The organism is Erythrobacter aureus (assembly GCF_003355455.1).
GTDB lineage: Bacteria > Pseudomonadota > Alphaproteobacteria > Sphingomonadales > Sphingomonadaceae > Qipengyuania > Qipengyuania aurea.
Genome location: NZ_CP031357.1, coordinates 2,083,623 through 2,141,293 on the forward strand (window position 1 = coordinate 2,083,623; position 57,671 = coordinate 2,141,293).

The following is a 57,671-nucleotide window of genomic DNA, read 5'->3' on the forward strand; positions in this document are numbered from 1 at the left end:
CGACGTTTCGGACGAACCCGTCTTCTAGGGCGGTCTTCCACCACAAGCCAAGTCGCGCGGCCAATTTACCCTCAGGCGAGAGCCTCGGCAAAAGCATCGATGCGGCGCAGAACAGTAGGCTCCCCGGGAGCCGCCAAACGCGCCTCGTCGGCCAAACTCATCAGCTCCACGGCATGAAAGCTTGCGGCGATAGCGTGCAGCTTGTCCGCAGCGACTTCCCAATTGGCATCGCAGCGGGCACGGTGCAGCAAATCCAACTGCCGAACCACGCTGCCTGCGAAAGCCGCGCGCAGCTCGCCCTGGAGCGAAGGATCGTCGCCCGCCGCCGTTGCCAGAGCGGCGTCGAATTCGGCAGAATGGTAGGCCATCGATACCCCATGCCCTCGACGCGGTTAATTGTGGTTTAAGCCCGGTCGCTTTGGTGATAGATTTCGTAATCATGACAAAGCGTCCGCTAATCCAGGCCGTCGACGAGACGACCGAAGAAAGTTCCCCGGAAGCCGTTAGGTCCGAGGGCGTTACCGAGGAAACCTCGCTCGAGAATGACGAGGTTGGCGACGAGGATTGGTGGGCGGACGAGGACCCGGGCAGAGAGCGCGCGTGGGTTGTCCCCACTCTCGCCATAGCGGCGACGCTCGGTTGGACGGCATTTTACGGCTGGGCTCACCAGTCGGAAATACTGGCCGGCCCCACCCCGTCCCGATGGACGGAAATCGTCACCCAATGGGCTGTACCGGTGCTGCTCATCGTGTCGCTTTGGATTCTGGCCATGCGCAATTCGACGCGCGAAGCGAAACGCTTTTCCGACGTTGCTCAGGACCTGTCGGCCAAATCGGCGGAACTGGAAACCCGGCTCGTCACGGTCAATCGCGAACTCAGCCTGGCGCGCGAATTCCTGGCCACGCAGACGAACGAACTCGATTACCTGGGCCGCATGGCGACAGATCGCCTGTCCGAGCATGCCGATCGCCTGCAATCGCTGATCAGCGACAATGGAGAGCAGGTCGAAGCCATTGCGCGCGTAAGTGTCACCGCCTTGGAGAATATGGATCGGCTGCGTGACAATTTGCCCGTCATCTCGACTTCGGCCAAGGACGTCTCGAACCAGATCGGTGGGGCAGGCCGCGAGGCGCAGCGCCAACTGGACGAGCTGATCGCCGGGTTCGAGCGGCTCAACGAATTCGGGATGGCAAGCGAACGACAGGTGGGATCGTTGCGGAAACGCGTCGACGCCGCCCTTGAAGAATTATCGGACCGCTCCGAACAGCTCGGCACGATCGCAGAACAGCGTTTCGCCGAATTGCGCGCGAACAGCGAAGCATTCCGCGGGGAGCTGGACAGCCGCGAGGTCGAGGCCCTTGCCTCGATCCGTTCGCGGTTCGAGCGGCTCCGCAGCGAGTTGGCCGAAACCGATGCCGACGCCGCCCGCGAACGGGATGCGGCCATGGAAAGCCTGCGCGAGCGCCTCGTCATTCTGAGAGACGAAACCACCCAAACGGCGAGCTCGATCCGCGATGGAGAAGCGCATGCTTTGACAGCTTGGAATGCGCAAGTCGAAGCTATGCAGGAGCGACTGCGCGACGCCATCGCCGAGATTACGCGGATCGACGATTCGGCGATTGCCGCGGCCAATGCCAAGCTGAAGGATCTGTTCGCCGAGGCCGAGACGGTCGACGCGCGCATTGCCGAGCGCAACCGCCTGTTCGCCGAGGAAACTTCCCGGCGTCAGGCCGAGCTATCGCAGGCAGAGGACCAGGCGCGCAGCAACATGAGCCAGCGCCTGGCCGAGCTCGATGAAGTGATCGCCGAACGCCGAGCCGCCCAGGCGGAACAATTGTCGCTGATGGCCGCCGAAGGCGATGAGCTTGCCGACCGCATTGCCGCACTCGGAGAGACGTTCTCCACCGTAAGCGAGCAAGGGCGCGAAGCCCGCGAGGAACTCTCATCCGGGATTGCCACGCTCGACGCCAAGCTGGCGGAAAGCCGGGAAGCGCTTTCGGGAACCGATGAGGCAGTCTCCGCCCTGACCGACGCCAGCGTGCGCCTGCTCGAGCTGATACAGGCGAGCGCCAAGCACAGTCGGGACGAACTTCCCGTGGCAATGGCGGCGAGCGAGGATCGTCTGGCGAATATCGAAGAGCGCGCCGAGGAGGTGAAGAATCTGCTCGACCAGGCGAAAACGGCAGGCGAGGCGCTGACCGCGAGCATGGATACCGCGGAGCTGCGCAGCCGCGAAGCGATGGGCGCGGTCGACGAATTCCAGGCCGGTTTCGGCGAGACTGCCGTGGCTCAGATCGACAGTATCGAACGGTTGCGCTCCGCAGTCGCTGCTTTGGGCGACGAAAGCGCCACGCTATCCGAGCGGGTACACGGCGAATTGCGCGCTGCGATCGCACAGTTGGAAGAAAGCGCCCGCACGGCCCTTTCAGCGATTGAAAGCGAACAGGCGACACGCATTGCCCGCATCGCGGATAAGGTCGGGGAACAGAGCGCGGAAGCAATCGACAGGGCGTTGCGCGAACATACCGAAGAGGCGATTAGCGCCTTGGGCGAGGCTACTGCGCGTTCAGCCGAAGCGGGCCGCGAATCCATGCGCCAGCTCCGCGATCAGCTCGCCAAGGTCAACGAACTGACCGGCAATCTCGAAAGCCGCATCGCGCACGCACGCGAACGCGCGAGCGAGGACGTCGATAACGACTTCTCGCGCCGTGTCGCGTTGATCACGGAAAGCCTGAACTCCAACGCAATCGACATCGCGAAGGTGCTTTCGACCGAAGTTACCGACACCGCCTGGGCCAGCTATTTGCGGGGGGATCGCGGCATATTCACTCGCCGCGCAGTGCGCCTGGTCGACAATACAGAAGCGCGCGAAATCGCGGAACTCTACGATACCGATCAGGATTTTCGCGAGCATGTGAGCCGCTACATCCATGATTTCGAATCCATGCTGCGCACCATGCTGTCGACACGCGATGGCAATGCAGTGAGCGTAACCCTGCTCAGCAGCGATATGGGCAAGCTCTATGTCGTACTGGCGCAGGCGCTCGAACGCCTGCGGCAATAATCACCCCGCATCCGGCCCCCACAGGATCAGATCCTCGACGGTTATCCAGCCATTGATGTAGTTGGCCACATAGACCGCCGTGACGAGAGCGGCGAGCAAGGCCGCGCGCAACAACAGCCGTCCGCCCCGGAATTCCACCGGTGCGCTGTCGGCCTGGCCGGGGATCTTCTCGATACCCGCCTCGTCATGCGTGCGCACGCCGAAAGGAAGCAGCACGAAGGCGCTGAAGACGAAGAACAGGAAATAGATCGCGAGAATGCTGGTCCATTCCATGGGTCAGGCTCCTACAGATTGGGCAGAATGACGCGAACCTGAGGGCGTTTGCCCGACCAGCGCTGGGCCGCGCGGCGGGCGGCGAGGCGCGCGGCCTCGTGGATGCTCGCCTCGTCGCGCCGGTCGCGCCCGCGCAGCTTCGCTATCGCGGCACGAATATCGTCCGCCGCTTCCGCGAGAAAATCCCCGTAATCCTCGTCCAGCGGCAGGCCGATACTGTCGAGACGCGGATTGAGATCGCCGTCCAGCGCAACGATGACCACGCCTTCGCGCATGATCCGGCGGCGCATGGCGATGGCCTCGCCATCGGCGGGAACGATGATGTCGCCATCGAGGACGAGCCTGCCTGCCCGCACTTCGGCCACCTTGCCCGGTGCGCCCGGCGCGAGGCGGACGATATCGCCGTTCTGCTGCACGACCTGATCGGGAATGCCATTGGCCTTACCCAGCCTGCCCTGCTCCTGCATATGTCGCATTTCCCCGTGAACGGGAACGAGGATGTCCGGTCGCAGCCACCCATAGAGCGCTTCCAGTTCGGGGCGTCCCGGATGGCCGGATACATGGATCATGCTCTGGCGATCGGTGACCATGGTGATTCCGCGCGCGGCCAGCTTGTTCTGCACCGCCCCGATCGAAATCTCGTTGCCGGGGATCTGGCGGCTCGAGAACAGAACGACATCGCCGCTTACGAGTTCGAGCGGGTGGTTCTCGTCGGCAATCCGGGCAAGCGCCGCGCGCGGCTCGCCCTGCCCGCCCGTGGCCAGGATCAGCAATTCGCCGCGCGGCAGGCCCATCGCGGTGTCGAAGTCGAGCGGCTCGGGGAAGTCCAGCAGATAGCCATTATCCTGCGAAACTTCGATGATCCGATCGAGCGACCGCCCGGCGACACATATCCGCCGTCCGGTTTCGCGCGCGACATCGCCCAATGTCTGCAAACGCGCGACATTGCTGGCGAAGGTTGTGACCAGCACGCGCTTGCCAGCGCGGCGCTGCACCTCTTCGAGCAGCCCCTTGTGCACCGCCCCTTCCGATCCGCTGGGTGCGGGATTGAAGACATTGGTGCTGTCACAGACCAGCGCAAGCACGCCCTCATCACCGATTTCGGTCAGCTCTTCTTCGGTGGTCGGCACGCCGATGATCGGGTCTTCATCGAGTTTCCAGTCGCCCGTATGGAAGATGCGCCCATGCGGCGTATCGATCAGCAGCGCATTGCCTTCCGCGATCGAGTGGGCGAGCGGGATATAGGTAATCTCGAACGGACCGATGGCAAAGCTGCCATGATCGTCGGAAATGACATGCACCTCGACCTGGTCGACCAGCCCGGCTTCCTGCAGTTTCCGCCGGACAAGCTCGGCAGTGAACGGTGTCGCATAGATCGGCACATCGAGATCGGCCGCGAAATAGGGCACCGCACCGATATGGTCTTCATGCGCGTGGGTCAGCACGATCGCATCGAGCTTGTCGGCGCGGTCTTCGATGAATTCGAGATCGGCGAAGACGAGATCGACGCCAGGATATTGATCGCCCGAAAACGTCATGCCGAGATCGACCATCAGCCACCGACCCTGGCATCCGTAGAGGTTGACGTTCATGCCGATCTCGCCCGAGCCTCCGAGCGCGAGGAAGAGCAGTTCGTCTTCGGGAGTGAAGTCCTTCTTCAAGCTGCGCGCTCCGCAAGAATGGCAAGCCCTTCAAGCGTCAGATCGGTATCGACCACGTCGAAAAGCGCGGTGTTTTCATCGAACAGGATCGCCAATCCGCCGGTCGCCACCACCTTTGCCGGTCGGCCAATTTCGTGCTTCATTCGGGAAATCAATCCTTCGATAAGTCCCACATAACCCCAGAATACGCCAATCAGCATCTGGTCTTCGGTATTGCGGCCGATCACGCTGTCATTGTCGGGTCGCTCGATCGCTATGCGCGGCAGCTTGGCGGTATTGCCGACCAGCGCATCGAGCGAGAGGTTGATACCCGGTGCGATGATCCCGCCCTTATATGCTCCGGTGAAGTCGACCGCGTCGAAAGTGGTCGCTGTTCCGAAATCGACCACAACCAGGTCGCCATCGTATTTCGCATGGGCCGCAAGTGTATTGAGCGCCCGGTCGGCGCCCAGCGAACTGGGCTGTTCGATATCGAGTTCGAAACCCCACTGGGCGCTACCTTGTCCCGCGATCAGCGGCGTTATGCCGAGGTACTTTTCCGACAGGACGGTAAGGTTGTGGATCGCCCGCGGCACAACCGAACCGATTATCATTTGGGTGATATCGCCCTTGTCGAAGCCCTGGAATTCGGCGAGCTGCAACAGCCATACCGCGTATTCGTCGCCGGTCCTGCGCGGGTCGGTGGCGATGCGCCAGCGCGCCTTGATTTCGCGCCCGTCGATCAGCGCGAAGACGACATTGGTATTCCCCACATCGGCTGCCAGCAACATGGCTCAACTCTCCTCATTCGCGAGCATTACATCGCCCGCATGGATGGCACGGGTGGAGCCATCGGCCAAGCGCAACGAGAGCGCGCCATCGGCCGTCAGACCGGCGAAGCTTCCTTCTATCCGGTCTTCGCCCGGTGGCTGGACGACCAGCGATGTTCCGGCAGGATGTGCGACCGCAACCCAGCGGCGCACGAGCGGGTCGAGTCCATAGGTCCGCCAGCGCTCCAGCTCGCGATCGAATTCCCGGGCCAGCGAATGGGCGAAAAGGTCGCGGTCGGGCACCGGCCCCAGCGCCGACAGCGCGATTGTCTTGCGATCGGGCAATTCGGGTGCCGCCGCCAGGTTCACTCCCATGCCGACAATGATCGCATCGCCTTCCCGTTCGAGCAGGATGCCGGCAAGCTTCGCCTTGCCGAGCATGAGATCGTTCGGCCATTTAAGGCGCAACTGGCTGGGGTCGGCGAGTACCTTCGAGACCGCCTCGTAGGCCGCGACGCCCGCCACCAGCGCAAGGGTTGCGGGATTTGGATCGCGCGGGGCGATATGAATTGCGGTGGAGCCCATGAAGTTGCCCCGGCCATCGAACCAGGTACGGCCCTGCCGCCCTCGCCCCGATAGCTGCCGGTCGGCAACCAGCCACTGTCCCTCGGCCACCGTTTCGCCCGCGCGTAATTGCGCGGCGAGATCGGAATTGGTGGAACCGGTCTCGGTAACGAAGCGGATCACATCGCGGCGACGAAGGACGCCGCCGCCTGCGCCGTCCACTCACCCAGCGGGATGGTCAGCAGGTAGCCGAGCGGCGAAATGATCGCGACACAGATGGCCAACACCGCCCAGTGTCCCATCGGGCTGCTCGCTTCGACTTCGCGCACCGGCTCGTCGAAGAACATCACCTTGATGAACTTGAGGTAGTAGAAGGCGCCAATCACGCTGGCTGCGATACCGATGGCGGCCAGCGCGACGAGATCGGCTTGCACCGCGGCCTGGAACACCACGAACTTGCCCCAAAAGCCGAATAGCGGCGGAATGCCGGCAAGGCTGAACATCAGGGCCAGCAGTGACCAGGCAAGTGCGGGACGCCTGGTCGACAGGCCGGAAATGTCTGCGAAGGTTTCCAGATTGTTGCCCGTCGGATCGCGCAGCATGAGCAGGGCCGTGAAGCTGCCGACCACCATCGCCACATAGATGGTGAGATAAGTCAACGCACCGGCCACGCCCGCCGGAGTGGCCGCTGCCAGACCGATCAGGATAAAGCCGACATTGTTGATCGACGAATAGGCAAGCAGGCGTTTCAGGTTCTGCTGGCCGATCGCGCCCAGCGCACCGACCACGATCGAGGCCAGCGCGGCGAAGATCACGATTTGCCGCCAGCTATCGACTTCACCCGCGAAGGGATCCATCGCCATTCGCAGCAACATCCCCATTGCCGCGACTTTCGGGGCACTGGCGAAGAAAGCGGTGACGGGTGTCGGAGCGCCTTCGTACACGTCCGGCGTCCACATGTGGAACGGCACGGCACTCACCTTGAAAGCCAGCCCCGCCAGCACGAAAACCACGCCGAATAGCGCACCGGTCGAAAAATCGGTGTCGAAAGCGGCGCGGATTCCTTCGTAATTGGTCGTGCCGGTAAAGCCGTAAATCAGGCTCACGCCGTAAAGGATGATGCCCGAAGCCAGCGCGCCGAGAACGAAGTATTTGAGCCCTGCTTCGGCGGAGCGGTCATCCTGGCGCAGGAAGCTTGCGAGGATGTAGCTCGACAGGCTCGACATTTCGAGGCCGATATAGAGCGTCATCAGATCGCTGGCCGACACCATCATGCCCATGCCGACCGCGTTGAAAAGCATCAGCACAGGGTATTCGCCGCGATACCCGCCGACTTGCGCGAAGAAACGCGGTGTCACGACGAGAACAGCCGCGGTCGCAAGATAGATCAGAACCTTGGCGAAGCTGCCGAAAGCATCGGCGCGATAGAGATCGCCAAAGGCGCGTCCTGCTACGTCACCGGTTGCGCGGTCGAAAAGGTGGGCGCTGAACACCGCAGCGGCGAGGAGCGCGGCTCCGGTAATTACCGTCAGCAGACGTCCCGACTTGGGACCGCTCCAGGCACTCACGAGCAGAAGAACGAGCCCAAGCAGCGAAAGCCCGACCTCAGCCCCGGTCAGGTAAAGAGAGCTTGTATAGGACATCAGTGCGCTCCCTCTTCACCATGGGCCGCCGCGACATAATTCGCGTTATGCTCGCGCGGAGTGCCGATCACATTGTCGGCGTCGAAATCGGGTGCGGCACGCGCGATACGCGCCTCGAGTGCGGCAATGTCCTGACGCATGGGGGCAAGGAAGCTTTCCGGATAGACACCCATCCACAACACGGCGGCTGCGATCGGGGCGAGCATGGCCCATTCACGGGCGTTGAGATCGGGCATGGCGGCCGCATCGGCGTTCTTCTGTTCGCCAAAGGCCACGCGGCGATAGAGGTAAAGCATATAGGCGGCGCCCAGGATGATACCCGTGGTGCAGACCAGCGTTACCAATGTCGAAACCTTGTAGATCCCGGCCAGCGCGAGGAATTCGCCTACGAAATTGCTGGTCCCCGGCAGGCCGATGCTGGCCATGGTGAACAACAGGAAGAACAGCGCATATTTCGGCATGTTGATGCTGAGGCCGCCATAGCGCGCAATCTCGCGGGTGTGCAGGCGATCATAGATCACACCAACGCACAGGAACAACGCGCCCGAGACGAGGCCGTGGCCCAACATGATCAACACCGCGCCTTCTATGCCCTGCACGTTGAAGGCAAACAGGCCAGCAGTCACGATCGCCATGTGCGCGACAGAGGAATAAGCGATCAGTTTCTTCATGTCGTTCTGAACCAGCGCCACGAGCGAGGTATAGATCACTGCCACCATCGACAGGAAGAACACCAGCCACGCAAACTGCCCACTCGCTTCGGGGAACATCGGCAGGCTGAAGCGAAGGAAACCGTAACCACCGAGCTTCAGCAATACGCCGGCGAGGATCACCGAACCGGCAGTGGGCGCCTGAACGTGTGCGTCGGGCAGCCAGGTATGGACCGGCCACATCGGCATCTTCACCGCGAAGCTGGCGAAGAAGGCAAGCCACAGCCACGTCTGCGCAGACGGGTCGAAATCGTAGTTCAGCAGAGTCGGAATGTCGGTGGTGCCCGCCTGGTTCACCATCCACATCATCGCGATCAGCATCAGGACCGAGCCGAGCAGCGTGTAGAGGAAGAACTTATACGAGGCGTAGATACGGTTATCGCCGCCCCACACGCCGATGATCAGATACATCGGGATCAGACCGGCTTCGAAGAAGATGTAGAACAGGTAGAGGTCCTGCGCGGCGAACACGCCGATCATCAGCACTTCCATCAGCAGGAAGGCGCTCATGTATTCGCCCACGCGCTTGGTGATCGCGTCCCAGGAGGCGAGAATGCAGATCGGCATCAGGAACACGCTGAGCATGATCAGCATCAGCGCTATACCGTCGATGCCGAGCGCGTAGCTGAAGACGGCGAAGATTTCGGCGCGCTCGACGAACTGCCACTGCGGCCCGCCTATCTCGAAATTCACCCAGAGGAGAATGCCGAGAGCAAGGTTGACCAGCGTGGCCAGCAACGCGGTCATCCGCGCGGCCTGTGCTCCGAGGAAAAGGCAGGCGATTGCGCCGGCCATCGGGACGGCGAGCATCAGGGAAAGGATGGGAAACTCCATCAGAACAGCACCCAGGTGATCGCGGCGACAAGCCCGAGAAGCATCACCAGCGCATAGCTATACAAATATCCGGTCTGGAACTTCTTGGCGCCGACAGCGCCCTTCTCGACCACCCAGGCCACGCCGTTGGGGCCGAAGCGGTCGATCGTGCCGACATCGCCGAGTTTCCAGAACTGGCGGCCAAGCCAGAAGGCCGGGACCACGAAGAGATAGTGGTAGAGTTCGTCGAAATACCACTTGTTGTAGAGGAAGCGGTAGATCGGGCCGAGCTGTTCGGCCGTCTTACCGGGAATAGTGGTGTCCTTGATATAGGCCAGCCAGGCGACGAACAGACCGATGAGCATGACGACCAGCGCCGAATACTTCACCCAGTAGGGCACCGCGTGCATCGCATGGATCAACGGCTCGTTGTAGAAGATCGAGCTGCCCCAGAACGCCGCATCGTCGAGGAAGGTCGGCGCGAATATCTGCCCGGCCAACACGGCACCGATCGACAGAACGCCAAGTGGGACAAGCATCGAAATCGGGCTTTCATGCGGGTGATAGCCCCCAGTGGTGTCCTCGCCCGCTTCTTCCGGCGTCTTGTGAACGCTGTGCTGGATGTGTTCGCTCTCGATCCAGCGCGGCTTGCCCCAGAACGTAAGGAACATCAGGCGCCAGCTATAGAAGCTGGTCAGCAGCGCGGCGAACACGCCCATCCAGAAGGCGAACATGCCCAGTTCCGTGCCGCGTGCAAAGGCGACTTCGATGATCGCATCCTTCGACCAGAAACCGGCGAACCCAATCCCGAGATGATAGATGCCCACCCCGGTAATCGCCAGCGTGCCCATCATCATCGCCCAGAAAGTCAGCGGGATATGCTTACGCAGGTTGCCGTAATAGCGCATGTCCTGTTCGTGGTGCATCGCGTGGATGACCGAGCCCGCGCCAAGGAACAGCAACGCCTTGAAGAAGGCGTGCGTAAACAGGTGGAACATGGCCGCGCCATAGGCACCGACGCCTGCGGCAAAGAACATATAGCCCAGCTGCGAACAGGTCGAATAAGCGATGACCCGCTTGATGTCCCACTGCGTCGTGCCGACGGTTGCCGCGAAGATACAGGTCGCGGCACCGATAAAGGTCACCAGGCCAAGCGCGATAGGAGCTGTTTCGAACATGGGCGATAGCCGGACAACCATGAACACGCCGGCAGTGACCATCGTCGCGGCGTGAATCAGTGCCGAAACCGGCGTCGGGCCTTCCATCGCATCGGGGAGCCAGGTGTGCAGGCCGAGCTGCGCGGATTTGCCCATCGCACCGATGAACAGCAGGATGCACAGCACATCCATCGTGTAGACATTGTAGCCAAGGAAACCGATCGTCGCCCCACTCATGCCGGGCGCGGCCGCCAGGATCTCGCTGATCGAAACCGTGTCGAACACCAGATAGGTGCCGAAAATGCCGAGCATGAAGCCGAGGTCGCCCACGCGATTGACCACGAAGGCCTTGATCGCGGCGGCGTTGGCGCTGGGCTTCCTGAACCAGAAACCGATGAGCAGGTAGCTGGCAAGGCCCACGCCTTCCCAACCGAAGAACATCTGGACCAGATTGTCGGCGGTCACCAGCATCAACATGGCGAAGGTAAACAGCGAGAGGTAGGCGAAGAAGCGCGGCTGGTCCGGGTCTTCTTCCATATAGCCCCAGCTATACAGGTGAACGAGCGCCGAAACGGTGTTGATGACCACCAGCATCACAGCGGTCAGCGTGTCGACACGCAGCGCCCAGTCGAAGGTCAGCGTGCCCGACTGCACCCATTTGAGCACCGGCACGACCGTCGGTTCGTAGGTGCCGCCGACGAAGCCGAGAAAAATCGGCCAGCTCAGCGCGGCGCTGACGAACAGCGCACCAGTCGTGATCGACTTGGCGAATATGCTGGGCGCGGCCTTGTTGGTCAGGCCGGCAACGATCGCCGCAAGCAGCGGCAGGAAGACGATAAGAAGGATCGGATGCACCGTGGCTTACCCCTTCAGCCGGTCGACATCGTCGACCGCGATCGTGCCGCGGCCACGGAAATAGATGACAAGAATTGCCAGCCCGACAGCCGCCTCTGCCGCAGCGACCGTCAGGACGAACATGGCGAACACCTGTCCGACGAGATCGCCGAGGAAGGCGCTGAAAGCCACCAGTTGCAGGTTTACGCTAAGCAGTATGAGTTCGATCGCCATCAGGATGACGATGATGTTCTTCCGGTTCAGGAAGATGCCCAGCACACCCAGCACGAAAAGCAGAGCGCTGACGACGATATAGTGTTCGATGCCGATCACAGCTCTACCCCCTTGCCCACTTCGGGCTGTCTCATAACGGTCGCTTCATCGGGATTGCGACGATTCTGCTTGCCGATATCCTGATGACCGCGCCTGCCGCCGGGGTGCTTGCGATGGGTGAGAACGATCGCCCCCACCATGGCCACGAGCAGGATGATACCGGCAGCCTCGAACAGGAAGACGTAGTCGCTGTAGAGCAAAGCCCCGATACTGGCCGTGTTCGAAGCTTCGAGCATCGGCGATGCGAGCCCATCCGCGACCCCAAGGTCGAGCTGCCCCGCCTGGTAGGCCCCGATGCCGAAAATCAGCTCGGCAGCCAGGATCAATGCGATGGCTATGCCGAGCGGAAAATTCGCGATGAATCCGGCGCGCAGTTCGGCGAAATCGATGTCGAGCATCATCACAACGAACAAGAACAGCACCGCGACCGCGCCGACATAGACAATCAGTAGCAGCATCGCGATGAATTCCGCCCCGACCAGCACCATCAGGCCGCTGGCGTTGAAGAAGGCGAGGATCAGCCACAGCACCGAATGTACCGGGTTGCGCGCCATGATCACCATGACGGCGCTGGCGATGACCAGTGCAGCGAACAGGTAGAAGGCGATAATCTGAATCATTGGCCCCGTTTCTCGTTGGCGCGGCGGTTAGCGATAGGGCGCGTCGGCTTCAAGGTTCGCGGCAATCGCACGCTCCCACTTGTCCCCGTTGGCCAGCAGTTTCGCCTTGTCGTACAGCAATTCCTCGCGCGTTTCGGTCGCGTATTCGAAGTTCGGCCCTTCGACGATCGCATCGACCGGGCAGGCTTCCTGACAGAAACCGCAATAGATGCACTTAGTCATGTCGATATCGTAGCGCGTGGTGCGGCGGCTGCCGTCCTCGCGCGGTTCGCTCTCGATCGTGATCGCCTGCGCGGGGCACACGGCCTCGCACAGCTTGCAAGCGATGCAGCGCTCTTCCCCGTTGGGATAGCGGCGCAGCGCATGTTCGCCGCGGAAACGCGGGCTGATCGGGTTCTTCTCGAAGGGGTAGTTGATCGTCACCTTGGGCTTGAAGAAGTATTTCAGCGTGAGGGCGTGTGCCTTCACGAACTCCCACAGGGTGAACGACTTGATCAGATGCGCGACGCTCATGCGGCGGCTCCATAGTGGCCGGTGGCCATGAGATATCCGGAAATGACAACGACGAAGAACAGACTCATCGGCAGGAAGACCTTCCAGCCCAGGCGCATCAACTGGTCGTAACGATAGCGCGGAACGGTCGCCATGACCCAGCTGAACATGAAGAAGAAGAAGAAGGTCTTCAGCAGGAACCAGACGATCCCCGGCACATCGAACCACGGAATGAGATCGATATCGAGCGGGGGCAGCCAGCCACCGAAGAACAAGACCGTGTTGAGCGAGCACATCAGCAGGATGTTGGCATATTCGCCCAGCCAGAAAAGCGCGAAGCTCATCGAGGAATATTCTGTCTGGTAGCCGGCGACGAGCTCGCTCTCGGCCTCGGTCAGGTCGAACGGCACGCGCTGCGTTTCGGCCAGGCAGGAGATGAAGAACATCACCCAGATCGGGAAGATCAGCGGATGCACCACATAGGCATTGATGATGCCGAGGCCGAATTCCTGCTGAGCTGCGACGATGCCGGACAGGTTGAACGTGCCTGCAAACAGCACGACGCACACGAGGATGAAGCCGATCGAGACTTCGTAGCTGATCATCTGCGCGGCGGCGCGCATCGCCGAAAAGAACGGGTATTTCGAGTTACTCGCCCACCCGCTCATGACCACGCCGTAAACGCCCAGCGAACTGATCGCGAGAACGTAGAGCAAGCCGACATTGATATCGGCAAGCACCACGCCCGCATCGAACGGGATCACCGCCCAGGCGAGCAGCGCAACGGTGAAGGTGATGATCGGGGCGAGCAGGAAGATGCCCTTGTTGGCGGCGCTCGGAATGATGGTTTCCTGGAGGAAGACCTTGAGGCCGTCGGCGAAGCTCTGCAGCAGGCCGAAGGGGCCGACCACATTGGGGCCGCGGCGCAAATTGATCGCCGCCCAGACCTTGCGGTCGACGTAAATGATCATCGCGACGGCCAGCATCAGCGGCAGCGCGATCAGCAGGATGCCCGCGATGGTGGCGGTGAACCACGCCCATTCGTAGGTCATGCCGAGGGATTGGAAGAATTCGGTCATTCCGCAGCCTCCGCAAGCTCGCCGCTGCCGAGCAGTTCGCTCGAACACTGCTGCATCACAGCGCTGGCGCGGGCGATGGGATTGGTGAGGTAGAAGTCCTTGATCGGATAGGACGAGATCGTGCCTTCGGCCTTCGCCTTCGCATCGGCCCGGGGCAGCGCGCCGTAGCTGGCGAGACCTTCTTCGCTCAGCGCGGGCACTTCGGCGATCATCGCCGCCTGAAGCTGTGCGAAACTGTCGAAGCCGACCTCGACCTTCAGCGCATCGGCCAGCGCGCGCAGGATCGTCCAGTCCTCGCGCGCGTCACCCGGCGCGAAGACGGCCTTTTCGGCGAATTGCACGCGCCCTTCGGTGTTGACGTAGGTCCCGTCCTTCTCGGCAAAGCTGGCGCCCGGCAGGACGATGTCCGCCGCATGCGCACCGCGATCGCCGTGGTGGCCGATATAGACCTTGAGCGCGTCGGCGAAGGGTTCGAAATCCATCTCGTCCGCGCCAAGGCTGATGACCACCTTGGGCTTGGCCGCGGCAATATCCTTCATTCCGCCCTTCTGCGCGAAACCGAGCATAAGCCCGCCCATGCGCGCGGCGCTGAAGTGCATGACGTTGAAACCGTTCCAGCCATCCTTCGCGAGACCGTAAGTCTCGGCGAAGGCAAGGCCCGCGCCGAGCGCGCCCTTGGCGAGAGCCGCACCGCCCATGATGATAGCGGGACGTTCCGCACCCTTGAAAGCTTCGGCGGCTTCCTTCGGGAGCTTGGAGAGCGCCAAGAGGTCCTCGCCGAGGAATTCGGCCGGATAGGTCGTGTCCCAGCGCGGGCCGATGACGAAAACCTTGGCGCCGCGCTTTACCGCCTTGCGGAGGCGGACATTCACCAGCGGGGCTTCCCAACGAATGTGGCTGCCGACGATCAGGATCGCATCGGCGGTTTCGATCCCCGCGAAGGTCGAGTTGAAATTGACCGCGGCAAGATTCGAAACGTCGTAATCCATGCCGGTCTGGCGGCCTTCGAGCAGGCTCGAACCGCAAGCCTTCAGCAGCGCCTTGGCAGCGAACATGGTTTCGCAATCGACCATGTCGCCCGCGATGGCGGCAATGTCCTTGCCCGGCTTCGCCTTGGCGATCGCCTTGAACGCCTCGTCCCAGCTCGCGGGCTTGAGGCCGCCCTTCTTGCGCATGAAAACCTTGTCGAGGCGGCGCTTGGTCAGGCCATCGACCTGGTAACGGCCCTTGTCGGACAGCCATTCCTCGTTGACGTCGTCATTGATACGCGGAAGCGCGCGCATGACTTCGCGGCCACGGCTGTCGAGACGGATGTTCGCGCCGACGGCATCGGATACGTCGATGCTGAGCGTCTTCTTGAGCTCCCACGGCCGCGCTTCGAAAGCATAGGGACGCGAGGTGAGTGCACCGACCGGACACAGGTCGATCACATTGGCGCTCAACTCGTGTTCGGCGGCCTGTTCGAGATAGGTCGTGATCTGCATGTCCTCGCCGCGACCGACCGCGCCAATCTCGTCCACGCCCGCGATTTCCTCGCTAAAGCGCACACAGCGGGTGCAGTGGATGCAGCGTGTCATGACCGTCTTGATCAGCGGCCCCATATATTTCTCGGTGACGGCGCGCTTATTTTCCTCGTAACGCGTCGCGCCGCGGCCATAGGCAACCGACTGGTCCTGCAAATCGCATTCGCCGCCCTGGTCGCAGATCGGGCAGTCGAGCGGGTGGTTGATGAGAAGGAACTCCATCACCCCTTCGCGCGCGGTCTTGACCATCTCGCTGTCGGTGCGGATTTCCTGCCCCTCGGTAGCCGGGAGCGCACAGCTTGCCTGCGGCTTGGGCGGCCCGGGCTTCACCTCGACCAGGCACATGCGGCAATTGCCGGCGATCGACAGCCGTTCGTGATAGCAGAAACGCGGGATTTCCTTCCCCGCAAGCTCGCAGGCCTGGAGCACGGTCGCGCCGTCCGGGACTTCGATTTCCTGTCCGTCTACGGTTACCTTAGGCATCGTGGGATCCTTCGGTGCGCAGGTTCGCCCGCGCGAATAGTTGCAGGGCAATCCCTATGAACAGCGGACCGCCGAATGAAATGGCATAATCGAATTTCGAAGCTTCGCCCGCCGCATAGTCGGCATAGCCGAGAACCGCTACGAGCGCAGCGAGAGCGATGAGGGCAATCGAAACCAGTCGAATGATGACCGCGCCGCTCATTCCGCTGCCTCCGCGAACTTGGCGTTGTGTTCTTCGATCCGGCGTTCGAGCTCGGGGCGGAAGTGGCGGATGAGGCCCTGGATCGGCCAGGCCGCCGCATCGCCCAGCGCGCAGATGGTGTGACCTTCGACCTGCTTGGTGACCTGCTGCAGCATGTCGATTTCCTCGATTGCCGCATCACCGGTGCGCAGGCGCTCCATCATACGCCACATCCAGCCCGTACCTTCTCGGCAGGGGGTGCACTGGCCGCAGCTCTCGTGCTTGTAGAAATAGCTGAGACGGGAAATCGCGCGGACGATGTCGGTCGACTTGTCCATCACGATGACGCCTGCCGTGCCGAGGCCCGAGCCGAGGTCCTTGAGACCATCGAAATCCATCGGCGCGTCCCAGATCTGCTCTGCGGGCACCAGCGGAACCGACGAACCGCCCGGGATCACGGCGAGGAGATTGTCCTTGCCGCCCACAATGCCGCCGCAATGCTTCTCGATCAGCTCGCTGAACGGGATCGAAAGCGCTTCCTCGACCACGCAGGGCTTGTTCACATGGCCGCTGATCTGGAAGAGCTTGGTGCCCTTGTTGTTCTCGCGCCCGAAGCTCGCGAACCAGCTCGCGCCACGGCGCAGGATCGTCGGGACGACGGCGATCGATTCGACGTTGTTGACCGTGGTCGGGCAGCCATAGAGGCCCGCGCCAGCCGGGAATGGCGGCTTGAGGCGAGGCTGGCCCTTCTTGCCTTCGAGGCTTTCGATCATCGCGGTTTCTTCGCCGCAGATGTAGGCGCCTGCGCCACGGTGGAGGAAGACGTCGAAATCGTAGCCCGACTTCGCCGCGTTCTTGCCGATCAGCCCGGCGTCATAAGCCTCGTCGATCGCCGCCTGCAGCGTTTCGGCCTCACGGATGTATTCGCCGCGAATGTAGATATAGGCGGCCCTCGCCCGCATCGCGTAGCCCGCGACCAGCGCGCCTTCGATCAGCTTGTGCGGATCGTGGCGGATGATCTCGCGGTCCTTGCACGAGCCGGGTTCGGATTCGTCGGCATTGATGACGAGAAAGCTGGGACGGCCGTCCTTCGATTCCTTCGGCATGAACGACCATTTGAGGCCGGTCGGGAAGCCTGCGCCGCCGCGCCCGCGAAGGCCCGAGGCCTTCACTTCCTCGATGATAGTGTCGTGACCGCGCGCGATCAGCGACTTGGTATCGTCCCAGTCGCCGCGCTGCTGCGCTGCCTTCAGGCCCCAGTCCTGGAAGCCGTAGAGGTTGGTGAAGATGCGATCCTTGTCGGCAAGCATCAGAATGCACCCCCTTGCGAGAGGAAATAGATAGCGGCGACCGCGATAACCGCGAGCACACCGAATTTCACGAGGCCGACGAGCACCTTCCAGGCGATGAAGCCGAGAACCAGCGCGATCAGGATGGTGGCAATGCTCATCACCAGTCCTTCCGGTAATCGTGATTGGCGTCGACCATTTCCTTCAGCGTGGTCGGGCCGCCTTCGGGCTCGCTGGTGCGCTTGCCTTCGATCTGGGTGCCGGTCTTGGGCTGCTTGCCTGCGGCCAGTTCGTCAAGGATGGCATCGAGGCGCTCGGGCGTGAGATCCTCGTAATTGTCGTCGTTGATCTGGACCATCGGCGCGGTGGCGCAATTGCCCATGCATTCGACTTCGGTGAGGGTCCAGAGACCGTCTTCGGAGACATGCCCCTTCTTCATGCCGCGCTTCTTGCAGGTTTCGAACAATCCGTCCGAACCGCGCAGCATGCACGGCGTCGTGCCGCAGACCTGCACGTGGTACTTACCCACGGGCTTCAAATTGTACATGAAATAGAAGCTGGCGACCTCGAGCACGCGGATGACCGGCATGTCGAGATAGTCGGCGACATATTCGATCACCGGCAGCGGCAGCCAGCCCTGCGTATCGGTTTCCTCGCCGACCTGGCGCTGGGCAAGGTCGAGCAGCGGCATCACCGCCGAGCGCTGGCGCCCTTCGGGATAGCGCGCAATCGCAGTGTCGGCGCGCTCGCGGTAGCTTTCGGTGAACTCGAAAGCACCCCAGCGCTCGCGCAGTTCGGGAGTATCGGGTGCGGGGGAACGGTCAGCCATTGATCAACCTGCGTTCGACATAGCGGCCCACATAGAGACCGATGACGGCGGCGAAGGCCGTCGAGAGAATTTCCTTGAGCGAAGCTTCGCCGTGGAAGGCGACAAGGTAAGCCGCAACCGCCGAAGCAAAGGCCGCGAATGCCGCGACAAAGATGAACAGTTCGCGCGCCATTAGCGGTCACACTCCCCGAACACGACGTCGATGGCGCCTAGGATGGCAGTTGCGTCGGGCAGCATATGGCCCTTCGACATGAAGTCCATTGCTTGCAGGTGGCTGAAGGCCGTCGGACGGATCTTGCAGCGATAGGGTTTATTCGACCCGTCGCTGACGAGGTAGACGCCGAATTCGCCCTTGGGGCTTTCGGTGGCGACGTAGACTTCGCCCGCTGGCACGTGGAAGCCCTCGGTATAGAGCTTGAAGTGGTGGATCAGCGCTTCCATCGACTGCTTCATCTCGGCGCGCTTGGGCGGCGAAACCTTGCGGTCGTCGCTGGCGATCGGGCCGGACGGCATATCGCGCAGGCACTGCTTGATGATCTTCGCGCTCTCGTAAACTTCCTTCACGCGCACCACGAAGCGGTCGTAACAGTCCGAATTGGTGCCGACGGGAATGTCGAACTCCATCCGGTCGTAAACATCATAGGGCTGCGACTTGCGCAGGTCCCACGGGATGCCCGCGGCGCGGATCATCGGGCCGGAGAAACCCCAGGCCACCGCGTCGTCCTTGCTCACAACGGCGATATCGACGTTGCGCTGCTTGAAGATGCGGTTGTCGAGCACGAGGCTCATTGCATCGCCGAACAATTCCTGGAGCCGACCATCGACCCAGTTGCCGATATCGACCAGCAGCTTTTCGGGCACGTCCTGATGGACGCCGCCGGGGCGGAACCAGGCGCTGTGCATGCGCGCACCCGAAGCCCGCTCGAAGAAGTTCATGCAGTCTTCGCGCAGCTCGAACACCCACAGGTTCGGCGTCATCGCGCCGACGTCCATGACGTGCGCGCCGATGTTGAGCATGTGGTTGCAGATGCGGGTCAGCTCGGCGAACAGAACGCGCAGATACTGCCCGCGTTCGGGCACTTCGACATTGAGCAGCTTCTCGATCGCGAGGACATAGCTGTATTCCTGCGCCAGCGGCGAACAATAGTCGAGCCGGTCGAAATAGGGCAGCGCCTGCAGATAGGTCTTGTGTTCGATCAGCTTTTCGGTGCCGCGGTGGAGCAGGCCGACATGCGGATCGATCCTCTCGATGATCTCGCCGTCGAGCTCCATGACCATGCGCAGCACGCCGTGCGCCGCAGGGTGCTGAGGCCCGAAGTTGATCGTGTAATTGGTGATCACCTCGTCGCCGGTGGTGGGCGATTCTTCAAGATGCATGGCGTGGCTCATGCGCAGATCCAGTTACCGCTATAGGATTGGGTTTTGCCCGCCGCATCGCGCACCGTGACGTTGGCCGGGCGGCTCTGCTGCTCGCCTGCTGCCGGGGTCACGGTGATGGCGAAACCTTCCCCATTGAAGGTTGTCCCGGTCCTGATGGCGTCGAGACCACCCATATCGGCATCGACGACGACCAGGCTTCCGCCAAGCCGAACCACAGCCTTACCGGGAAGCGCCTTATCGCGCATACCGGCGGCAATCAGCATCTCTTCACTGCCGACCATCAGCGTACACCCGCCATCGCGCGGACCGAGATCGACGCCGCCAATGTCACCGAGCTGCTGGAGCGCGGTCAGATCGGCGCCAGCGGGAGGCACCGGCACGGCAGTGTTTGGAGCATCAGGGTCGGCCTTGGCCACCTCGGATGTCTCGCCACCCTGGCCAATTCGATCGGCGAATCCGTCGGCATCTTCCTGCTCGGCAGGTTCCGAGGAACAGGCTGCCAAGGCGAGAACCGCGAGGGGAAGAAAAAGACGACGCATCATTTCTTATCCTTCTTCTTCGGCTCGGTGGCCTCGGCAGTGTCTGTCGTTTTGCCCTTGCGCTCGGAACGGGCGGGCTTGTCTTCTGTCGGCTCGGGCGCCGGAGGGTTCTTGCCGCCATCTTTCTCGGCCGGAGCGTCGGCGCTTACCTTTTCGGCAGCCTTGGCATCGGCCCTGGCTCCCGCGCCCGTCTGTTTTGGGCTTTCGGTGGTCTTGGGATCGTCGACCGGCGGCGTGTCCGCTTTCTCGTCGCCCGGCAGCACGTAATCGGCACCTTCCCACGGACTCATGAAATCGAACTGACGCAAATCCTGGGCGAGTTCGACCGGCTCGTAGACGACGCGCTTCTCGTCTTCCGAATAGCGCAACTCGTGATAGCCGGTCAGCGGGAAATCCTTGCGGAAGGGATGCCCTTCGAAGCCGTAATCGGTCAGGATACGGCGCAGATCGGTATTGCCCGAGAACAGCACACCGTACATGTCGAATACTTCGCGCTCGAGCCAGCCTGCGTTCGGCCAGAGGGTGGTGACGGTCGGAACGGGCGTATCTTCGCTTGCCGAACACTTCACCATGATGCGATTGTTGCTGGTGAGCGAAAGCAGCATATAAACCACTTCGAACCGCTCGGCGCGGCTGGGATAGTCAACCCCCGCGATTTCCATCAGCTGCTGATAGGCGTGATCGTCACGCAGGATGCGCAGCGCATCCTCGATGCTGTCGCGCTTCACGGTGAACAGCAGCTCGCCGTGCTCTTCATCCGCCTCGACGAGATGATCCCCGAGGGCCTGCGTAAGCGTAGCCTTGAGCCCGTCGATCTGCGTGAACCGGGGCGCGGAATGTAACACTGCCATCGCCACTTACCTTTCGATCGTGCCCACGCGGCGGATTTTCCGCTGCAGCTGCATCACGCCGTAGAGCAACGCCTCGGCGGTCGGAGGGCAACCGGGAACGTAGATGTCCACCGGCACGATGCGGTCGCAGCCACGCACCACCGAATAGCTGTAATGGTAATAGCCGCCGCCATTGGCGCAGCTCCCCATCGAGATGACGTATTTCGGTTCCGACATCTGGTCGTAAACCTTGCGCAGCGCCGGAGCCATTTTGTTGCACAGTGTGCCGGCGACGATCATCACATCCGACTGCCGCGGCGAGGCACGCGGCGCGACGCCGAAACGCTCCATATCGTAGCGCGGCATGTTGACGTGGATCATCTCCACCGCGCAGCAGGCAAGGCCGAAGGTCATCCACCACAGCGATCCGGTCCGCGCCCATTGGAACAGATCCTCGGTCGAAGTGACGAGGAACCCCTTGTCGTTCACTTCGGTCTGTAGGGCGTTGAAATAATCCGCATCGGGCTGGCGCACCTCGCCGCCTTGCGCGGCGGGGACGCTCTGAGGCGGGGTGATGATGGTAGAAGTGCTCATGTCAGTCCCAGTCCAGCGCGCCCATCTTCCATTCATAGGCCAGGCCGATAGCCAGGATGCCCAGGAAGATCATCATGGCGATCCAACCGGTCCACCCGGTGTATTCGAGGCTCACCGCCCATGGAAAGAGAAAGGAAGCCTCCAGGTCGAATAGCAGAAAGCTGATCGCGACGAGATAGAATTTCACATCGAATTGGCTGCGCGGCTCTTCGAACGCCGGGAAGCCGCATTCATACTCGCTGAGCTTTTCCGCATCGGGTTTGTGCGCACCCGTGAGCCGTGAAACGCCCATCGGCAGGAACACGAAAAGCGCCGAGAGGCCCACAGCGATGAACAGGAAGATCAGGATGGGCAGGTATTGTTCGAGGTCGACCACGAATGATTCCTAGGCGTCGGGCTTGGTTCGCGCCCGCCTCTAGGCCGCTCGCCCGTATGGTGCAAGGGTGCGGATGGCCCAATTCCCGCACAAACCGCTATGCTCCCCAGTTGGAGGCCCCGCCCGAAGGCAAGGGCCTCCATTATCGCTATCTCATCATCGTCTTGACGGCTTTTTCCGTCGCCGGACCATAGGGCGGCTTGAACCCGCCCAGCTTGGCTACGTCGATCTTGGGCTGGGTATAGACGCTGCGCGCATGGCTGAATTCGCGGAAGCCCTCCACGCCGTGGTAGCTACCCATGCCAGAGGGGCCGACACCGCCGAACGGCAGATCTTCCATCGAAACGTGGAAAATCACGTCGTTCACGGTCACACCGCCGCTGATCGTCTTGGTCAGAACCTTCTCGCGCTCGTTCGAATCCTGGCCAAAATAATACAGCCCGAGCGGACGATCGTGCTCATTCACATATTCGATGGCTTCATCGATATGACCGTAGGTCTTGACCGGCAGGACGGGGCCGAAAATCTCCTCCTGCATCGCCTTCATGTCCTCGGTGACATTCTTGAGGATCGTCAACGGCATCTTTCGGGCGTTGGTGCCCCGAAATCCTCGTTGCCCGGATTGACCTCGATCACCTCCGCCCCCTTGTCGCGCGCATCGGCCACCAGTTCCTGCAGACGGTCGAAGTGGCGATCGGTCACGACGCTGGCATAGTCTTCGTTGTCGAGCAGCGTCGGATACATGTTGGCGGTGCCCTGCCACACGCCATGAATCGCCTCGTCCTGCTTGCTTTCGGGGACGTACAGGTAGTCGGGTGCGAGGCAAATCTGACCCGCATTCAGCATCTTGCCCAACGCAACGCGTTCGCCCGCCTTGGCGAAATCGGCACTTTCGCCCATGAAGACCGGCGACTTGCCGCCGAGTTCGAGCGTGACGGGCACGAGGTTCTTCGCCGCTGCTTCCATGACCTTGCGACCTGTGGCGGTCGAGCCGGTAAAGATCAGGTGATCGAAGGGCAGCTCGCTGAAAGCCGCCGCGACTTCCGGGCCGCCGGTGAAGACCGCACATTCATCGGGGGTGAAATACTCTTCCACCAGTTCCTTAGTCAGCAGGCTGGTTTTCTCGGTAAATTCACTCGGCTTGATCATTGCGCGATTGCCGGCAGCGAAAATCTGCATCAGCGGGCCAAAGGCAAGATTTACCGGGAAGTTCCACGGGCTGAGGATCCCGACGACACCCTTGGGTTCGTAGCGCACCTCGGCCTTCGCGCCGAGCAGGCCGAGCGGGAACTGGACATGACGTTTTTCCGCCCTCGCCCACTTGTCCATGTGTTTGAGGCAATATCTGCCGAACTTAACGGTCCCCGCGATGTCGGTAATCATCGACTGGTGGGGCGAGCGGTTGCCGAAATCGGCGGCCATCACCTTGCACAGGTCCTCGCCATGGTCCGTGAGCAGCTTCATTGCGCGCTCGATCCGGTCCTTGCGCAGCGCCATCGGCTCGGGGCGCATCTGGTGGTGGGCGGCCCGCTGCTTGCGCATCACGGCATCCATTTCGCTTTTCCGTTCGTCCGCCATTGCTCTCTCCGTTTGATCTTGCTGCAATGCAGCACTAGGATGTTGGGCAGCCAGATAGGTCGCCTTCGGCAACCGATATTCCAGAACAGAAGGACCAGCACAAGCATGACCCAGTTCAGCGCATCCGATCCCGTCGTCATCCTGTCCTACGCCCGTACTCCGATGGGCGGCATGCAGGGCGCCCTCGCCGATGTCTCGGCAACCGATCTCGGGGCGACGGCGGTCAAGGCGGCAGTCGAACGTTCGGGCGTCGCGCCCGACAAGTTCGACCGCACTTATATGGGCTGCGTGCTGCCCGCGGGTCTCGGCCAGGCCCCTGCCCGTCAGGCCTCGATCAAGGCAGGCCTGCCCAAATCGGTTCAGGCGACCACGGTCAACAAGGTCTGCGGCAGCGGCATGCAGACGGTGATCATGGGGGCAGAAGCGCTTGCCAGCGGCACGATCGACTATGTCGTCGCGGGCGGCATGGAAAGCATGACCAACGCGCCTTACCTGCTCAAGAAGCACCGCTCGGGCGCACGGCTCGGCCATGACACGACCTACGACCACATGTTCCTCGACGGTCTCGAAGACGCTTATGAGGAAGGCCGCGCGATGGGCACCTTCGCCCAGGACACCGCCAATGATTACCAGATGACGCGCGAGGAGATGGACGATTACTCGATCGAATCGCTCCGCCGCGCCAATGCCGCGATCGAAAGCGGCGCCTTCGATGGTGAAGTCGTGCCGGTCACCTTCTCCACCCGCAAGGGCGATGTAACGGTTGAGCATGACGAGCAGCCCGGCAAGGGTCGCCCCGACAAAATCCCGCAGCTGCGCCCGGCCTTCGCCAAGGACGGTACGATTACCGCAGCGACCTCCTCGTCGATCTCGGATGGCGCGGCGGCCGTGGTGCTGACGCGCGAGAGCGTTGCGAAGGAGAACGGGCAGGAGCCGGTCGCCAAGATCGTCGCCATGGCCGCCCACGCACAGGAGCCTTCGGAATTCACAATTGCCCCGATCGGCGCTATCGAGAAAGTGCTCGACAAGGCGGGCTGGTCTGCCGACGAGGTCGACCTATGGGAAGTGAACGAGGCCTTCGCCTGCGTGGCCATGTTCGCCATGCGCGACATCGGCATCCCGCATGAAAAGATCAACGTGAACGGCGGCGGCACCGCGCTCGGCCACCCGATCGGTGCCAGCGGTACGCGTATCATCGTGACACTGCTCAACGCGCTCAAGAACCAGGGTAAGAAACGTGGTATTGCGTCGCTGTGCATTGGCGGCGGCGAGGCAACCGCCGTGGCGGTCGAACTCGTTTGATGCGGCGGGCAGCCTCCCTGCCCGAACGCGCCAGCTACAGGGACAGGGAGTTTGCCATGAAGACCATATTTTTCCTCGCGGCGGCCAGTGCGGCACTGGCCGCCTGCGGAGGGGCCGAGGACACGGACGAAGCGATCGAACCGGTCGAAGCGGAGCTCGACAGTACCGCTATGGGCGATATCTCGGGCACTTACGAGATTGCCATGGCCGATGGGACCGTTGTCCTGCAGACGATCAATGCCGATGGCACTTATGTCGAAACCACCCCCGAGGGTGCGCGCACCGGTGGCGGAGCATGGCGCATCGGCGAGAATGGCCGAATGTGCTTCGATCCCGAAGGCCAACTGGGCGAAGAATGCTATTCGGGCGGCGAACCGGGCGAAGACGGAGCCTTCGAAATGCAAGACGCGGACGGCACGGTCCAGTCGACCGTGCGCAAGCTCGATCCGGACCGTGCCGACACAGCCCCACCGGCAACGACCGAGGCGGATCCGGCGGAATAGCCTGTAGAAGCAGCGCTACGGCTCGCCGGCACCCCACAGGCGCGATTCGCGAACAAAGCCCTGGCGGTTTCCGACAACAAACTCGCACCATTCATCGGCGCAATCGCCCAATGCCCCGACCACGCCGGGCTCGACTCGCCATTTGAGCGGTGCGCCGTCATCCCCATCCGCGCGCATATCCGCCAGGCCCTCGCCGGTAACAATCGCGGCGCGCTCCGGACTCAACAGGCGGGCAACCACCCAGCCCCGCGCGCCATCCGGGTCTTCGATCAGTCGCCAGCCCTCCATCAGGCGCAGGACTTTTACCGGCAGGCCGGGGCGGCGATAAACCCAGTCGATCTTGTAATCGGCGCTCGGACCCACGCGCATGTTGAGCACGCTGGCCCGGATACTTGCCCAATAGGGCACTTCGCGATCCTGTGCGTGGCCCGGCCCAGCCAAGCCAACGAACAGAAGGAAAAGTATGAAAAGGCGCGTAAACATGGCCAGCTGAATCGACTATAGACCGTGAACAGTCAACGCTCTTCGCGCATCCGAATCCTTGACCGCTCCCCTCCCCGCGTCCTAGCGATCGTTCCCGCATGGAACGTTCCGATATCCGCCCCGCCAAACGCCTTGACCGCACCCCGCGCGTGTTCGTCACACGCCACCTGATGCCAAGTGTCGAGGACCGAATGGGCGAGCTATTCGACGTGCGCCTCAACCCGGAGGATGTGCCGCTCGAGCGCGAGCAACTGATCGAGGCGATGCAGGATTGCGACGTGCTGGTCCCTACCGTCACCGACCTGATCGATGCGGACATGATTGCAAGTGCCGGTGAAGATCTCGGTCTGATCGCCAATTTCGGTGCCGGGACCGAGCACATCGATCTGAATGCCGCTGCCGACCGGCACATCATCGTGTCCAATACGCCGGGCGTGTTCACCGACGATACCGCCGATCTCACCATGGCCGGGATCATCGGAGTTCCCCGCCGCATTCGCGAGGGTGTGGAATTGATCCGCAGCGGAAAGTGGACCGGATGGACGCCGACCGCGTTGCTCGGCACCAAGCTGGCGGGCAAGGTGCTGGGTATCGTCGGCATGGGGCGCATCGGGCAGGCGGTGGCACACCGCGCGCGCGCCTTCGGGCTCGAAATCGCCTATCACAACCGCAAGCGCCTGCCCGAAGCGGTGGAGCGCATGTTCCACGCCCGCTGGGTCGAAAGCCTCGACGAATTGATGGGAAAGGCCGATATTCTCACCCTTCATTGTCCTGCCGGGCCGAATACGCACCATATGATCGATGCACGGCGGATCGACCTGATGAAGAACGGCGCGAGCCTCATCAACACCGCGCGCGGCGATCTTGTCGACCAGGATGCGCTGATCGCGGCGCTGGAGAGCGGCAAGCTCGCAGGGGCGGGGCTCGACGTCTATCCCGACGAACCCAATGTCGACCGCCGCCTGATCCGCCATCCCAACGTAATGACGCTGCCCCACATCGGCAGCGCGACGCGCGAGGGCCGCGAGGAGAGCGGCCTCAAGGTTATCGCCAATATCCGTATGTGGGCCGACGGTCACCGGCCGCCCGACCAGGTACTGACCGGCCTCGGCTAAGGCTCAGAGAGCCTTTTCGTAGAAGATATTGAATTCGGTCTCGGTGTAATCGCCGAACGCGCCGCAGCGCGTGAAGCCGTTACGCAGATAAAGGCGATTGGCGGGTTCGAAGGCCTCGCCGGTCCCTGTCTCTAGCAGAAGGCGCGAGTAGCCGCGCTCCCTCGCAGTCGCATCGATCCGATCGAGCAGTGCCTGCCCTACGCCTCTGCGCAGAGCGCTGCCTTCGGTGCGCATCGACTTGATCTCGCCTGCATCGGCGGAAAGCTCCATCAGCGCACCGATTCCCATCAGCGAGTCGCCCTCGCGCGCCTCGAACACGGTGACATCGGTCCGGTCCAAGCCGGACAAATCGAGCGCGAAAGAAGTCCCCGGCGGCGATGCCTGATACATCAGCCGCTGGTGGCGCGTGACGAGTTCCCTTATATCGGCATCGGCAAGGCTGGCGATGCCGATCTCCATCCTCAATCCCCCGTCAAAATCCGCTCGACCAGTTCCTTCACCGTCGGGGTGAAGTTGTTCGAGTAGAACGGGTCCTGCTTGAAGCGGTAGGCCGCGTGACCGGCGAAGGCGAGGTTCTCGTCAGGATCACCGCCATGGGCGATGTCCTGAAGCGTCTTCTGGATGCAGAAGCTTCGCGGGTCGGCGAGGCGGCCGGTGGTGTGATCGTCATGATCTTTCCAGCTCGAAAACTGGCAGTGCGACAGGCAGCCCATGCAACCCTGCTGGTCCGCCCGGATCTGCTCGGCGCTTTCGGGAGTGACGAAAACCACGGTACTATCGGGGGTCTTGAGCGCTTCGGTAAAGCCTTCATGCATCCAAGCCTGCGCTTTGCGCTGATCGCCGGGGTGGACGAAATAGTATTTCGCCTTGCCGTGATCCATCAACGGGATGGTGCCCTCTTCCTCATCGCGTTTGAAGATCGGAATCTGACGTTCGCTGCGGTGCATCAGATCATAGAGGAACGGCGTTTTTACCGCGCTCGAATAGAACCCTGTCGGGCTGAACTTGTGCAGCAAGACATCGCCCGGTTCGACCGTGCGCAGCATATCCTTCCAGACCTGCGGGATCGGGCTTTCCTGCGTCAGCAGCGGGCGGGTGCCGAATTGGAAAAGCACCTTGCCGAGTTCGGGGTTGTCGATCCAGTTTTCCCATTCGCGCAGGAACCACACACCGCCGGCCATGACGATGCCGGTTTCCTCCGAAACGCCTTCCTTGCGCATCGTCTCGCGCAGCGCCTTCACACGCGGATAGGGATCTTCCGGCTTGGTCGGGTCCTCGGCGTTGGACAGTCCGTTGTGACCGCCCGCCAGCCAGGGATCTTCATAGACCACGGCGGCCATCAGCTCGGGCACCTTCGAATAGCTGCGCTTCCACAGCGCGCGAAAGGCGCGGGCGGAGGAGATGATCGGCAAATAATGAACATTGTGCCGCGCCGCGATCTCGGCGAGCTTATAAGGCATGCCCGCGCCGCAGGTGACGCCGGTCACGAGGCCGGGGCAGTTTTCGAGGATGCCCTCCAGCACCTGCTGTGCGCCACCCATTTCCCACAGCACGTTGATGTTGATCGCGCCCTTGCCGCCCGCGATATCGTGCGCGCGCTTGACCTGTTCGGTGCCGCCATCGATGCCGTAGCGCACGAGCTGCTCGAAACGCTCCTTGCGGGTGGCCTGCGGATAGACCTGCGGGATCGGGTTGCCGTCCTCGTCATAGCTGTCGGCATTGACCGCGCTGACCGTGCCGATACCCCCAGCGGCCGCCCAGGCGCCGGAACTCATATGATTTGTGGCCGAAACGCCCTTGCCGCCTTCGACCAGCGGCCAGACTTCCTTGCCGCCATAGGTGATCGGCTCGAGACCCTTGAAACTCATATATTATGCTTTCTCTTTCTTGCCGGGGATCTCAGCCCCCTCGCCCAGCGCAGCGCGATCGCCGCGGCAGGGCTCTATCTCTCCAGGCTTGGGCCTCGTAGCGGCTGCCTTGAACTGTGCATAGTACCCGGCCAATTCGGGCGCATCCTTGAAGGCAACCAGCTCGTACCCCGCTGCCTCGAATTCGCAGCTCAGTAGCAGGGGATCGATCCCATGGCGGTCGGTCGGGCGGTCGATATCGACCACCACCACCTGCCCGCCATCGCGCAAGGCCGGCCACATTCGCCAGAGAAATTCGTAAGGCTGTTCGATCTCGTGATACATATGAACCATGAAAATGCGATCGAAGCTGTTGGCCGGCAGTTTGGGATCGGCAAATTCGCCAAGGCGGATCGATACATTTTCCAGTCGATAGCGCTCGATCCTGCGACCAAGGCGACTGAGCGCCGCGCTGTCGATGTCCTGCGCGAGAACCCGCCCGGTCTCGCCCACCCGTTCGGCAAGCCGCACGGTATAGTACCCATTGCCCGCGCCGATATCGGCCACAGTCATGCCTTCGGCGATTTGCGCGAGATCCATGACCGTTTTCGCCTCGCCTCGGCTGTCGCGCTGGTCTTCGGTTGAAAACTGGTTGGAACCCACCTTGGAAACCGGGCGATCGGGTTCCGGAAAGCGCGGTGTTTCGTCACCGCCGATCACCTCGCCATTGCACGCCGCGAGCAGTGCAAAGATAGATATCAAGGCGAACCGGCGCCTCAATCCTCGTCCTCCACCTCGACGGTCTCGCCCGTTACGCGCTGCGCCAGCGCCGCCGAAATGAAAGGGTCGAGCGCACCATCGAGCACGTCGTCGGGCGTCGGCGACTGTACACCGGTGCGCAGGTCCTTCACCATCTGGTATGGCTGGAGGACGTAAGAGCGGATCTGGTGCCCCCACCCGATATCGCTCTTCTCCTGATACTCGCCTGAGGCGGCTGCTTCGCGTTCCGCCATTTCGCGCTCGAACAGACGCGCTTTCAGCATGTTCATGGCGGTGGCGCGGTTTTTATGCTGGCTGCGGTCGTTCTGGCTGGCGACGACGATTCCGGTCGGCTGGTGGGTGATACGCACCGCCGAATCGGTCGTGTTGACATGCTGCCCGCCCGCACCGCTTGCGCGGTAGGTATCGATCTTGAGATCGGAGGGGTTGATTTCGATATCGATATCGTCGTCGATCACCGGATAAACCCACACCGAGCTGAAGCTGGTGTGGCGGCGCGCGGAGCTATCGTAGGGGCTGATCCGCACCAGTCGGTGCACGCCGCTTTCGGTCTTGGCATAGCCATAGGCGTTCTCGCCCTTGATCAGCAGCGTCGCGCTCTTGATGCCGGCCTGGTCTCCGGCGGCATATTCCACCGTTTCGACCTTGAAGCCGCGCCGTTCCGCCCACCGAGCATACATGCGCAGCAGCATTTCGGCCCAATCCTGGCTCTCCGTTCCGCCTGCACCGGCATTGATCTGAAGATAGGTGTCGTAGCTGTCCGCTTCGCCCGACAACAGCGCCTGGACCTTGTCGCGGTCGGCCCGCTCGGCAAGACGGGCCAGCGTGTCGAGGCCCTCGCGCTCGACATCGGCGTCGCTCTCGGCTTCGCCCATTTCGACGAATTCGATGGCATCGGCCATCTCGCTTTCGATCTCGCGGACAGTGTTGATCGCGGTTTCGAGCCGTTTCTGCTCTTGCGTAATCGCCTGAGCCTGCTTGGGATCGTCCCACAAGGTCGGATCCTGAACACGCGCATCGAGCTCTTCCAGGCGGCGCAGCGCGCGTTCCCAGTCGAGCGACTGCCGCACGAGCGAAAGCGCTGCTTCGATCCGTTCGATGTGGGCCTGCCCTTCGGCACGCATAGACAATTCCTTCGCTTGGGATTGATCCCGCCCCTAATGCGCGCGGGCGGATTGTAAAGTGCAGCGCCCGCCAGGCGCGCGCGTCAGTAAATTCCGCCCTGATCCTCGACGAAGTCGCTCGGCTCGTCATCTCGGCCGCTATTGGCGGCGCTGGTGGCGCCTTGTCTGCCACGCCGGATCAGTTCGAGGATCTCGTTGCGCTTGGCCGCAATAGCGTCCGAGCGAGTAGAGCGCGGCGGTTCCGTGTCCGGCTTGAAGGCTTCCCAGATGATCGCGGCGGTCGGTTCGTCGGAGGGCCTACCATCGAATACACGCTTGCCGCTGCGGCGATCGATCTTGACCATACGAATGCCCGGCGGAGCGATGAAATCCTCTGCCGTCCAGCGATCCTTCGTCGCGTCGACGAACCGCTTCATAATGGTTGCGGCGGTATTGCCGCCCTGCACCCATCCGCCCAGATTGCGCGGTTGGTCGAAACCGACATACATCCCCGCGATAATCTCGGGCGAACCGCCCACAAACCAGGCATTGGTCGGGCCATTGGTCGTCCCGGTCTTCCCGAACAGGGGCAGATCGAGGCTGCGTAGGCGCACCGCCGTGCCCCGCGTCACCACGCCCTGTAGCATGTGAACCATCTGGAACGCGGTGCGCGGGTCCATCACCTGCCGGCCCGAGACATCGAAGCGCGGCATCGGCTGGCCGTCCCACTCTTCCATATTGCAGCCCGAACAATCGCGGGTGTCGGTGCGGAAGATCACTTTTCCGTCGCGATCCTGAACATAATCGATCACCGATCCTTCGTTCTGGCGCCCCCAATTGGCCAGCGCGGCATAGGCATTGACCATGCGCGCAACGGTTGTGTCCCCCGCGCCCAGGGCAAAGGAATAGTAAGGCTCGTATTCGCCGATGCCGAGGCGAGCGATGGTTTTGATGACATTGTCCATGCCGGCGTCATCGGCGATGTGAACGGTCATCAGATTGCGGCTCTGCTCCAGACCCCAGCGCATGGTGTGCACTCCGCCACCACCGCCACCGAAGTTGCGGAAGCATTTCTCGCCGAGATTTGCCCCCTGCCAGACGCAGAAGGTCTGGTCGGGCACCTGGGTCGCCGGGGTCATCCCCTGATCCAACGCCGCGGCGTAGACGAACGGCTTGATCGTCGAGCCGGGCTGCCGCAGCGCCTGTGTGGCCCGGTTGAAGCTGCCCAGGCGACTATCGAATCCGCCCTGCATGGCAAGGATCCGCCCCGTCTGCGGCGCTTCCGCCAGGAAAGCGCCCGACACCTCGGGAACACCGCGGATCGCGTAACCATTGCCCGATTTCACGGTAGCGACCACATCGCCGGCCTTGAGTGTCGACGGCCCTCCCGACAAGGGGTGCTCCTCGCCATCGGTGAAGCCGACACGGCCGGGCGCTGTCACCACCCCGATACGCCAATCCTCGTAGTTTATCGAGATATTGGACGACGCGAGCTGCGCTGTCAGATCGCCATTATCCGGATTGAGCGTCGCGATCGGGCCAGTGAAACCTCGGTTGCCATGATAGCTGAGGAGCTGCGCGCGCAGCGCATCGCGGGCCGCATCCTGCAGCTCGGTGTCGAGCGAGGTACGTACCCATAGCCCCCCCGAATAGACGCTGTTGCGACCATCGTCGGCGGTTTCTCCGAATTTTTCGATCAGTTGGCGGCGCACTTCCTCGAGAAAGTACCCCGCATCAGCGGAACGTTCGCTACGCTGCCGCACGAGCCCGAGGTCCAACCGCTTTGCCGCCGCCCCTTCGTCCGCGCCGATGAAACCGTTGGCTACCATCTGATCCAGCACGAAATTTCGGCGAACAAGCGCCAGGTCGCGATGGCGCTCGCGTCCATAACGCTCAGGCGCCTTGGGCAGGATCGCAAGAAAGGCCATCTCGTGCAGGTCGAGATCGCCGACATCCTTGTCGAAATAAGCACGCGCGGCCGCCTGTACGCCAAAGCTGCGACGACCGAGCGGAATTTCGTTGAGATAAAGCTCCAGAATCTCCTGCTTGGTCAGCACGCTTTCGATGCGCGTGGCAAGGATCATTTCCTTCAGCTTGCGGGTCACCGAATATTCGTCGCCCAGCAGCAGGTTCTTCGCGACCTGCTGCGTAATGGTCGAGCCGCCGACTGCGCGTTCGCCCGATCCGAATTTGGTGGCGTAATCGATCACCGCATTGGCAGTGCCGGTTATATCGACGCCGCCATGGCTGAAGAAGGTCTTGTCCTCGGCCGAAAGATATGCCTCGATCAGCCGCTCCGGGAAATCCACATATTGCAACTGCACACGGCGTTCGCGGGCATAGGTATGAACGATCTCGCCATCGATGCCGCGTACCACGGTGGGTAGCGGTGTTTCGTATTCGAGCAGCGATTCGGCATCGGGCAGATTGCGGCCGAGCGTGGCCCAGGCCAGCACCAGCGTGACAACCGCGAAGCCCCCTATATAGCTCGCGGCACGCAACTTGCGGTTATGCGCCCAATTATCGGTGAACCACGCCACCAGACGCTTCGGATCGCGGCTGATGCGGTAGCGGTAATAGGTCAGGGAGGGTTCGTCGGACATGATCTTGCACGAGCCTCTAGCACGCCATTTCCGCAAATCGCCAGAACGAACAGTGTTCTGATGTCAGCTTTCTTGCTGCCGCGCGAAATAGATGCGGATCGCGCGCGCCATCACCTTGGCGAAACGCGCGCGGCCTTCGACGGATGTAAGCCGCTGGGCATCGGCCTCGTTGGTTATGAAACCGCTCTCGAACAGAACCGAGGGTACGTCGGGTGCGCGCAGCACCTTGAGCGCTGCGGAGTGGCGCGATCTGGGATGAAAGCGGATCGCACCCTCCCCCTCGCGGCGGATCAGTCGCGCGAACTCATCCGATTGTTCCTGTGTGCGCCGCTGCGACAGCTCCACGAGGATGGTGCTCACGGTGTCGCTCTGCCCCCCCAGGTCGATGCCGTTGAGTCGGTCGGAAGCATTCTCGCGCGCGGCAAACCGCGCCGCCGCTTCGCTCGATGCCGCATTGGAGAGGGTATAAATGCTCGCTCCGGTTACTTCGGCCGCATCGCCCGCGCTGTCGGCATGGATGGACAGAAACAGATCCGCGTCAAGGCGGCGCGCGATATCGATCCTTTCGGCGTGAAGGAGATAGCGATCGTCGTCGCGGGTCAGTGCCACGCGAACGGTTCCTTCCCGCTCAAGCTCGTCGCGCAAAGCCCGGGCAAGGCCGAGCACCACGGTCTTTTCGCGATAGCCCTGGCCCGATGCGCCCGGATCGTGCCCCCCGTGCCCGGGGTCGATGACCACCAAGGGCAGACCCTCCCGGCCCGCGATTTGCGGTAGAGCCGCAGGAACATCCGCCTGAGGAAGTTTGACCCGCAGAACGTATTCCCTGCCGATTGCGGGTACGGGAATCCGCTGGGCCGTGGCAATAAGCGCTGCGCACAAGGCCACTGGCAACAGCAGCAGCAAAAGGATTTGCGCACGGATCGACATCGCCCGCATGGTTATGACCTTGTTATCCAATCACGCAATATGGTTGCCGTGCGAAACCCACGGTGCTAGCGACATCGTACCGGTTTTCCGATGCCTCCGATCGGCGCGAATATTCCGCGACGAAGAGGGTCACCGTGAAAAACCGTTCTTTTTCAGGCTATAGCGGCAAGAGCCGTCACGGCCCAAGACAATACAGGTTGATGCCGGACATGGCCCGTTTTTCCCCGACGACAGCAGCACAGGCTCCCGCCTATGCCGCCGTGTCGGGCCGGACAGCGCCCAATATGCGCAGGGCTACTCCCGCAGTCACGAATACCCGGCCTTTCCTACAGAGCGAACACGGCCGGTTAGCAAACACCGCGATGCCCAGACAGGGCCGCGGAATTTCCAACGTAATGCGCCGCGCAAACGCAGGGTTCGCCCTGCCCCGACGCGGCTGGAGAAATATCAATGGCAACGCGCATGCTTATCGATGCGCGCCACCAGGAAGAAACCCGGGTGGCGGTACTCAAAGGCAATCGGATTGAGGAGTTCGATTTCGAATCTGCCGATCACAAGCAGATAAAAGGCAATATCTATCTGGCGAAAGTCACGCGGGTCGAACCCTCGCTGCAAGCGGCTTTTGTCGATTTCGGCGGTAATCGCCACGGTTTCCTCGCCTTCAGTGAAATCCATCCCGACTATTATCAGATTCCCAAGGAAGATCGCGAAGCCTTGCTGGCCGCGGAGGCCGAGGCTGCCGAGGAAGAGCAGCGCCTGCGCGACGAGGAAGAGCAGCGCGGCGAAATGCCGGGCGAGGAATACGACGCCGATGACGAAAGCGCCGAGGCGCTGGCCGAAGATCTGGCCGAAGACGGGCTGGAGGAAGTCGATACATCCGATAAGGACGACGTCGCTACCATCGAGGAAGGTCATCTCGACCGCGAGGACGATGACGAGTCGGACGATGAAGATTCCGATGAAGACGAAGGCATCGACGAAGATGATGAACGGCCCAAAGGGCGCGACCGGGGTCGTCGCGGACGCAATCGCCGCCAGGGCAAGGGTCGCGCGCGGGCCAAGGAAGTGGACGAAGCGCGCGCCAAGCGCATGGCGCTGCGTCGCCGCTACAAGATCCAGGATGTCATCCAGCGCCGCCAGGTCCTGCTCGTGCAGGTCGTCAAGGAAGAACGCGGGAACAAGGGCGCCGCGCTGACGACCTATCTCAGCCTTGCGGGCCGCTATACGGTCCTGATGCCCAACAGCAGCCATGGCGGCGGCATTTCGCGCAAGATTTCGAGCGCTTCGGACCGCAAACGGCTCAAGCAGGTCGTCTCCGCTCTCAGCCTTCCGCGCACCATGGGCTTGATCGTGCGCACCGCCGGCCTCAGCCGCACCAAGACCGAAATCAAGCGCGACTTCGATTATCTCGCCCGGCTGTGGGACGAAATCCGCGAACGCACCCTCTCATCCTCGGCACCTGCCTTGATCCACTCGGACAGCGATCTGATCAAACGGGCCATCCGCGACATCTACAATCGCGAGATCGAGGAAGTCATCGTCGAGGGCGAGGATGGCTATAAATCGGCCAAGCAGTTCATGAAGCTGCTGATGCCCAGCCATGCCCGGCGCGTGAAGCAGTATTCGGACCCCGTGCCACTGTTCCAGCGCTACGGTGCGGAAGATCAGCTCAAGGCGATGTACGATCCGGTGGTCCAGCTCAAATCGGGCGGCTATCTGGTCATCAATCCGACCGAAGCGCTGGTGTCGATCGATATCAACTCGGGCCGCTCCACCAAGGAGCACAATATCGAGCAGACCGCGCTGCACACGAATCTCGAAGCAGCGCGCGAGATCGCCCGCCAACTGCGCCTGCGCGATATGGCTGGCCTCGTCGTCATCGACTTTATCGATCAGGAGCACCACTCCAACACCCGCAAGGTCGAGAAGGCGATGAAGGAAGCGCTCAAGAACGACCGCGCGCGCATCCAGGTCGGCCGCATCAGTTCCTTCGGCCTCATGGAAATGAGCCGCCAACGCCTGCGCACCGGCGTGCTCGAGGCGACCACGCGCGACTGCCCGCACTGCGATGGCACCGGTCTTGTCCGCACCGCATCGAGCGCGGGCCTTTCCGCGCTGCGCCTGATCGAGGACGAGGCGGCCAAGGGCAAGGGTTCGACCATCCGCCTCGGTGCCAGCACCGAAGCGGCGATTTATCTGCTCAACGAAAAGCGCGCCGACCTAATGGAAATCGAGCAGCGCTATCACGTAACTGTCGAAGTCGTCCCCGAGGGCGAGGACGAAGGTGCGAAGATGACCGTGTCGAGCCACGGCCCCAAGCCTAAGGACGCCCCGAGATTCGACCTCATCGTCGACGATGAGGAAGATGAGGACATCGTCGAGGAAGCCGAAGACGACGATGGTGACGGCGATGAGGACGGTCGTCAGCGCAAGAAGCGCCGCCGGCGCCGCGGTGGTCGCGGTCGCAACAAGAACCGCCAGCGCGATGACGACGGCGATCAGGACGACGCCGACGATCTCGCTGACGACATGGAAAACGACGATGGCGATGATGACGAAAGCGGCGAAGACAAACCCAAGAAGCGCCGTCGCCGTGGGGGCCGCCGCCGGGGTGGACGCGGACGCGGTAAGAATTCCGACGAGGTCACTGCGGAAGACGCTGAGAAGCTTGAGGAGGTTTCCGAAGCGGTTGTCGAGGACATGGCGGTAGTCGCCGGTCCCGAGGACTCACCCGAAACTGCGGAAGCTGCAGCCGAGGCGGAAGAAAAACCCAAGCCCAAGAAGCGCGCACCGCGCAAGAAGAAGGCCGATACCGCAGCTAAGGACGCCGATAACGCAGCCAAGGCCAAAGCCGACGAGACCGGCAGCGCGGACGGCGAAGAAAACGAGAAACCGAAACCGAAAAAGCGCGCACCGCGCAAAAAGAAGGTGGAGGCAGAACCGGAAAGCGTAACGGGAGCTACGGACGAGGCAAAAGGCGAGGACGAAGCCAAACCTGCACCGAAGAAGCGCGCACCGCGCAAGAAGAAGCCCGTAGCCGAAGCTCCGGCGGAAAAGTCAGCCGAACCGGCGCCGCAGCCGGAACCGGTACCCCAGCCGGAACCGGCGCCCCAGCCCGACGCGGCAGCGGCAGCGGCGGCGGCAGCGGCGGCGGCAGAGCCTGCGGCCGAGGAAAGCCCCGAACCAGGCAAACCCGCCAAGCCCAAGCGCGGCTGGTGGCAGCGCACTTTTGGCGACGAATAGGTCGATTAGAGGGTTGGCGGACCGAAAACCGTTCGCCGACCCTCAGGCTTTGCGCGCCACGCCCCATTCCATCCAGCCCATGATCCTGGGGGCTTTCTTCAGATAGGCCTGACCCAGCGGCTCCACCGCGAATCCCGCCCCGCGCAGCGACGCGCCGATCGGTCTGCTAAGGTGGCATCCCCCGGCCAGCGGGCTCCACACCGGCTCTATCCGTTCCTGCCAGCGCGCCACCGCGGCATCTGGAGCACGCCCGTGCTCGAGGAACAGCAACTGCCCGCTCGGCGCGAGAATTCGGCGGATTTCCGAAAGAACACGCGCGGGATCGTCGACCGAACATAGCGTGTAGGTACAGACAACCGTGTCGAAAGACCCGTCGGCGAACGGTATATCTTCGCCTACCCCTTGACGAATGTCGGTTTCCCAGCCCTTCGCCAGCGCCCTTAAGCGCGCACCGTCAAGCAGCTTCGCATGCGGATCGATCCCCGCAAAGCTGGTCACCTTGTCGCTGTCGTAGAGCGCCTGGTTGAACCCGCCGCCACAGCCGATTTCGAAAACCCTTCCCTGTGCAAGCGGAATAACTTCACGGCGGCGCTTCTCGATCCCCTCTTGGCCGCAAGCAGCCGTCACGAGGCGGGGCATCACGTGGCGATCGTACCATTTTCTCAATCCCACCGAGCAAGTCCCTCCGATTGCGCGACAATCCGACGCTATCGACATTTCAGCGCACAGCAAGTGCTAACTTGTCCGCTACAAAGTTCTGGTGGAGCCGGGGCCGTGCGACTAAAGGCGCGCCAAAACCACCACCAACGGGTCTACATGAACACTCGCATCGAACCTATGCGCATTCCCGAAGAAGCCAAGCAGCGCATCCGCACACTGTTCATGGCCAAGCACGCCCTGTTCGGCGGCGGGATGCACCCCGAAGACGGCAACCACGCGATATATCACCACGAAGTACGCACGACACTGGAAGGTCTGGGGCTCAATCTGGAGCTTGCCAACCACTATGAAGTACTCTTCGAAAAGCCGGACGTCGATTTCGTGTTCCCGTTGCTTAATCGAGGGGGCTTCGTGAACAGCGAAATGCTGATCCCGATTCTGTGCAACAGGCACGCCATTCCCTATCTTGGCGCCATGCCTTTTCTACGCGGATTGGGTGACGACAAATCGGTATCGAAGCTCGTCTGTGACCATGCCGGAGTGCCGACCGCACCGTGGTTCTGCTATCGTCGGGGAGCACCGGTTCTGGAAAAGAGCCTTCCCGCCAAAGATGCCGGAAGATGGGTTATCAAGCCCAACGCGTCTTCGGCAAGCTGGGGGATCACCGATGCCCACGACTGGACCGAAGTCGCCAACGCCGTGTGGCACATCCACACCGAAGGGCACGATGCCATCGTCGAGCCCTATCTTGACGGTTACGACGTCCAGTGTGCCTTCATTACGATGGACGACGAACCGATTGCGCTTCCGATGCTATGGTACGAGCGCGAGGACACGCAACGGCTGTGGACCTATTACGAAAAGCGCGATCTCGTGCAGAACACCGAGAAAGCCGCCCTCAAGCGCTTCGATGATCCCGAAATCGCCCCCAAAATCGAAGCGATGGCAAAGAAGGTCGCGCGCGAATTCGTCCCGTTCGATTACGGCCGGATCGAATTCCGCCTCGATCTCAAGACCGGCGACATAAATTTCATCGAGATCAATCTGAACTGCAACCTGTGGTCGGAAAAGGTCATGGCCAAGGCCGCCGCGCAGGCCGGATTCAGCCACGCGGACTTGCTGGAAACACTGCTGGCGGAAAGCTGGCGGCGCCAGGGGCTCGTCTCAGCAGCCCATTGACGATCGATGAAGCGGCTATACGATCTCGTCCGGCTGAACTTCGCCATCTATCCGGGCATCGTCGACTTTCGCTCCGCCGCTTTCCTCGATCCCTATTACGCACGGATGCGCCGGGGCCAAGGTCCGCTGAGGATTGCCTTTAACGCTCTGTTTTATGCGGCCTTCCGGCTTTTCATCGTCCTTCGCGCGCGCAAGGTCGCGCGCAAGTGGGGATGGAGCAAGCCTCGCCGTTTGGAGGCGGTACGGATCTGCCTCAGCCGGTTTGCCGACCCCGGCGATGTCGCCCTCTACGACATTCGCGGCGAAAGTGACTTCGATACCGTTATGCGGCGGTTCGAACATGTCGGAGTGAGCCGCGCAATCGCCAACCCGGCGACCGATCACGACCCCGCAATCACCGACAAAGGCGAATTCTATCGCGTCTGCGCGCATGCTGGCCTGCCCCACCCCCGCGTTCTTGCCGAACGCTCTGACAAGGACGGATGGAAGATATTCCAACGGCCCGAAGCCGGGCCTTTCCTGCTGAAGCCGATCAGAGGGTCGGGAGGCGCGGGTATCGAGTTGATTGCCGCGCAGCCTGACGATCTGGAGCCCACCGGCTTCCTGCGGATGCTCGAAGAGACGAAAACGACCGGCGGCTGGATAGCGCAGGACCTGCTTCGGCCCCATCCCGATATTGCGGACATCGCGCTCGACGCCCTGCCCACATCACGCATCACCACCATCCTCGACGAGCGCGGTAAGCCTGAACTGGTTACGGCGGTTCTCCGTCTCGCGGCCCAGCCCGGCGTCATCGTCGACAACGCACATGCCGGCGGTATCTTTTCCGCCATCGATTTCGAAACGGGCGAATTGGGACTGGCGAGATACGCGACGGCACCGGGCGAATTCGACCGGCATCCGGCCAATGATCGTCCCATTCCCGGCAGGCGGATCCCGGACTGGCCGGCACTCAGGCGGCTTGCCCTCGATGCGCATGCCGATCACTTTCCTGCGCATGTTCAAATTGGCTGGGACGTTGCGCCGAGTGACCGAGGCCCTATGCTCATCGAAGCGAATGCGCGGCCGAATGTCCGCGTGCCCCAACGCGCCACGGGCTTGGGTATCGGCGCGACGCGCCATGGTGAACTGATCCGCTACCACCTCGAAAATCGCACGGCGACGGGACGCCGCTTTTTAACCGAGGCCTGAACCGGTTGACCCAGCCGTATGTGGGAGCCGAGATAACCTCGATATGTGCACGGCCGAACGCATTCCCGAATTTCGCGCCCATACACTCAAGGAAAAGCCGTGCTAGGCTGGCACCTCATCGCCCTTCCAGTCGAAAACACTTCCGCTGTCTCTCGGCGTCAATCCGTCGAGCACCTTGAGCAAGTTCGCGGCCGCAGCGTTGGGAGCTGTCAGTTGTCCATCCGGCAGGTTGGATTGGAACGGTTCGGACAGGCCCGTGTCGACAGTGCCGGGATGCAACCCCGCGACCACTGCCTGCTCGTGCGTCCGGCCGAGCTCGATGGCAAAATTCTTCAAGAGCATGTTGAGAGCCGCCTTGCTTGCCCGGTAGCTGTGCCAGCCCCCGAGTCGATTATCCGAAATCGAGCCGACCCGCGCCGATAATGCGGCGAATACGGCCCGGTCCCTGCGCGGCAGCAGGGGCAGGAAATGTTTGGCAATCAGGGCCGGCCCGATAGTGTTGAGCCGAAAGGCGGCCTCCATCGCATCGGCATCGATCTGTTTGAACGAGCGTTCCGGGCCTTTCCCATCGTCCAATGTCAAAACGCCGCTGGCCACTATCACGAGATCGGGCGGCGTTGCCGCCAGCTCCGCGGCCATTGCCGCGATCGAGGCTTCGTCGGCCAGGTCGAAGGCGAAACCGCGCATCCGCTTGTCGCGGCAAAAGCCGGAGCGACTTCCCGCCCATACGTCCACCCCCCGATCCGCCAGTGTCCCGGCCAGTGCCCCGCCGATACCGCCGCTCGCGCCGAAGACGGCAGCGCGCCGAAATGTTGTATGTGCATTCATCTCATCGAGATAGACCCATGGGATGGTCTGCAGGTTCCTCTCCGCAGAGAGGATTTCCAGCGATTGCCGTGACCGGCGGCCCTTTCTCCTCAAGCGGGCCTGCCGCCCTCGATCCCGCGGCACCGGCATTGCCGCAATTGCGTCATAGATGGCCTTGCGCCCCTCGCGTGAACCGCTAGATGGGGTGCGCAGAGAAACAGGACCGAAAGCGTAATGGCGACCTTCACCCTTCCGAAGAATTCGAAGATCACCGGCAAGAGCCGCGCCCACAAGGCAGATGGCGGTTCGCGCATCCGCAAGTTCAAGATTTACCGCTACGATCCCGACAGCGGCGAAAATCCGCGCTACGATACGTTCGAGCTCGATCTCGATGAGTGCGGCCCGATGGTCCTCGACGCGCTGTTCAAGATTAAGAACGAAATCGACCCGACGCTGACTTTCCGCCGCTCGTGCCGCGAGGGAATCTGCGGTTCGTGCTCGATGAACATGAACGGCAAGAACGGCCTCGCCTGCACCACCGCGATCGAGGACCTCAAGGGTGAGGTGCGCATCACCCCACTTCCGAGCATGGACGTGATCAAGGACCTCGTGCCCGACTTCACCCATTTCTACGCGCAATATGCCAGCATCCGCCCCTGGCTCCAGACCGTTTCGACCACGCCGAGCGGTAAGGAACGCTTGCAGTCGCCCGAACAGCGCGAAAAACTCGACGGGCTCTATGAGTGCATCCTGTGCGCCTGCTGCTCGACCGCCTGCCCCAGCTATTGGTGGAACAGCGACAAGTTCCTCGGCCCGGCGATCCTGTTGCAAGCCTATCGCTGGCTGGCCGACAGCCGCGACGAGATGACCGGCGAACGGCTCGACCAGCTGGAAGACCCCTTCCGCCTCTACCGCTGCCACACGATCATGAACTGCGCGAATGTCTGCCCCAAGGGGTTGAGCCCGGCCAAGGCGATCGCCGAAACCAAGAAGATGATCGCCGAACGCGCGATCTGATCCGGCTTGCTTTCACGGGACGAAATCTTCGAACACGGCCCCGACCCGGACAATCCGGGCTGGCGGCACTGGAACCTGAAGGACCAGAGCCTGTTCAACGGCGCGGTGATGGGCAAGCTCATCACCCGCGTCGACGATGACGGGAAGGCGCGGCTGCGCATGTTCCCGGAACGGCGGCACGAGAACCTTCAGGGCATCATCCACGGCGCGGTCACGCTTTCCCTGATCGACATCAGCCTGTTCACCACCATGCACACGATCGGCACCGGCAATGCCGGGCCGTCGGTCACGGTGGAGCTGTCGACCCAGTTCGTCGGCGGTGGCAAACCCGCCGAACCGCTCGATGCGGTATGCGAAATCGTCCGCGAGACCGGCAGCATGGTCTTCGTGCGCGGGACGGTCGTGCAGGAGGATCATACGGTCGCCAGCTTCTCCGGTATCGTGAAGAAGATGAAGCGCCGCGCAACCCAATGACCGGAATGCTCGCCCGCTACGAGCGGCTCGTCGCCGCGGGCGAACTACAGGCCGATCCCGACCAGCGGCGCGCCGCCGAGCGGCTCGACCGGCTGCAGAAGGAATTGGAAGCGGAAACCAGCGGCGGGCTGCTGGCGCAATTGTTCCGGCCTAAGAAAGCGCGACCCCAGGGCGTCTATATGTGGGGCGGCGTCGGTCGCGGTAAATCGATGCTGATGGACCTTTTCGTCGAGACGCTGGGCATCGACGAGAAACGCCGCGCGCATTTCCACGAATTCATGCTCGAAGTCGACCGCCGCATGCGCGCCCGGCGCGAGAGCGATCCGGGCGATCCCACGGGTAAGGTTGCGCGAGATATCGCAGAGGACGTGCGCTGTCTGGCCTTTGACGAGATGGTCGTCACCAACACTGCCGATGCCGCGATCATGGCACGCCTCTTCACAGCGCTGATCCGCGACCAGGGCGTGACGGTGGTGACCACCAGCAATCGCGCGCCGCGCGATCTTTACAAGGACGGGCTCAACCGCTCGCTGTTCCTGCCGTTCATCGATCTGGTGGAAGCCGAACTGGACGTACTGCCGCTCAACGGGCCGACCGATTACCGGCTCGACCGGCTGGGCGACATGGCGACCTGGCACTCCCCGCTGGGGGATGCCGCGACCGCACAGGTGCGCGAGGCCTTCTTCCGCCTTACCGACTACAAGCCCGAGGATGCTGAACACGTTCCCAGCGCCGAGCTCGACCTCGGCGGCGGGCGCACGCTGCATGTACCCAAAAGCCTCAAAGGCGTCGGCGTGTTCAGCTTCAAGCGGCTGTGCGGCGAGAACCGCGGCGCGGCCGATTACCTTGCCATCGCGCATGCCTATCACACGGTGATCGTAGTCGGCATTCCCACCCTGTCTCCCGATAACCGCAATGAAGCAATCCGCTTCACCAAGTTGATCGATGCGCTGTACGAGAACAGCGTAAAACTGTTCGTCACTGCTGCCGCAGAGCCGGAAGACCTTTACACCGCAGGCGATGGCGCCTTCGAATTCGAGCGCACCGTCAGCCGCCTCATGGAAATGCAGAGCGCCGATTACATGGCGCGCGGCCACGGCCTCGGCTAGCTGCCGCCGGGGCAGTCACATCCGTGTGCGTTCTTGAAGACGGAAAAGCGCGTCCCACATCGATGCTACTTCCGGCGTCAACACCCCGCCGATGTGAGACACTGCATGATCGATATCCGACCCTTCGCCACGCTGGGCCATGCCAATCACGGCTGGCTCGACGCGCGGCACCATTTCAGCTTCGCCGGCTACCACGATCCCGACCGGATGGGCTGGGGCAGCATCCGCGTGTGGAACGACGACACGATCCAGGCGCAGACCGGCTTTCCCCCGCATCCGCATCGTGACATGGAAATCGTCACCTTCGTGCGCAAAGGTGCGATCAGCCACCGCGACAGCCTCGGCAATGAAGGCCGCACGGCCGCTGGCGATGTGCAGGTGATGAGCGCGGGCACCGGTATCACCCATGCCGAATACAATCTCGAGGATGAGGACACGACGCTGTTCCAGATCTGGATCATCCCGGATCGCGCAGGCGAGGAGCCCGGCTGGGGCCAGCGCGCGTTTCCCAAGGCCAGTCGTGAAGGCGCTTTCGAAGTGCTCGCCAGCGGCACCCCCGAGACCGACGATGCCTTGCCGATCCGCACCGATGCCAAGGTGGCCGCGGCGACGCTTGCGGCCGGTCAGACGGCGATGTGGAGCACCTCGGGCGAGCGGCATCAGTATCTCGTCGCGCCGAAAGGCCGCGTGAAGGTCAACGGCATAGAGGCACAGCCTCGCGACGGGATTGCCGTGACCGGCGAAAGCGAAATCGTGGTGGAAGCGCTCGACGACGCCGAAGTGGTGCTGGTCGACGCGCGTTAGCCCGTCACACCTTTTTCCCTTCGTCACCCCGGACTTTATCCGGGGTCCCGCTCTTCTTCACGGCCTAGCGCTCCGCCAGAAGCAAGCGGGACCCCGGCTCAGAGGCCGGGGTGACGGTGGTTCGTGATTATCCCGTGGGTCCCAGATGCCGGAGCGAGCGCTCCAGCATCAGCAATTGCCACAGCACGCGTCCATGATCCGAACGGCCCGAAATGTGATCGTCCGCGAGGCGTGAGAGTGCCTTGCGGGCGAACCATCCGCTGCCCGTCAGCAGTTCACTCGATGCGACCGCCCTGGCTTCTGGGGCCAGCGGGCCGCGGAACCATTCGGAGAGCGGGGTCACGAATCCCTGTTTTTGCCGGTAGAGTATGTCTTCGGGCAGGTAGCGTTCCATGGTGTGCTTCATCAGCCACTTGCCCGTCGTCCCGCGCAGCCGTTGACGATGCGGCAGGCGCGCGCCGAATTCGATCAGCCGATGGTCGAGCAGCGGCTCGCGCGCTTCGAGGCCCACAGCCATGCTGGTGCGGTCGGTTTTTGTGAGGATATCGCCGGGGAGCCAGAACTTGAGATCGGCATATTGCGCCCGGTCGAGCCCGCTGCGCGCAGGAGCATCCCGCATCAGCTTTTCGAACGGCTGTTCGGCGCGGTACTCACCCCGCTCGCGCTTCAGAGTCTCGCCATAGAGCCGCTCGCGCTGCTCGGGCGCGAGGATCGACAGGGCACGAGCATAGCCCGCTTCCCCGCTCGCGGCGAGCGACAGCAGCGTCGTCTTCGCGCGCAACGGACGCGGCGCCCAGTCGGCCTTGGGCCAAAGCCGTCCGAGCGCCCCGAACACCGGTTCGCGCAAGCCGCGCGGAAGCACGGCGCGGGCCTGTTCCTCGCGGGCGTGGAAGATCTGCCGACGATAGCCGGCAAAGGCCTCGTCCGCGCCGTCGCCCGACAGCGCGACCGTCACGTGCTCGCGGGCGAGTTCGCACACCCGCAGGGTCGGCAGGGCGCTGGCATCGGCAAAGGGCTCGTCGAAGATCGCGCCGATCCGGTCGATCTCTCCGAACTGGTCGGCCGATACGATGCGTTCGTGATGGTCGGTGGCGAAGAGTTCGGCCACTTGCCGCGCATATTGCGTTTCGTCGACGCTCTCGACATCGAAGCCGATCGAGCAGCTCGTTACCGGGACCGCGCTCGCCTCGCTCATCAGCGCGACAACCGAAGAGCTGTCGACTCCGCCCGAAAGAAACGCGCCCAGCGGCACGTGGGCAGTCATGCGGCTGGTCACGCCCTCGCGCATCAGGTGCAGGAGCTGGGCCGACAGGTCCTCTGTCCGTCCCTTCTCGCGGCCGGCGAAGCTCACATCCCACCACTGGCGTGGCGGCCCCGGCTCGCGGCCGTGCTCCAGCAGGAGGAAGTGGCCCGCCGGAAGCTTCTCGACGCCTTTCAGCATCGCACGGTGGTCGGGGACATAGCCCCAGGTCATATAATCCTCGATCGCCAGCGGATCGATCTCGCGGCGCATCAGTGGATTGGCGAGCAAGCCTTTCATCTCGCTGGCGAAGGCGAGTGCCCCGCCCTCGAGCCGCGCAAGGTAAAGCGGCTTCACGCCCAGGCGGTCGCGGGCGAGGAACAGTTGGCGCCGGTCGAGATCGTAGAGCGCGAAGGCGAACATGCCGTCGAGACGCGACAGGCAGTCTGGTCCCCACTTCTCCCAGGCAGCCAGGATGGTTTCGGTGTCGCCATCGGTGCGAAAACGCGCCCCGCCCCGCTCCAGCTCGCGCCGCAATTCGCGGTAGTTGTAGATCTCGCCATTGAAGACGATCACCGCGCGCCCATGGGCCGAATGCATCGGTTGCGGCGAGCCATCGAGGTCGATGATCGACAGGCGGCGGTGCCCCAGCCCCACGCCCGGTGCGGTCCATACACCGCTGCCGTCGGGGCCGCGATGGGCGAGCGCATCGGTCATGCGTTCTACCCGCCTCGGATCGACCGGCTTCACCGTCTGGTAATGAAAAATCCCCGCGATCCCGCACATATGCGCGAGGGCCTAGACGAGCCGAGCAAGCAGGGCAAAGACCAATGCGATGGTAAGGACTGCGCCAAGGACGAGTGCTGGCTTGACGCCCTTCCCTTCAATGCGCGGCACCAATGGCATGGCGGATACCTCGGCAACGGACCATCCCGCGTCCTCGGGCTCGCGCTCGAACCAGCGCCAGGCAACCCCCAACACCATTGCGATGACGATACCGAAGAAGACCCAGCCATAGATGATGTGATCGAAACTCCCCGCAGCTTCGGCGCCGACGTATTGCGCGATGAAAATCGTCGCCCATGCGCGGATACCGTTGGCGACGATCGGTACGACTACGCAGGCGAGCATGAACCATAACCGACGATGCCAACTGGAGAAGCAAGTATGGGCCACCAGCACGCCCAGGGCGATCATCGCTATGAGAAATTTCACCCCGGAACATTCCTCGGCCACGATGAACAGCCCGGCGGGCGTATCGATGTGAATTCCGTCCGCTACTGTCTCGATCCCACTCCACCGGGTGAGTGCGGTTGCAATTTCCGCGGTGACATACTGCAATGGCGGAATGATCTCGTCACCGAAAGGGACGAGAAGCGCCATATAGGCGAGAGGAAACGCCAGGATGAGGCCTGCGCGCAAGCCGAGAATGCCGAGCGCGGTTCCCTGAAACGCGGCAACGACACCAGCTTGCGCGATCAGATTGACGTCTGCGATCCGGCCAGCGAGCCAGAGGGTCAAGCCCATGAAAAACCAGGCAAGGCCCGGCAACCAGCCCGAAGGCTCCACGCGCCGCAGCTCGTCTCCCCTGATCCAGACCAACCACACAATAATCGGCGGGATCAGCAGAATATGACTGTAGGTATCGATATCCCACCATTGGTGGGCCATCTCCGACCATTCCGCGAACGTGACCCAGGATAGGGTGGCCCATGCAGCGGCTAGCAAGACAAGGGTCCGGCCCCAGCTCGAGGCAGCACGGTTTTCCAAAGCGGCGTCAGGTGGCATGGTTTGCACTGTCTTGCGGGACAACTACTTGCGCAAGCCGCTTGTGGACACTGTCCCAACTCATGCGGTCGATCACAAACTCACGAGCCGCACGCCCCATTTCCATCCGTTTGTCGCGGTCGGCCAGAAGCGCTTCAATCCGGACGAGCATTTCTGCCGGGTCGGGCCGTGCTATGGCGAAGTGCAGGTCATTCTCGGCGGCGATGCCGGTAGCCGCACCAGGCGTCAGGACAACGGGTTTCGCCATGGCCATGGCTTCCAGAACCTTGTTCTGAACGCCGCGCGCGATGAGGAGCGGTGCTGCAACCAGATCGGCCGATTTAAGGAAGGGTCTGACATCCGGCACTTCGCCCCACACGCGAACCCCGTTCTCGCCATGCCGGTCTCTCAGAGCTGCCGTCGGAGCCCGCCCGACTATATGGAACCGCGCCCGCGCATAGGTACGGCGCAGTGCAGGCATGATGTTCTCGATCATCCACTCAGCCGCCGCCACATTGGGCGCGTAATCCATCTGGCCCGTAAAAACGAGTTGCGGGTCCTCGCCCTCCTCCAGATCAGGATGAAGGGCGACGCGATCCGGATCGAAGAAGGACGCATCGATGCCGTTACCCAGGGCACATAAATCGACTTGCCGTGTACTCGACAGCCGCGAGCGGAAAAGCGCGACCTCGTTGTCGCTTATCAGCAGCGTCGTATCGGCACGGTGGGCCAATCTCTCCTCCTCGCGAGCGAGCAGCCTCCCCTCGCGAGCGAGCAGCCTCCCCTCGCGCCGGTTCAGCCAGCTCCGCTGTCCGGCAGCGGCATAGGCTTCGAATTTGGCGCTATCGACATCGCACAGGTCGATAATCACGCGACCGGCATAGTCGCCGGGGATGTACTGCCCCATTTGGCCGGAGAAAACGAAGACCGTGTCGATCTTGTGATTTCCCAGCGTCTTGGCGACGTAGCGGTGCATGGCCTCATGCTCGAAAGCGGTCAGGCTGACAGGCCTGTGCTGTATCAGGGCCTCCACCCCGCAAACGGAAGCGGTTTTTTGCGCTGGATCAGCGCATGGGTCTTCGCGATCGCAGCCAGTTCGCCCTTCTGTGCCATGTCCTGCGGCGTTTCGCCGAAGGTCCCGACATGGACCGGGCCGAGCTTGGCCAGCCCCTTGAGCAAATGGTGCGAACGAATCTTGTCCCCCTGTCCGGAGGAAAGGGAACCCGATGCGCCAGGAACAGGAATTGGCCCATGTCAGCCGAGCCCGCGCGCGATCCACGGCCCCAGCCGATTGGCGATCGGAAGCGGCAGACGTTTCCACAGCGCAATTTTCGCTGAGTAGCCCTCGTCGGTCGGGTCGACATTGCGCGGCTCTATGCCTGGCGGAGTCCACATATGATAGGTCAGCGGCTCTGGCTCGAAACCCCAGTTCTTCTTGAAGGCATAGGGGCCGCTGCTGATCTTGGAACGCCCGAAATCGAACCGCGTGCAGCTCTTGCGGCGCGCATGACACATCAGCTCGTAATACATTCGCTCATTGGCACGCAGGCTACGTGCAGCCCACCTGCCCCCACCCCAGAAAGGCATAACCGCGCCATGGTGGTAAAGCGACAGGACGCTGGCGACAGGCGTGCCACGATGACTGACCGTCAGGATATCCGCCGTCTGCCCGAACATGTCCAGCACGGCATCGAAAAGGCGGCGCGGGAATACCGGAGTACCCAGATTGCGCACGCTTTCCGCATAGACCGCGTAGTGGGCTGCCCGGTCCTCGGGACCCTGACCGATGCTGACATCCAGGTCATTCTTCAGGCCCTTGCGCACCTCGGCTCGCGCCTTCCGCGGGATGGCCAGCAACTGTGCCTCGTCGTCCGCTGCAAGATCGCTGGTAAAACCTGCATGCTTTCCGGTAACGGGGCGCCACTCGGAAGGCGCCGGTCCCCACGCAACTCGACGCTCGACGCCGCGCGGCGATTTGCGAGTTCTTCCGCAGCATGGCACAGCCCGCTTACGTCCTCTTCGCGTTCGGCCAGCACACCCCCGTCGACGCCGAACCCGCTCGACACCAGCGCCCGGCCGAATAGTGGGGAGTGAACATCGGTAAGCGGCAGCCAGCCTTGCAGATCCCCTGCTCGCTCGATCACAAGTCCAAGCGCGTCGTTAGCGGTCCCGCGCTCTATCGCAAGCAGCCAAAGCGGGCGCTGAAAGACGCTGCCGCAGTGCCGTGCGACGAAGCGCTCGATCCGCGCAACTTCTTCCGCATCGCCAAGATCGGCCTGCCTTATGGAGGCCTTATTAGAGATCGGCGCATTCATGCCGACCATACCCGGCTACGCGCCTTCTCGCGCTGGGCGATCTCGTCCATCCGGCCCCAGGCGAAATCGCCAAGTAGCCTGGAAAGCTTGCCCTCCATTTTTGAGAGGTTGGTGTAATGCCTGATGCGGGAGCGCAGCGGTGCTCCGGCAACCCGCGGTTGATCGGGATCGACCTCCCATGGGTGGAAATAGAACACCGCCGGACGGCCCTCGCGGTTGACCTGCCCGATCGCCCAGCGGCTGAAACCATAGGGCAAGACGCGAAAGAAACCGCCGCCGCCCGCAGCCAGGCGCTTTCCCTTCAGCAGCGCCGTGGTCACCGGGATTTCGACCAGCTCGCTGCCCTCGACAGGGCGGAATGCGAAGCGCGGAGCCTCTCGCCAGCCATAATGATCGTGCACCACCGGCGCCACGCTGGACGAGTAGACATAGCCTTGTTCGGCCAGAATATCGTGTGCCCAGCGATTGCGCGCGTCGATCGAAAAACTGGGTGCGCGATAGCCGGTGATCGGCTGACCGCCTGCATCCTCGAGAATGGCGCGGGCTTTGGCGAGATCCTCTGCAAACTCGGCAGGCGAGAAGGTGAAGACCCGCGTGTGGTCATAGCCGTGACTGGCCAGTTCGTGACCGCGCTCGACGATTGCGCGCATGGCAGCCTTGTTGCGTTCCGCGACCCAACCCAGAGTGAAGAAGGTCGCTTTAACACCTGCACCGTCAAACAGATCGAGGATGCGCGCGACATTGTCGCCCACCCGCAATTCGAGTCCATCCCAGTGTTCGCGCGAAATGGTGTTTTCGAACGCGCCGACCTGGAACCAGTCCTCGACATCGACCGAGAGGCCGTTGACGATGGTGCTGTCGCTCAACACCCCCTCCTCGATTTTCAGGCCGCCACGCGCGAACCTTGCGCTTCGAAATAGTCGATCATCATGGTCAGGACGTGGCGGAGCGAGCGCTCCTGCTCGTCCAGCCTGGCCTCGATCGAGGCAAGGCGCTGGCCCACGTCTTCGGGCAGATCGCTCGATGCATGGCTTGCGCCAAGCTTTTCGACCTCGCGGCGCAGCACGGCCATATGCTTGTCGCGCTCGGCGAATGCGGCTTCGATCGCTTCTATCTGATGGTCGAGGAGACCCTTCTTCCGGGCATCGTCTTCCCCGGTCGTCGCTGGAACGGGCTCGGGCGCCGTTCGCGAATGCTGGGCTTGGTCCCGTGCCCGCGCGATCGCCTCGGCGGCCGGGAGGTCACGGTCCGGGCGCGGCTTGGCCGCATGGGTATCGACCGGCGCCGCATCGCCGCTCATCTCTTCGACGACCGCGTCAAGCATCTCGCCATCGAGCAAGGAGCGTTCTTCGACAGCCCCCAGAAGCAGCAAGCGGGTCATCACCTGATTGACCTTGCGGGGTATCCCGCCTGTTGCCTTGTGCAGATCGACCCAAATACCGTTTTCGATCTCGGGATTGCCCTGCCAACCGACATGATTGAGCCGGTGCATGACATAGGGCTCGATCTCCCCGGTTGCATCGCATCCAGGTGATGCGCCGCGATTACACGCTGACGCAATTGTTCGAGTTCATCCGATTGGGCGAGAAGCTGCTTGAATTCCGGCTGCCCCAAAAGCAGTGTTTGCAGCAAGGGATGCGAACCAAGCTGGAAATTCGACAGCATGCGCAATTCTTCGAGCGCCCCGATCGACAGGTTTTGCGCTTCGTCCACGATCAGCAACACACGCCTGCCGTTGCGGGCTTCCTCGTGCAGGAACAGCTCGATTGCGGCCAGATCCGCTGCCTTGTCGCGCCCGGTTACATCCAGGCCGAAACTGCGCGCCGCGACGTGGATCATCTCTTCTCCGTCCAGCGCGCTGGTGACCACCTCGCCCACGGTCATGCGTTCGTCGTCGAGCTTCTGCTTGAGATGCGCCACCAGGGTCGATTTACCCGATCCGACCTCGCCGGTGATGACGATGAACCCCTCGCCCTGATTGAGGCCGTAGCCGAGATAGCTCAGCGCCTTCTTATGCGTCAGGCTTTCGAAGTAAAACGCCGGATCGGGCGTGAGCTGAAAGGGCCGCTCGCTGAAGCCGTAAAATTCTTCGTACATCGAACAGATCCTATCAGAAATCGTAGCGCAGGCCGAGCAGGGCCGATGCTGTCGTGAAATTGTCGGGAGCGATATCGCTGTCGAGCGTCGAGATCGCCACGGCGGCGCGGGCCGAGAGATTGCGCATGACCTGTTCGGTGTAGCTCGCCGAACTGCCGATCGACCGGACGTCGCCCACTCCCGCCGTCCCGCTGTCGAACCAGTTGGCGAAGGTGTTGATCGAGAAGGAACCCCGTTGGCCCACCGGCCCGGAAAGACCGGCGGTGACATAGTAGCTTTCATCGACGATACCGTCGGCAAGGGCCAGCACCGTGCCCGGCGCCCCGATGAATTTGCGACGGTCGTAGCCCGCTCCGATACCGGCGGTCATCCGGCCGATCCGCCGAGAATAGCTGGCGGTGACGCCGCGTCCGCGAAACACGGAAGACCTCACCGACCCGAGCAGGCCGTCGAGACATCCGCTGCCTTCGAGCGTGGTCACGCAACCGGTGACTTCCCCGGTCACGGGGTCACGCGTCACGGTGAAGTCGGTCGGCAGGCCTGCCAATGAATTGTTCAACCTGCCGCCGAAGCCCTGAATCCCATCGTAAACTGATATATTCAGGCTGCTCCGACTATTCGGTCGCCAACTGAAGCTCCCATTATAGGTATCGCTGTCATAACGACGACCGAACTGCGCTTGCAGCCGGGTGCGGCTGCTTGGCGTCCAGACGACGCCGACATCCCAGATCAACCCGCTTGCCTCATAGGCGATGATGCGCGGGCTCGATTCGTCGGTGACAAAGCGACCATCCGAACCGATGATGGGGTCGCCCGCGGCATCGCGCACGGTATCCCGGCTCGAGACTTCGACATCTTCCAGGCCGGCGCCCCCTATCACGGCAAAAGTTGGCGTGATCGGTACGGTGACGTCGCCCCGGATATGGGCGTTACGAACACGCTGATCGAGGTTGGAGACGTCCTCCTGATAATACCCCGCGCCCACGCCAATGCCGACAGGCAATGGTTCTCCCGGGCGTGTTCCCGCGCGCAAATTGGCGCTGTGCGTTATGCTTTCGTCGAACAGTTCGGCCGAACTGCCACCAATGGTAGCGAAATCCGGGCCGTCTACTCGGGTGTAGCCGATGCGATAGCTTGCACTCACCTCGACATCGCCCGCTCGCGTCTGGAGCCTCGGCCCGGCGTAAACCGAATAGGTCTGCGTTGAAAAATCATCATCGACAGTGGGGTTGATGACCGAGCGGCCCTGCGCATCGACACGGGTGCTGCTGGCCAACCCTCCCGCCTCGATGGTGAGGACGCGCGGGACGATGGAGGCATACCCCCGCGCGATACCGGTCAGTGTATCCGAATCCGCACCATCCGATTGGTGCGCGAAGTTGCGTTCGTAGCGAAGCGAGACGCTCCCGCCATTGTTTCGGCCAACGATCGAGGCATCGACGCCAGCGGCAAGTTGAGTGTAGGTCACAACGTCGCTGCCCGGCGAGATCTGCCAGCTCGCGATTGAATTCGCCTCGATATAAGGGTCAATGCTCGTCCGATCCCGGCGGAAAGACGTATCCTCGGTCTCGTCTTCGCCACTATTCGTTCCCTGAGCGGACTGCGCATGCACGGGTGCGGCATGGGCCAATGCTGCAGCCAGAACGGTTGCAACCATATGTCGGAAATATACACGGCGGGCCATGGGCTTACTCCCCATATCCGTAATAGCTGCCGAACTTCCGTCCACTGGGGCTGAAAGTCACGTCGTTGAGCAACAGCTTGATGTCCGGGCAGGCTGATAGGAGATCGAGCGCATCGTCCAGCGCCGCTCTGCCGGTCATGTCGGCCCGTGCGACCAGCAGAGCCTGTCCGACGTGCTTGGCCAGCTCCGCAGCCGGTGTTGCGGCCAAGGCCGGCGGGCTGTCGAACACGACGATCCGGTTGCGAGCGCCGCGCGTGAGGCTGTTCAGGATGCTCCAGGTCCGCTCGCTTGCGAGATACTCGCTATCCCGGCCCGTGCGTTGACCGGCCGGAAGAACCCACAGGCCCGGGATATCCGTCCCTATCACGAAGTCCTCGATCTTGCTGGTCGGATCGGCAAGCATATCCATGAAACCTTTGCCCGCGCTCAACCCGAGCTTGTTCATGATCGATGGCTTGGCGAAATCGGCATCCACCAAAAGTACTTCCAGATCACGCTCACCGGCCAGGGCAATCGCGAGATTGAGCGAACAAAAGGTCTTGCCTTCGTTCTGATGAGGGGAGCAGACCAGCACGCGGCGCGCCAAGGGTGTGCCCTCGGTTTTCGCGGATGCAAGAACCTGTCGCTTCACAATGCGGAATTCCTCGAGCAGAGTCGAAGCGCCGCCATCGGGATCGATCAGCCCCTGTTCGCGCAGTAGCGACCGAGCGATTTCACGTTTCGGCCCGGAAAAGGTCACATCCGGCGTTTTGGGCTCGGGAGGAACCGCGGGAGCCGTGTCAGCCGATGGCGTCGCAGATGCAGCCTCGCCGATCCAGTCCGATGCGCGGCGGCGCGGCATTTCGTGTGAGGTCGCAGGGTCGACAGATCGCCGTTTCGGAGCGAACTTCTTGGCCTTTTCACCCTCGAGCTTGTCCGGAACCGATGCCGGCGACAGCTTGTCCAATCCGAACAGACCGCTGGCGCGCTCGAGGAGCGAACCACGCTTGGTCTTCTTGTCGTCTTTATCGGACGGAACGATATTGCTGGGCTTATTCACTGGCACGTTCCCCCTCAGGCCACCGAACCGACCTGGACGATTTCGACGACCAGCAGGAGAAGACAAATCCCCGCCAGTCCCCCGACACCCGCGAGAAATTGCTTCAAGCGTAACTTCTCGTGTCGACGCATAGCTTTCGTCATCGAGCGCGAGATCGTTCCGATGACTGGCAGGTCGAGCGTCCGCTCGAGCTTGTCCGCAGTGGTGAAGCTCGACTTGATCTGCCCCATCACGAAGGCCACACCCGCGCCAGCTCCAAATCCGGCGATCAACACACCCAATAGCAGCAACGGCCGATTGGGCGCCGCCGGATTACGCGGCGTGGTCGGCGGATCGATCACCTCGAACTGGAAGGCGCTACGTTCCGTCTCCACCTGACCGCGCAGGCGCATTTCCTCGCGATCTTTCAGCAACTCGTCATACTTATCTTTCAGTACTTCGTAATCGCGACTGATGCGATTGGCTTCCGCCGCCACGGCCGGTTCGTCGGCCTGGGCTGCGATAAGAGCGGAAATGTCGGACTGAAGCGCGGCCTTGCGAGCCTGAAGCGCCTGAACGTTGGCCTGCCGTTCCGCACGGATCGATTGCAGCGAGGTATAGGCCGGATTAGGCGATCCTCCGGCGCCGGACGGCTCGCTTGCAGCCTGATCGCGTAGCGCTGAAATCTGGCGCTGAATGGCCTGAATGTCGGGATGGCTGTCGGTAAGTCCACGAGCCCGCATGGCCGCGAGTTGCGATTGCGCCTGCATCAAGGCACCGCGCGCGCCGCCACTGTTGGCGGTCATGATCGTACGCGGTGTGCTGGCGATCTGGCCGTTGATTGCCGCCAGAGCGCTCTGCGCTGCGGCGATATCCGCATCGATACCACGCATTTCCGTGCGCATGCCTTGCAACCGACCGGTTACGGTCCCACTGCCACCAATGAGGTCAGGATGCTGAGCCTCGAAATTCAGCCGACGTTGCTCCGCAGCCTCGAGTTCGACCTTACGATCTTCGAGCTGCTGGTCGAGAAAGGCTATCGTGTCCGCCACATCGCCACGATTGCCGGCGATGTTGGATTCACGGAAAATATCGATCAGGTTCTGGACGACATCGCGCGCAAGCGCCGCGTTCTCGGCGTCGCTCAAGCTGGATTTGCCGATAGTCGCGGTAATTTCGAATAGATTGTCCTGCTCGCTTTTGACCACGATATTCTCGGTCAGGCCCTGCACCGCGCTTTGCATTTCGGCGTCGGTCATCACCTTTTCGCCTAGCTTGGTGTCACTCACCACGCGTTCGAGATTGACGGCGCTGATGAGCGTCTGACGAACCTTGGTGATCGCCTGTTGGCCATCGCCCGAAATATCGAGCTGTTCGGACAGCACATCCTCGAGCTCGACATAAATCCTCGCCCGGCTTTCGTAGCTGTTCGGAATGAAGGCGACAGCCAGCCAGCCCAGAATGCAAACGACCCAAGCCACGGCAAGCGCAACCCACCGACGGTTCCACACCGTTTGCAGCGCGCTGCGTAACTCGTCCAAGATTTCCTGCATGCCCCAGCGATCCCGTTAAAAGGTGCTTTCGGGGATGATGATAACATCGCCCGGCTGGAGAAGCACATTTGCCTTGCTGTCCCCGCGTTTCAGCAAGTCGGTCAGGCGCAGCGCGTATTCCCGCTGACGGCCGAGCTGCTTGTCGAACCGGATGAGTTTGGCGCGGTTGCCCGCGGCGAATTCCGAAAGACCGCCGACCGCGATCATCGCGTCGAGAACCGTCATGTTCGCACGATATGGCAACGATGCGGGCTGGGCCGTCGCGCCCACGATACGGACCTGCTGGCTGAACGTGCCGGCAAACTCGTTGACGATGACCGAAACCAGCGGATCCTCGATATATTGGCTGAGCTGGAGCCGGATATCCTCTTCGAGCATCGACGGCGTCTTGCCAACGGCGGGCATGTCCTTGACGAGCGGGATGGTGATCCGGCCATCGGGCCGAACCTGGATTCCCTCCGCGCCCAGTTCTGGATTGCGCCAGACGTGGATCGTCAATTGGTCGAGCGGGCCGATGACATATTCCTCGCCCGGACCTTCCTGCATGGCCACGAAGGTTGCCGGGGGAAGTTCGGTACCGCTCCCGCTCGCACAGCCGCCGAGCACGAGCATGGAAGCAGCACCTCCGGCGAGAAGCATGGCAGTTCGAGTGAAGCGCATTGATCGTTTCCCTGGCATTGTCGGGGGGTCCGGCACGCGGAATGCGGCCGATATTCCCGAGGTTTGGAACGACTATTGCCCGGAAAAGGTGAATATACCGTTAGTCATACCGCGCCAACCCGCGGAAATCTTGGATTTGGCGGGCCTTGCCACATCCGGTTCAGATAAGCATTTCGATTGCCGGACCCTGTCCCAAAAAGGCACTCGGGGAAGCGCTCGCACCATATGCGCCGGCGCAGAACACCGCAACAATGTCGCCTGCCTGCGCGCGGGGCAGATGCGCCTTGTCGGCGAGCCGGTCGAGCGGCGTGCACAGGCAACCGACCACATTCACGATCTCGTCTGGCTCGGCTTCGAAGCGGCTGGCGATGGCAACGGGATAGTTGCGCCGCACCACGGTTCCGAAATTCCCCGACGCGGCGAGCTGGTGATGCAGCCCGCCATCGGTAACCAGATAGGTCTCGCCGTAGCTGTCCTTGCGGTCGACGATGCGTGTCAGGTAAACTCCTGCTTCGCCAACGAGATAGCGGCCGAGTTCGATGAAAAGTTCAGCTTGTGAAAGGGTTTCCGGCAAGGTCTCGAAGCGATCCTCGAGC

General features: G+C 62.2%; 55 protein-coding genes and 2 pseudogenes (1 of these 57 only partly in view). 11 read left to right on the plus strand and 46 right to left on the minus strand.

The genetic code is table 11. The features are described from left to right. Positions 1–71: 71 nt before the first annotated feature. On the minus strand, positions 72–368 hold the full coding sequence (locus DVR09_RS10195) for an Hpt domain-containing protein (RefSeq protein ID WP_115416833.1): 297 nt from the start codon (positions 366–368) through the stop codon (positions 72–74). Positions 369–439: 71 nt separating this feature from the next. Between DVR09_RS10195 and DVR09_RS10200 the strand changes: the two genes are divergently transcribed. Continuing rightward, positions 440–3,064: a coiled-coil domain-containing protein gene (locus tag DVR09_RS10200; protein ID WP_115416834.1), complete on the plus strand. Its 2,625-nt coding sequence runs from the start codon at positions 440–442 to the stop codon at positions 3,062–3,064. Here DVR09_RS10200 and DVR09_RS10205 read toward each other — a convergent pair whose 3' ends face one another. The 23 genes and pseudogenes from DVR09_RS10205 to DVR09_RS10310 all read right to left on the minus strand — a co-directional run bounded on the left by DVR09_RS10205 (position 3,065) and on the right by DVR09_RS10310 (position 23,594). After that, on the minus strand, positions 3,065–3,337 hold the full coding sequence (locus tag DVR09_RS10205) for a DUF1467 family protein (RefSeq protein ID WP_115416835.1): 273 nt from the start codon (positions 3,335–3,337) through the stop codon (positions 3,065–3,067). It abuts the gene before it with no gap. A gap of 11 nt (positions 3,338–3,348) precedes the next feature. Beyond that, on the minus strand, positions 3,349–4,998 hold the full coding sequence (locus DVR09_RS10210; RefSeq protein ID WP_174223740.1) for a ribonuclease J: 1,650 nt from the start codon (positions 4,996–4,998) through the stop codon (positions 3,349–3,351). Then, positions 4,995–5,768, minus strand: coding sequence for a type III pantothenate kinase (locus DVR09_RS10215; RefSeq protein ID WP_115416836.1), 774 nt, complete (start codon positions 5,766–5,768; stop codon positions 4,995–4,997). The genes DVR09_RS10210 and DVR09_RS10215 overlap by 4 nt, the downstream gene beginning before the upstream one ends. Before the next feature lie 3 nt (positions 5,769–5,771). Then, positions 5,772–6,494, minus strand: a complete 723-nt coding sequence (locus tag DVR09_RS10220; protein WP_115417895.1) for a biotin--[acetyl-CoA-carboxylase] ligase — start codon at positions 6,492–6,494, stop codon at positions 5,772–5,774. Next, complete coding sequence (gene nuoN / locus DVR09_RS10225; RefSeq protein WP_115416837.1) at positions 6,491–7,954, minus strand: NADH-quinone oxidoreductase subunit NuoN; 1,464 nt, start codon at positions 7,952–7,954, stop codon at positions 6,491–6,493. Before nuoN ends, DVR09_RS10220 begins: the two co-directional genes overlap by 4 nt. Next, on the minus strand, positions 7,954–9,498 hold the full coding sequence (locus tag DVR09_RS10230; RefSeq protein ID WP_115416838.1) for an NADH-quinone oxidoreductase subunit M: 1,545 nt from the start codon (positions 9,496–9,498) through the stop codon (positions 7,954–7,956). Before DVR09_RS10230 ends, nuoN begins: the two co-directional genes overlap by 1 nt. Further along, positions 9,498–11,489, minus strand: coding sequence for an NADH-quinone oxidoreductase subunit L (nuoL, locus tag DVR09_RS10235; protein WP_115416839.1), 1,992 nt, complete (start codon positions 11,487–11,489; stop codon positions 9,498–9,500). The genes DVR09_RS10230 and nuoL overlap by 1 nt, the downstream gene beginning before the upstream one ends. Positions 11,490–11,495: 6 nt before the next feature. Then, on the minus strand, positions 11,496–11,801 hold the full coding sequence (gene nuoK, locus DVR09_RS10240) for an NADH-quinone oxidoreductase subunit NuoK (protein ID WP_115416840.1): 306 nt from the start codon (positions 11,799–11,801) through the stop codon (positions 11,496–11,498). Beyond that, positions 11,798–12,421, minus strand: coding sequence for an NADH-quinone oxidoreductase subunit J (locus DVR09_RS10245; protein WP_115416841.1), 624 nt, complete (start codon positions 12,419–12,421; stop codon positions 11,798–11,800). Before DVR09_RS10245 ends, nuoK begins: the two co-directional genes overlap by 4 nt. Before the next feature lie 27 nt (positions 12,422–12,448). After that, complete coding sequence (gene nuoI, locus DVR09_RS10250; protein ID WP_115416842.1) at positions 12,449–12,934, minus strand: NADH-quinone oxidoreductase subunit NuoI; 486 nt, start codon at positions 12,932–12,934, stop codon at positions 12,449–12,451. Continuing rightward, positions 12,931–13,992, minus strand: a complete 1,062-nt coding sequence (gene nuoH, locus DVR09_RS10255) for an NADH-quinone oxidoreductase subunit NuoH (protein ID WP_115416843.1) — start codon at positions 13,990–13,992, stop codon at positions 12,931–12,933. Before nuoH ends, nuoI begins: the two co-directional genes overlap by 4 nt. Further along, positions 13,989–15,998, minus strand: coding sequence for an NADH-quinone oxidoreductase subunit NuoG (nuoG, locus tag DVR09_RS10260; protein ID WP_115416844.1), 2,010 nt, complete (start codon positions 15,996–15,998; stop codon positions 13,989–13,991). The genes nuoH and nuoG overlap by 4 nt, the downstream gene beginning before the upstream one ends. After that, positions 15,991–16,200, minus strand: coding sequence for a hypothetical protein (locus tag DVR09_RS10265; RefSeq protein ID WP_115416845.1), 210 nt, complete (start codon positions 16,198–16,200; stop codon positions 15,991–15,993). The genes nuoG and DVR09_RS10265 overlap by 8 nt, the downstream gene beginning before the upstream one ends. After that, positions 16,197–17,489, minus strand: a complete 1,293-nt coding sequence (gene nuoF, locus DVR09_RS10270) for an NADH-quinone oxidoreductase subunit NuoF (protein WP_115416846.1) — start codon at positions 17,487–17,489, stop codon at positions 16,197–16,199. Before nuoF ends, DVR09_RS10265 begins: the two co-directional genes overlap by 4 nt. Continuing rightward, positions 17,489–17,629, minus strand: a complete 141-nt coding sequence (locus DVR09_RS17190; protein ID WP_162814787.1) for a hypothetical protein — start codon at positions 17,627–17,629, stop codon at positions 17,489–17,491. Before DVR09_RS17190 ends, nuoF begins: the two co-directional genes overlap by 1 nt. After that, positions 17,629–18,297 (minus strand): NADH-quinone oxidoreductase subunit NuoE, encoded by a 669-nt coding sequence (nuoE, locus tag DVR09_RS10275; RefSeq protein ID WP_115416847.1) that lies wholly within the window; start codon positions 18,295–18,297, stop codon positions 17,629–17,631. Before nuoE ends, DVR09_RS17190 begins: the two co-directional genes overlap by 1 nt. Further along, entirely contained in the window at positions 18,290–18,469 is a 180-nt protein-coding gene (locus tag DVR09_RS10280) for a hypothetical protein (RefSeq protein ID WP_115416848.1), read from the minus strand. Before DVR09_RS10280 ends, nuoE begins: the two co-directional genes overlap by 8 nt. Continuing rightward, the gene (locus DVR09_RS10285) at positions 18,469–19,686 is read right to left on the minus strand and encodes an NADH-quinone oxidoreductase subunit D (protein WP_115416849.1); all 1,218 of its coding nucleotides are present in this window, start codon (positions 19,684–19,686) and stop codon (positions 18,469–18,471) included. Before DVR09_RS10285 ends, DVR09_RS10280 begins: the two co-directional genes overlap by 1 nt. Then, positions 19,683–20,219: a hypothetical protein gene (locus DVR09_RS10290; RefSeq protein ID WP_115416850.1), complete on the minus strand. Its 537-nt coding sequence runs from the start codon at positions 20,217–20,219 to the stop codon at positions 19,683–19,685. Before DVR09_RS10290 ends, DVR09_RS10285 begins: the two co-directional genes overlap by 4 nt. Beyond that, on the minus strand, positions 20,216–21,067 hold the full coding sequence (locus DVR09_RS10295; protein ID WP_115417896.1) for an NADH-quinone oxidoreductase subunit C: 852 nt from the start codon (positions 21,065–21,067) through the stop codon (positions 20,216–20,218). The genes DVR09_RS10290 and DVR09_RS10295 overlap by 4 nt, the downstream gene beginning before the upstream one ends. A gap of 6 nt (positions 21,068–21,073) precedes the next feature. Then, entirely contained in the window at positions 21,074–21,640 is a 567-nt protein-coding gene (locus tag DVR09_RS10300; RefSeq protein ID WP_174223741.1) for a NuoB/complex I 20 kDa subunit family protein, read from the minus strand. Between the two features lies 1 nt (position 21,641). Next, positions 21,642–22,016, minus strand: a complete 375-nt coding sequence (gene ndhC, locus DVR09_RS10305; protein ID WP_115416851.1) for an NADH-quinone oxidoreductase subunit A — start codon at positions 22,014–22,016, stop codon at positions 21,642–21,644. A gap of 148 nt (positions 22,017–22,164) precedes the next feature. After that, positions 22,165–23,594 (minus strand): annotated as a pseudogene (locus tag DVR09_RS10310) (coniferyl aldehyde dehydrogenase). Positions 23,595–23,699: 105 nt separating this feature from the next. Here DVR09_RS10310 and DVR09_RS10315 point away from each other — a divergent pair. Together DVR09_RS10315 and DVR09_RS10320 are read left to right on the plus strand one after the other, a co-directional pair. Then, positions 23,700–24,896: a thiolase family protein gene (locus DVR09_RS10315; RefSeq protein ID WP_115416852.1), complete on the plus strand. Its 1,197-nt coding sequence runs from the start codon at positions 23,700–23,702 to the stop codon at positions 24,894–24,896. Between the two features lie 56 nt (positions 24,897–24,952). Beyond that, a complete protein-coding gene (locus DVR09_RS10320; protein ID WP_115416853.1) occupies positions 24,953–25,399 on the plus strand; it encodes a hypothetical protein in 447 nt (148 codons plus the stop codon). 15 nt (positions 25,400–25,414) lie between these two features. Here the strand turns inward: DVR09_RS10320 and DVR09_RS10325 are convergent, their stop codons facing one another. Next, entirely contained in the window at positions 25,415–25,882 is a 468-nt protein-coding gene (locus tag DVR09_RS10325) for an SH3 domain-containing protein (protein ID WP_115416854.1), read from the minus strand. A 98-nt stretch (positions 25,883–25,980) separates the two neighbouring features. On the opposite strand from DVR09_RS10325, the gene DVR09_RS10330 reads away from it, so the two are divergent. Further along, positions 25,981–26,997, plus strand: coding sequence for a 2-hydroxyacid dehydrogenase (locus DVR09_RS10330; protein ID WP_115416855.1), 1,017 nt, complete (start codon positions 25,981–25,983; stop codon positions 26,995–26,997). 3 nt (positions 26,998–27,000) lie between these two features. Here the strand turns inward: DVR09_RS10330 and DVR09_RS10335 are convergent, their stop codons facing one another. The 6 genes from DVR09_RS10335 to DVR09_RS10360 all read right to left on the minus strand — a co-directional run bounded on the left by DVR09_RS10335 (position 27,001) and on the right by DVR09_RS10360 (position 34,266). Then, entirely contained in the window at positions 27,001–27,456 is a 456-nt protein-coding gene (locus DVR09_RS10335; protein ID WP_115416856.1) for a GNAT family N-acetyltransferase, read from the minus strand. A gap of 2 nt (positions 27,457–27,458) precedes the next feature. Beyond that, positions 27,459–28,865 (minus strand): NAD(P)H-dependent flavin oxidoreductase, encoded by a 1,407-nt coding sequence (locus tag DVR09_RS10340; protein WP_115416857.1) that lies wholly within the window; start codon positions 28,863–28,865, stop codon positions 27,459–27,461. A 3-nt stretch (positions 28,866–28,868) separates the two neighbouring features. Continuing rightward, entirely contained in the window at positions 28,869–29,603 is a 735-nt protein-coding gene (locus DVR09_RS10345) for a class I SAM-dependent methyltransferase (protein ID WP_370459125.1), read from the minus strand. Between the two features lie 17 nt (positions 29,604–29,620). Further along, entirely contained in the window at positions 29,621–30,748 is a 1,128-nt protein-coding gene (gene prfB, locus DVR09_RS10350) for a peptide chain release factor 2 (protein ID WP_115416859.1), read from the minus strand. Between the two features lie 83 nt (positions 30,749–30,831). Continuing rightward, positions 30,832–33,330 (minus strand): penicillin-binding protein 1A, encoded by a 2,499-nt coding sequence (locus DVR09_RS10355; protein ID WP_115416860.1) that lies wholly within the window; start codon positions 33,328–33,330, stop codon positions 30,832–30,834. Positions 33,331–33,393: 63 nt separating this feature from the next. After that, entirely contained in the window at positions 33,394–34,266 is an 873-nt protein-coding gene (locus DVR09_RS10360; protein WP_369692523.1) for an N-acetylmuramoyl-L-alanine amidase family protein, read from the minus strand. 441 nt (positions 34,267–34,707) lie between these two features. Here DVR09_RS10360 and DVR09_RS10365 point away from each other — a divergent pair, with 441 nt between their 5' ends. Beyond that, entirely contained in the window at positions 34,708–37,500 is a 2,793-nt protein-coding gene (locus DVR09_RS10365) for an Rne/Rng family ribonuclease (protein WP_115416861.1), read from the plus strand. Between the two features lie 42 nt (positions 37,501–37,542). Here the strand turns inward: DVR09_RS10365 and DVR09_RS10370 are convergent, their stop codons facing one another. After that, positions 37,543–38,172, minus strand: a complete 630-nt coding sequence (locus DVR09_RS10370) for a class I SAM-dependent methyltransferase (RefSeq protein WP_115416862.1) — start codon at positions 38,170–38,172, stop codon at positions 37,543–37,545. A gap of 144 nt (positions 38,173–38,316) precedes the next feature. Between DVR09_RS10370 and DVR09_RS10375 the strand changes: the two genes are divergently transcribed. Together DVR09_RS10375 and DVR09_RS10380 are read left to right on the plus strand one after the other, a co-directional pair. Further along, entirely contained in the window at positions 38,317–39,339 is a 1,023-nt protein-coding gene (locus DVR09_RS10375; protein ID WP_115416863.1) for a D-alanine--D-alanine ligase family protein, read from the plus strand. A gap of 6 nt (positions 39,340–39,345) precedes the next feature. Further along, entirely contained in the window at positions 39,346–40,530 is a 1,185-nt protein-coding gene (locus DVR09_RS10380; RefSeq protein WP_115416864.1) for a sugar-transfer associated ATP-grasp domain-containing protein, read from the plus strand. A 102-nt stretch (positions 40,531–40,632) separates the two neighbouring features. Here DVR09_RS10380 and DVR09_RS10385 read toward each other — a convergent pair whose 3' ends face one another. After that, positions 40,633–41,358, minus strand: coding sequence for an SDR family NAD(P)-dependent oxidoreductase (locus DVR09_RS10385; RefSeq protein ID WP_115416865.1), 726 nt, complete (start codon positions 41,356–41,358; stop codon positions 40,633–40,635). Positions 41,359–41,571: 213 nt separating this feature from the next. Here DVR09_RS10385 and DVR09_RS10390 point away from each other — a divergent pair, with 213 nt between their 5' ends. The 4 genes from DVR09_RS10390 (at position 41,572) to DVR09_RS10405 (ending at position 44,741) form a co-directional block, all read left to right on the plus strand. Next, positions 41,572–42,354 (plus strand): succinate dehydrogenase iron-sulfur subunit, encoded by a 783-nt coding sequence (locus tag DVR09_RS10390; protein WP_115416866.1) that lies wholly within the window; start codon positions 41,572–41,574, stop codon positions 42,352–42,354. A 6-nt stretch (positions 42,355–42,360) separates the two neighbouring features. Further along, positions 42,361–42,828: a PaaI family thioesterase gene (locus tag DVR09_RS10395; RefSeq protein ID WP_115416867.1), complete on the plus strand. Its 468-nt coding sequence runs from the start codon at positions 42,361–42,363 to the stop codon at positions 42,826–42,828. Continuing rightward, on the plus strand, positions 42,825–43,937 hold the full coding sequence (gene zapE / locus DVR09_RS10400) for a cell division protein ZapE (protein ID WP_115416868.1): 1,113 nt from the start codon (positions 42,825–42,827) through the stop codon (positions 43,935–43,937). Before DVR09_RS10395 ends, zapE begins: the two co-directional genes overlap by 4 nt. A gap of 105 nt (positions 43,938–44,042) precedes the next feature. Further along, positions 44,043–44,741, plus strand: a complete 699-nt coding sequence (locus DVR09_RS10405; protein WP_115416869.1) for a pirin family protein — start codon at positions 44,043–44,045, stop codon at positions 44,739–44,741. Between the two features lie 127 nt (positions 44,742–44,868). Here the strand turns inward: DVR09_RS10405 and DVR09_RS10410 are convergent, their stop codons facing one another. From DVR09_RS10410 to DVR09_RS10460, 13 genes and pseudogenes are all read right to left on the minus strand, one after another. Further along, the gene (locus DVR09_RS10410) at positions 44,869–46,767 is read right to left on the minus strand and encodes an XrtA/PEP-CTERM system amidotransferase (RefSeq protein WP_115416870.1); all 1,899 of its coding nucleotides are present in this window, start codon (positions 46,765–46,767) and stop codon (positions 44,869–44,871) included. 12 nt (positions 46,768–46,779) lie between these two features. Then, positions 46,780–47,652 carry an exosortase A gene (xrtA, locus tag DVR09_RS10415; protein ID WP_435867793.1) on the minus strand — a complete coding sequence of 291 codons (873 nt, stop codon included), beginning with the start codon at positions 47,650–47,652 and terminating at the stop codon, positions 46,780–46,782. Between the two features lie 106 nt (positions 47,653–47,758). Beyond that, the gene (locus DVR09_RS10420; protein WP_234041398.1) at positions 47,759–48,724 is read right to left on the minus strand and encodes a glycosyltransferase; all 966 of its coding nucleotides are present in this window, start codon (positions 48,722–48,724) and stop codon (positions 47,759–47,761) included. 44 nt (positions 48,725–48,768) lie between these two features. After that, positions 48,769–48,927, minus strand: a complete 159-nt coding sequence (locus DVR09_RS17630) for a hypothetical protein (RefSeq protein ID WP_234041399.1) — start codon at positions 48,925–48,927, stop codon at positions 48,769–48,771. A 75-nt stretch (positions 48,928–49,002) separates the two neighbouring features. Continuing rightward, positions 49,003–50,063: pseudogene (locus DVR09_RS10425) on the minus strand (FemAB family XrtA/PEP-CTERM system-associated protein). Next, entirely contained in the window at positions 50,060–50,914 is an 855-nt protein-coding gene (locus DVR09_RS10430) for an XrtA system polysaccharide deacetylase (protein ID WP_115417899.1), read from the minus strand. The pseudogene DVR09_RS10425 and the gene DVR09_RS10430 overlap by 4 nt, the downstream one beginning before the upstream one ends. A 32-nt stretch (positions 50,915–50,946) precedes the next feature. Next, positions 50,947–51,444, minus strand: a complete 498-nt coding sequence (locus tag DVR09_RS17920) for a hypothetical protein (RefSeq protein WP_369692524.1) — start codon at positions 51,442–51,444, stop codon at positions 50,947–50,949. Continuing rightward, positions 51,444–52,160, minus strand: coding sequence for an AAA family ATPase (locus DVR09_RS17925; protein ID WP_369692525.1), 717 nt, complete (start codon positions 52,158–52,160; stop codon positions 51,444–51,446). The genes DVR09_RS17920 and DVR09_RS17925 overlap by 1 nt, the downstream gene beginning before the upstream one ends. Positions 52,161–52,173: 13 nt before the next feature. After that, entirely contained in the window at positions 52,174–53,844 is a 1,671-nt protein-coding gene (locus DVR09_RS10440) for a preprotein translocase subunit YajC (RefSeq protein WP_115416872.1), read from the minus strand. 4 nt (positions 53,845–53,848) lie between these two features. Then, positions 53,849–54,883, minus strand: coding sequence for a P-loop NTPase family protein (locus DVR09_RS10445; RefSeq protein WP_115416873.1), 1,035 nt, complete (start codon positions 54,881–54,883; stop codon positions 53,849–53,851). 14 nt (positions 54,884–54,897) lie between these two features. Further along, positions 54,898–56,415: an XrtA system polysaccharide chain length determinant gene (locus DVR09_RS10450; protein WP_115416874.1), complete on the minus strand. Its 1,518-nt coding sequence runs from the start codon at positions 56,413–56,415 to the stop codon at positions 54,898–54,900. Between the two features lie 15 nt (positions 56,416–56,430). Then, a complete protein-coding gene (locus tag DVR09_RS10455; RefSeq protein ID WP_115416875.1) occupies positions 56,431–57,075 on the minus strand; it encodes an XrtA/PEP-CTERM system exopolysaccharide export protein in 645 nt (214 codons plus the stop codon). Positions 57,076–57,235: 160 nt separating this feature from the next. Next, positions 57,236–57,671 carry the end of a pyridoxal-dependent decarboxylase, exosortase A system-associated gene (locus DVR09_RS10460; protein ID WP_115416876.1) on the minus strand. The gene runs 791 nt beyond the window's last position, so 436 of the gene's 1,227 nt are visible here — the last part of the coding sequence; the start codon falls outside the window, past its right edge; it ends in the stop codon at positions 57,236–57,238.

Bases quoted from the DNA above. Each gene is read 5' to 3' on its own strand.
- DVR09_RS10195 (WP_115416833.1), bottom strand. From the start codon at position 368: ATGGCCTACCATTCTGCCGAATTCGACGCCGCTCTGGCAACGGCGGCG.
- DVR09_RS10200 (WP_115416834.1), top strand. From the start codon at position 440: ATGACAAAGCGTCCGCTAATCCAGGCCGTCGACGAGACGACCGAAGAA.
- DVR09_RS10205 (WP_115416835.1), bottom strand. From the start codon at position 3,337: ATGGAATGGACCAGCATTCTCGCGATCTATTTCCTGTTCTTCGTCTTC.
- DVR09_RS10215 (WP_115416836.1), bottom strand. From the start codon at position 5,768: ATGTTGCTGGCAGCCGATGTGGGGAATACCAATGTCGTCTTCGCGCTG.
- nuoN (WP_115416837.1), bottom strand. From the start codon at position 7,954: ATGTCCTATACAAGCTCTCTTTACCTGACCGGGGCTGAGGTCGGGCTT.
- DVR09_RS10230 (WP_115416838.1), bottom strand. From the start codon at position 9,498: ATGGAGTTTCCCATCCTTTCCCTGATGCTCGCCGTCCCGATGGCCGGC.
- DVR09_RS10245 (WP_115416841.1), bottom strand. From the start codon at position 12,421: ATGATTCAGATTATCGCCTTCTACCTGTTCGCTGCACTGGTCATCGCC.
- nuoI (WP_115416842.1), bottom strand. From the start codon at position 12,934: ATGAGCGTCGCGCATCTGATCAAGTCGTTCACCCTGTGGGAGTTCGTG.
- nuoH (WP_115416843.1), bottom strand. From the start codon at position 13,992: ATGACCGAATTCTTCCAATCCCTCGGCATGACCTACGAATGGGCGTGG.
- nuoG (WP_115416844.1), bottom strand. From the start codon at position 15,998: ATGCCTAAGGTAACCGTAGACGGACAGGAAATCGAAGTCCCGGACGGC.
- DVR09_RS10265 (WP_115416845.1), bottom strand. From the start codon at position 16,200: ATGAGCGGCGCGGTCATCATTCGACTGGTTTCGATTGCCCTCATCGCT.
- nuoF (WP_115416846.1), bottom strand. From the start codon at position 17,489: ATGCTTGCCGACAAGGATCGCATCTTCACCAACCTCTACGGCTTCCAG.
- DVR09_RS17190 (WP_162814787.1), bottom strand. From the start codon at position 17,629: ATGAGCATTGCCACCATCCTGATCGCGCTGGTTCTCGGCTTCATCGCC.
- nuoE (WP_115416847.1), bottom strand. From the start codon at position 18,297: ATGGCTGACCGTTCCCCCGCACCCGATACTCCCGAACTGCGCGAGCGC.
- DVR09_RS10280 (WP_115416848.1), bottom strand. From the start codon at position 18,469: ATGGCGCGCGAACTGTTCATCTTTGTCGCGGCATTCGCGGCCTTTGCT.
- DVR09_RS10285 (WP_115416849.1), bottom strand. From the start codon at position 19,686: ATGAGCCACGCCATGCATCTTGAAGAATCGCCCACCACCGGCGACGAG.
- DVR09_RS10290 (WP_115416850.1), bottom strand. From the start codon at position 20,219: ATGATGCGTCGTCTTTTTCTTCCCCTCGCGGTTCTCGCCTTGGCAGCC.
- DVR09_RS10295 (WP_115417896.1), bottom strand. From the start codon at position 21,067: ATGGCAGTGTTACATTCCGCGCCCCGGTTCACGCAGATCGACGGGCTC.
- DVR09_RS10300 (WP_174223741.1), bottom strand. From the start codon at position 21,640: ATGAGCACTTCTACCATCATCACCCCGCCTCAGAGCGTCCCCGCCGCG.
- DVR09_RS10315 (WP_115416852.1), top strand. From the start codon at position 23,700: ATGACCCAGTTCAGCGCATCCGATCCCGTCGTCATCCTGTCCTACGCC.
- DVR09_RS10320 (WP_115416853.1), top strand. From the start codon at position 24,953: ATGAAGACCATATTTTTCCTCGCGGCGGCCAGTGCGGCACTGGCCGCC.
- DVR09_RS10325 (WP_115416854.1), bottom strand. From the start codon at position 25,882: ATGTTTACGCGCCTTTTCATACTTTTCCTTCTGTTCGTTGGCTTGGCT.
- DVR09_RS10330 (WP_115416855.1), top strand. From the start codon at position 25,981: ATGGAACGTTCCGATATCCGCCCCGCCAAACGCCTTGACCGCACCCCG.
- DVR09_RS10335 (WP_115416856.1), bottom strand. From the start codon at position 27,456: ATGGAGATCGGCATCGCCAGCCTTGCCGATGCCGATATAAGGGAACTC.
- DVR09_RS10340 (WP_115416857.1), bottom strand. From the start codon at position 28,865: ATGAGTTTCAAGGGTCTCGAGCCGATCACCTATGGCGGCAAGGAAGTC.
- prfB (WP_115416859.1), bottom strand. From the start codon at position 30,748: ATGCGTGCCGAAGGGCAGGCCCACATCGAACGGATCGAAGCAGCGCTT.
- DVR09_RS10355 (WP_115416860.1), bottom strand. From the start codon at position 33,330: ATGTCCGACGAACCCTCCCTGACCTATTACCGCTACCGCATCAGCCGC.
- DVR09_RS10360 (WP_369692523.1), bottom strand. From the start codon at position 34,266: ATGCGGGCGATGTCGATCCGTGCGCAAATCCTTTTGCTGCTGCTGTTG.
- DVR09_RS10365 (WP_115416861.1), top strand. From the start codon at position 34,708: ATGGCAACGCGCATGCTTATCGATGCGCGCCACCAGGAAGAAACCCGG.
- DVR09_RS10375 (WP_115416863.1), top strand. From the start codon at position 38,317: ATGAACACTCGCATCGAACCTATGCGCATTCCCGAAGAAGCCAAGCAG.
- DVR09_RS10380 (WP_115416864.1), top strand. From the start codon at position 39,346: ATGAAGCGGCTATACGATCTCGTCCGGCTGAACTTCGCCATCTATCCG.
- DVR09_RS10385 (WP_115416865.1), bottom strand. From the start codon at position 41,358: ATGAATGCACATACAACATTTCGGCGCGCTGCCGTCTTCGGCGCGAGC.
- DVR09_RS10390 (WP_115416866.1), top strand. From the start codon at position 41,572: ATGGCGACCTTCACCCTTCCGAAGAATTCGAAGATCACCGGCAAGAGC.
- zapE (WP_115416868.1), top strand. From the start codon at position 42,825: ATGACCGGAATGCTCGCCCGCTACGAGCGGCTCGTCGCCGCGGGCGAA.
- DVR09_RS10405 (WP_115416869.1), top strand. From the start codon at position 44,043: ATGATCGATATCCGACCCTTCGCCACGCTGGGCCATGCCAATCACGGC.
- DVR09_RS10410 (WP_115416870.1), bottom strand. From the start codon at position 46,767: ATGTGCGGGATCGCGGGGATTTTTCATTACCAGACGGTGAAGCCGGTC.
- xrtA (WP_435867793.1), bottom strand. From the start codon at position 47,652: ATGGCCCACCAATGGTGGGATATCGATACCTACAGTCATATTCTGCTG.
- DVR09_RS10420 (WP_234041398.1), bottom strand. From the start codon at position 48,724: ATGCACCGCTACGTCGCCAAGACGCTGGGAAATCACAAGATCGACACG.
- DVR09_RS17920 (WP_369692524.1), bottom strand. From the start codon at position 51,444: ATGACCCGCTTGCTGCTTCTGGGGGCTGTCGAAGAACGCTCCTTGCTC.
- DVR09_RS17925 (WP_369692525.1), bottom strand. From the start codon at position 52,160: ATGTACGAAGAATTTTACGGCTTCAGCGAGCGGCCCTTTCAGCTCACG.
- DVR09_RS10440 (WP_115416872.1), bottom strand. From the start codon at position 53,844: ATGGCCCGCCGTGTATATTTCCGACATATGGTTGCAACCGTTCTGGCT.
- DVR09_RS10450 (WP_115416874.1), bottom strand. From the start codon at position 56,415: ATGCAGGAAATCTTGGACGAGTTACGCAGCGCGCTGCAAACGGTGTGG.
- DVR09_RS10455 (WP_115416875.1), bottom strand. From the start codon at position 57,075: ATGCGCTTCACTCGAACTGCCATGCTTCTCGCCGGAGGTGCTGCTTCC.